This is a genomic window from Mycolicibacterium vaccae NBRC 14118 = CIP 105934, assembly GCF_001552715.1.
Taxonomy (GTDB): Bacteria; Actinomycetota; Actinomycetes; order Mycobacteriales; family Mycobacteriaceae; genus Mycobacterium; species Mycobacterium vaccae.
Window position 1 is genome coordinate 1 of record NZ_BCRS01000030.1, and the last position, 42,024, is coordinate 42,024.

Here is a 42,024-nt window from a genome sequence, read left to right on the forward strand (position 1 = left end):
GTGCCGCGGTGCCGCCCGCGCCGGGCAGGGACGCCGCCCGGACCAGTCCGGCGCCGGTCGCCGCGCCGTTCCCGCCGATGGCCGGGTGATTGGAAAACGGTGTCGCACCGACCATGCCGATCTGGCCGCCCTTGTCGCCCCCCAGCCCGCCCATCTGACCGAACAGCGACGACATCTGCTGCAGCGGCTGCGTGAGCTGCTGGAAGGGCTGGGTGACGCCCTGCATCATCTGCTGGGGCAGCTGACCGAGGGTGGAGCCGAGTTGGGACACCATCTGCATGCCCTGCTGCGGGGCCTGCTGGAGAAGCTGATTCTGTTCGGCCTGGGAGCGGCCCTGACTGGCTGCCTGATGCAGCGTCCCCTCGATCTTGCCCGCCTTCTGATTGAACTCGTCCAGCTTGCCCACGCTGCTCACCTTCGTGAACGTCGCATTGCGGACGACCGCGCCCGCCACCCCGGGGGCCGCCCCGGACAGCCCGGTGGCCATCGCGGCCTGCGCCCCACCCGGCAGCACAATGGGTTTCGGCGGTGCCACCGGTTCGAAGGTCGAGTTGAGCATGGTCTCGGTTTCGTAGGCGGTCATCACCGCGGCGGCCTGGTTCCACATCCGCACGTAGTCGGCCTCGTTGACCGCGATCGGAACGGTGTTCACCCCAAGGAAATTCGTCGCGTTGAGCACCGCATTGGTGACGTGGTTGAGCTCGATCTCGGGCAGCTGCGGGGTGCCGGTCGCCGCGGTGGTCCAGGCAGTGGCCTGGGCTGACGCCTGGATGGCGCGCTTGTGCGCCTGCAGCGACAGCATGCGCAGCCACAACACCATCGGCATCGCCGCGGTGACGGCGCGTTCGCTGCCCATTCCCTGCCATGTCTGAGCCAGCGACGCCAGGCTGGAGGACAGCTCGTCGGCCTGCGTCTCCAGCGAGATCGCGAACGCCTCCCAGCCCGCCGCCGCCTGCAGCATCGGCACCGCGCCGGCGCCCGCCTGCAGGCGCGACGTGTTGATCTCGGGAGGAAACGCTCCCCAGATCGGTGGGATGGGAATGCCGATGGCAGCCATGACTCAGAGGACCCGGCTCAGATCAGCGTCGCGCCGTTCGCGGCGTCGACGGCCTGGTAGACCCCGGCGATCTCGATGACCGCCGCGCCGACGCGCGCGATCTCCTCCTGCGCCAACGCGTTGACGCCCAGGGTTTGCACGCCTTCGGCAGCGAAGTTGAATGCCGCGGCGACCGACACCTCGTCGGCGCCGGCCGGAGCCAGCGCACTGACCTGAGTCGTCGCGGCGGTTCCCGTCGCCAGACCCCGGGCACCGTTGGCGGTGACCTGACCACCGACGCCGATAGCGGCGGGGTTATGACTTAAAGGTTGCATTTGCTGTTACCTCGCTGGTCTAAACACATGGATGTATTTAGTTCACGGGTATCGACGGTGATACCCAGCGGGGATGCTTTTTGACCCCCCCGACAAAAAAGGCCTTTCAGCCGCTTTCCCATTTGCTGGAAAAGTACTACCCAATATTAACCGCCGTCGGAGGGTGCTCCGATCACTTATTCTTCGGGCGGATCCACATACGCCGCCTGAATCACTTCCTTCACATCCGGCGTCACGTAAAACGCCTGGCCAGGCGGCCTTTTCTTGACGACGATCTCGCGGGACGGAAAATCCTGCTTCTCCCCGGAGAGGAACATCGTCGGGGTGCCCGCTCCGTACGCGGTCCCGACGAACTTGTCCATCGTGGCGCGGCTCGCCTGGCTCATCTGGCACGTCACCACGAGGTGCAGCCCGATGTCGGCGGCCGCGGGCAGCAACGGCGCCAGCGGGGCCATCGGGGACAGCACCCCGCCCGCCGCGGTGATCATGTGCCAGTCGTCGACCAGCAGGACGACGTCCGGTCCGGACCACCACGAGCGCTGCCGCAACTGCGACGGGGTCAGATCTGCCGGCGGCAGTCGCTTCACCAGGTTGGTGACCAGCGCCTTGATCGACTCCTCGAGCACGCTGTGGTTGCGGTTGATCCCGCCCGCAGGCAGCAGATGCGTCTCCGGAACCGCCTCCAGCAGACCGGACCGGTAGTCGGCCACCATGAACCGCACCTGCTGCGGACTGTTGCGGGCACAGATCGCCCGTGCGATCGCGTGCGCGATGGTCGTCTTGCCGGACTTGGCCGCACCGAAGATCAGGTGGTGCGGCGTGGTGTGCATGTGGTTGTGCGCCACCGTCAGGTCCGATTCGCGCACCCCGACCGGAATGGTCCAGCGGGTACGGTAATCCGCGTCCGGCCCGGGCGGATCGGGGTCCACCTCCTGCAGATGTATCCGGCTGGGCAGCACCCGCACCCGGGGTGCTTCCTCGGTGTGCCGCGCGGCGATCTCCTGGACTGCGGAGGACATCGCCGGAACCAGCGCTTCGGCGCTGTGCACCCCGTCGAGGCGGGGCACCCCGATCATCAGGTGATGCTTCTCCGTCGACACCGCCCGGCCCGGGCGGTTGATCGGGATCTCTCGGGTGATGCGGTCGATCTGGGTCTCGTTGACGTCGCCCAACCGGAACTCGATCTTGGTGCCGAGGTAGTCGCGCACCCGGGCGCGCAGCTCTGTCCATCGCGGCGTGGAGATCATCGTGTGCACCCCGTAGGCCAGCCCCTGTCCGGCGATGTCCTGGACGGTGGCCTCCAGGTCGGGGAACTCGGCGGCGAACGCGGGCCACCCGTCGATGACCAGGAACACGTCGCCGAACGCGTCCGCGGACACCGGGTGTTCGGGATCCTCGCGCAACTGCCGGTAGTCGGCCATCGACCCGACGCGGTACTGCTTGAACGTCTGCTCACGCTGCCGCAGAACGGCTTTGACCTCGGCGACCACCCGGTTGACCCGGTCGGGTTCGGCGCGGGTGGCCACCCCGCCGACATGCGGAAGATCCTCGATGTACATCAGACCGCCGCCGCCCATGTCCACGCAGTAGAACTGGATCTGACGCGGCGTGTGCGACGCGGCCGCCGACAGGATGAACGTCTGCAGCAGCATCGACTTACCGGTCTGCGGTGCACCGCCGATCGCGATGTTGCCTGCGGCCGTGGTGATGTCGATCCCCCACACCTCCTGGCGGTGCCTTCGCGGCTCATCCATGACGCCCAGCCCGATGCGCAGTGGGCGGCGTTCGTAGTCCCGGGCGATGAGCTCGTTGACCGGGGTGGGGTCGGCCAACGGCGGCAACCACATTCGGTAGGCATGGTTGTCCCCGGTGGTCAGCTGCTCCAGGACGACCTCACGGAGGACCTTCTGCCCTGAGTCGATGGTCATCGGCCCACGCTCGCATCCAGAATCGGCGCCGTGGTGAAGCGGTGGATACGGATGTTCCTGTCGGCGTGATTCTTCGGTGCCTCATCGGCGCCGGCGTCGACGACGGTGGGGACATAGGGATTGCCGGTGTAGACACTCTGGAACTTCACCGGGTCCTCCATGCCGATCCGCAGGAAGCCGACGCCGCTCTCCTTGTTGGTGATGTACTGCGCCTCGGGCGTGCCGATGACCGCCTTGGACTCCGCAGAGCTGGTGGTGCGCAGCGCGATCCGGTAGGTCAGGTTGGGTTCGAGCTTGTCGATTCGGGTGCCGCCGGTGTTCAGGGACTGCGTCGCCAGCAACAGGTGCACGCGCAGCGAGCGGCCCACGCGACAGATCCGGTCGAACAGCTGGATGAAGTCGGGGTGATTCTGCAACAGTTCGGCGAACTCGTCGACCACCACGAAAAGCGTGGGCAGCGGCGGGAGATCGGCGCCGCGTTCACGGTGCTTCTCGTACTCGGCGACGCCGGACAGCGCACCCGCCGCCCCGACCTGCATGCCGGCCTGCCGCAGGATGGACTGCCTGCGGTCCAGCTCACCGGTGAGCACCTCACCCATGCGGCTGACCAGCTCGGCCTCCTCCTCCATGTTGGTGACCACCGCGGCGGTGTGCGGCAGCTTCTCCATGCCGAGGAACGTCGACCCGCCCTTGAAGTCCGTGAGCAGCAGGTTCACCTGATCGGGGTGGTGGGTGGCGGCCAGCGACAGAATGAGTGTGCGCAGGAACTCCGACTTACCCGAACCGGTGGTGCCGATGAGCATTCCGTGCGGGCCGGCGCCGAACTCGGCACCCTCCTTGATGTCCAGGAACATCACGTCGCCGGTCTTGAGTTCGTGGCCGAACGGGATCCGCAGCCGGTCCCGGTCGGTGTCGGTGAACATCCGCCAGCGGGCCGGGGTGACCTCCTCGACCGACTGCGCGCCGACGATCTCGTGCCATTCGGTGGCGACCTTCTTCTGGACCCGGGTGCCCTTGTCGATGATGGTGCCGGTGATCGACCAGCCGGCGAGCTTGCGCGCCAGCCGCTCGGCCTGCCGCGGGGTCACCCCGTCCACCTGGCTGGCCACCTGGCGGAACGATGCGCCGGGCAGCTTGTCGTCGGCGGTGCCGTCCTCGTTGACCCGGATCCGGTAGGCCGAGCGGTGGTTGCCCAGGGTGAGGACGGTGACACCGGAGCGGCCGTCCATCGGGAATCCGGCTCTGCCCCCGGTCAGGTCGACGACGACGACGTAGGGCCCGCTCGGTGCGGCATCCGCGGTGTGGGGACCGCGCGCGGCCAGGTCGCTCAGGGCGTCGGGGCGGGTGAAGACCATCCGGGTGGTGCCCGCGGCGTCGGTGTCGGACTGGTGTTGCAGATGCGGCAGCCACTTCAGCCATGCCCACCCCGGATCTTCGGGGTTGTCGGTCAGCACCCGCATCTGCAACATGTCCGGCGGATGGAACACCGCCAGGTGACAGATCATCGCGGCGAGCAGCGCCGCGGATCCCTGCGCGTCACCGCCGACCGCGATCGTCGGGAATGTCTTCAGTTGCACCAGCTTCGGGCAGTCGTGAATCAGGCCGTGCGTGCGCAGGAACTTGGTGACCCACATGTGGCTGACGGGTTCCAGGTGCGGCTGCGGCGCGCCCGCCGGCCCGGCCAGCTCGGCGCCGACGGCCGGTTTGAGCAGCCGGTCCACGGCAGGTTCGGAACCGAGCCCGACCCGGGTCGCGGCGTAGAAGTCGTGGTTGGCGGGACGTGACCACTGCCGGTGGGTCCCGACGATCGACAGCAGATCATCGGGATGCGGTGCGTGGTAGTTGAAGAACGTCACCTGCGCCGACGCCGACGACGTGACCCTGTTGCGCAGGCCGGCCAGGTAGCGCAGGTACTCCTTACGGTCGGCGTTGATCTCGGGCACCTTCTTGCCGCCGCTGCCGCCGCCGGCCATCAGTCCGACCGCGCCCATGACCACCATCAGCGGCATCATCAGCATGTACGGCGAGAAGTGCCGCAGCCCACCGAAGATCAGGATCGCGATCATCCCGAGCATGCAGCCGCCCATCACCCAGGGCAGCGCCTTCTGCATGCCCGACGGCGGGATGTCGACGCCGAGATCCTCGGGTGGGGTCACATTGATCTCACCGGGGGTGAGACGCGGGCCCCGTTTGATGATCGGGGTGAACTTGCGTGTGGTCATCCTCCGCCTCCGTTGCCTGCTCCCGCGACGGCGCCGCCCCCGGCCCGGCGAGGATTCGGGTTCGGCGGCAGTGTGTCGTGTTCGACCAGCGCCGCCTGCTGGGAGAGCACCGGACCGTCGACGAGCAGGCTGACCACCTGCCACGGCGCGGTGCGCGGCGCCGACAGCCCCAGTCTGGCCGCGGTCTCCTCGTCGGGCAGCCCGTAACGCACACCCTGCGGGTCGATGTAGTACAGGTTCTCGCCGTACCGCGGATCCGGCGCCTGCAACCGGATGTACTGGCCGCCGGAGATGTACACGGTTGCGTCACCGGTGATCTGGTCGATACCGGTGGACAGGGCTGTCGCCGGCAACGGGAGGCGGCGTCCGGCGATCACCGTCGTCGTCGGGGCCTGGTCCCCGGCCACCCGCTGCCAGGCCCAGCACAGCGTCGGAACCTCCTGGCGCGCCAGCATTTCCATCGGGACATCCGGCAGTGGTGAGTCGTACACCTGCTCCGGGATCCTCGCCACCGCGCTGGCCTCCATCGACGGCGGCTCGATCAGTCCGTACGAGTTCGTGGCGCGCAGCGCCGCGGCGGTCGTGTTGTTGACCTTGGCCACCCCGTGGGGCAGCACCACGTGATGCTGCGCGTCGGAGTCGGTGACGGTCACGAACACCGAGCCGACCACCAGCTCCGGGGGTAGGCCCACCGCGTTCGGGGTGCCGGCCGCGGGGATGGCGGGCAGCCGCCAGGGCCCCGCATCGGGCAGCGCGTTGAACAGACCTTCCGAGATCGGCGTCGACCGCGCGGTCACCGGAATGCCCACCGCGGACGTCACCGCCCGGTCGGCCATGTCGACCAGGTGGCGCCCCGTCTCGGTGACCAGCCAGTCCTGGTTGTCGAACGAGACGAGCATGCCCTGCTCGGGAGTCATCGCGCCGACGGAGGCGTCGAGTGCCAGCGGGGTGATCAACACCGAGGACGTCACGGCCGGCGCCACGCTGTCGGGCTTGATCACGGTGTCGCAGAGGGACCACTGCGAATCGGGGGACGCGGTGACCGGGGTGGCGTAGGGCGCGCCGGGGATGCCGACCGGCGGCCCCTTCGGCATCTTGTCCAGTTCCTCTGATTTCACCGCCACCGGCGTCTTCCCCTCACCGAGGATCAGGCGCGCCGAGGTCAGGTTGTAGGCGGGCCGCAGCTGGGTGCTGTCGGGCAGCATCAGATAGAGCTGGTTGGTGGTGCGATCCACCAGAAGCGTGTCGCCGCCGCGCTTTCCGAGGGGTTTGAAGTACGCGAGCAGGACCGCGCCGAGGCAGATCAGCACGGCGATGATGATTCCCGCCGACACCGCCCGGCTGTAGAACTGCAGCGGGTCGTCGAACATCCGCGTGTCGCGCCGGACGATCGCGTGCTCGACCCGGCGCAGCAGGAACCGCCAGCCGCTGACCTGAACCTTGGTGGTGAGCCGGAATCCCGCCATCGCCTACTCGCTGATGTTCATTCGTGCGTGCACCGAGGCGATCGCCGCGGCCATGTCGTCACCGTCGATCTCGCTGAGCTGCTCGACATCGAGGGCGTCGAAGTCCAGGGACCGGGCCAGCCGCATGTCCCGGGTCTGTTCCCCGGCCTCCACCAGCTGCCGGGCGTAGCGGCCGTTTCCGGCCACGTCGAGCGCGGGCTTACCGTTCGACGTACTACGGCTCAGCAACGTCGCGGCCTCCAGCACGTGTTTGGCGGCCTCGTCGGTGAGACTCGAATCATTGGCCGACGCAATCACTCTGGCGATCTCGACGATCTCCTCCGGTGAGTAGGAGTCGAACTCGATGCGGGTGGAGAACCGGGACCGCAGCCCGTCGTTGACCTCCAGCAGACGGTCGATGTCGTTGCTGTAACCGGCGATGATCACGACCAGCCGGTCGCGGTCGTTCTCCATGCGGGCCAGCAGCGTGTCGAGCGCCTCCGTGCCGAACGGGTCGGCACGGCCGTCGCGCTCCTGCACCAGCGTGTAGGCCTCGTCGATGAACAGCACGCCGCCCATCGCCCGGTCGATGGTGCGGGCGGTCTTCACCGCGGACTGTCCCTCGTACTCGGCGACGAAATCCTTGCGTGAGGTCTCGACGAGCTTCGGCTCGGTGATCACCCCGAGCCCGGCCAGGATGTTGGCGACCACCCGGGCGATCGTCGTCTTGCCGGTGCCGGGCGGGCCGGTGAAGATCATGTGCTTGGACGCCTGGGCCACCCGCATCCCGCGGGCGGCGCGGACTTTCGCCATCTGGGTGGCCGCACGGTAACGCTCGATCTGCTCCTTGACGCTGGTCAGGCCGATCTGGCGGTCGAGTTCGGCCTGCGCGTCGGCCAGCAGCTTGTCCCGCCCGGAGTTGTCGGCCTCCACGCTGCCCGGATCCCACGGGTCCCGGCGGGACGCGATCTGCTCGGCGGTGGTGGTCTGCAGGCGGTACGACGGATCTTTCAGCGCCGCAGCGACTTCCGGGGAAGGATGGGTGGCCTGCAGCCACTCCAGCAGCCGGACGGCGGCCTCCTCGTTGCCCAGCGCGCGGTAGGCCATCGCCGAGTACCACGCGATGGTGCGGTTGCACGCCTGCCCGGCCGGCGCCGAGTTGGCCTCCACCAGACGGCGTTCGGCTTCGGTGGACAGCCCCAGGTTGGCGGCGGCCACGCCGTGGGCGACCAGTGCCGCGCCAGCCAGGAACTTGTCGGGCCAGGTGGAGCCCGCGTTGCGCACCTCGTCGATCACGTCGGTCCATCGCCCGGCGGCGCCGTAGACGACCGCTTTGACCCAGGACACCAGATGTTCGCCGCCCGCGGCAGGCGCGTCGTCGAGCGCTTCCATCGCGTCGGCGTAGTTGCCGACTGCCGCCTCGCTCACCGCGAAACCCAGCGTGATCGCCAGCGGCGAGTTGACCGGATAGGTGATGTCGCCGTACATGCCGCCGATCGGCACGCGCGCGCCGACGCTGTTCATCGAGAGCTCCGCGGTGCCGGCGAGCTTGCCGAAGTTGTTGCGCGAGTACCAGGCCCGGAACATCGTCACCCGGTCGGTGTCACCGCACCTGATCCGGCCCACCCAGGCATCGCAGGCGGTCTCGTCGGCAGTGGTGATCTCGGTGAACAGTTCCAGTGAACGCGCCTGCGAAGTGGGCAGCAGGCCCACCGCGCTGCCGAAGATGCCGGCCAGTTGTTCAGTCACTCGTCACCTACGTAGCGGGTCGTGAACAGTTCGGCGCGGGCGGCCCGAGCCTGTTCCGGGGTGGGCAGATCCAGGTCGCGGGCGAGGAAGTCGCGCGTGGCCGCGTGGTCATGGCCCTGTTGCCTCATCCCGTCCAACATCGAGGTGTACTGCGCCGATCTGGCGTCCTGGGTGGCGAGCCCGGCGATCACGACGATCTCGTCGGCGAGGACGGCCTCGGGGAGCTCCGCCGCCTTCGGCGACAGATCGACCTGCTGGACGCGCCCGTCCAGATAGGTCGTCACGGTCACGGTTCCGGGCGGATTGGTCACGGTGAACGTCGGCATCGGATCGGCGCCGGCGACCAGGTGCACCGGTCGGCGGTCACCGAGAATCATCCCGAGGTCGGTGTCGTCCTCGTCGCCGACGACGCTGAAGTCCAGCGCCGCGAGGTCGTCGTGGTCCCCGCCGTCGCGAGATCCGTCGGCGCCGAACGCAGACGCGTCCGGGGTTCCGGGCGGAGGGTTGGCCACCGTGCTTTCGCCTTTCAGTCCGCGTAGGTGTGGTCGAGGGCGTCTCGGTGCTCGAACCACGTCTTCGACGGCAGGAACTCCATCAGGCCGTCGAGGGCCCGCTGGAGGTTCTCCTGGGTGCCGGGCAGGAAGCTTCCGTACAGCTCGCTGCCGACCCGCCGCGGGATGGACACGATGCGGCCATGCGCCGAATCCAGTACGCCCGCGCCGACACCCGCCTGTGAGCAGGTCCCCCCGGGGTGCCGCTCGTTGGCGGTGATCTCCACCCAGCTGTCTGGGTTCGCCGTCGCTTCGGCGTAGATCTTGGCCGACAGCGCTGGTTGGCCGTACCCGGCGATCTGCTCGGCGGTCCGCGCCTGCGCCAGCGTGGCCGCGATGCCGGTCAGCGGCTGGACGTCGGCCGGCTCGGCCTCACCGAGCACCACGGTCACCATCGCGGCGAGGCCGATCTGCGGGGCCACCCGCTGCAGCACCAGCATGTCCTCGTCCCGCGCGGCGACGACGTGCCGGTCGCCTTTGCGGCACACCACGAAGCGGACCATCTTGCCGCCGAGGTCCCGCCGCCACCAGCGGCAGTCGAGCGTGCGGTCGGGGCGGCTGAGCGTGTCGACCATCGCCGCGACCTCGGGATGCGGATCGCCGTAAGCGGTCAGGATTCCCTGGGCGGTCAGATCGCGGGTCACCTGGTCCCACACGATGTTGCGCTGATCCTCGTACGGGATGTTGGGCCGGATCCCCAGCGACAGCGGAAAGTCGACGAGGTGCAGCAGGTCGGCAATGACCAGGATGCCGTCGATCGTCACCTCGGCACCCACCACGTCGTCGTAGTGGGTGGGTTCGCGATCCCCGATGAACGGGCGCGCCATCACCGACACAGACCGGGCCGACGAGCGGGCGCGCACCTGATCGTGGCCGCGCCGTCTTTGCCACCCCCCAGGTAGCCGTCCAACTTAGCCATGGTGTGGCCCCCTTCCCATCGGCAGCGTACCAGCGATAACTGCTCCCCTAAGACACTTTTTTCCCCGCAACCACTCGATCCCACACTGGCACCCACGCCGCCCTCAGCAATATTGGTCGCTGTTCTGAGTAGGTTATTTCTACGTATGGCTAACTTGATTGGGTAGGCACAAGGGATCTCGCCGGGGCGGCCGCTTCTGCGTACGGCACCCCGGTCCGCGCTGCTGACGTCGGGGCCGGAGCCCCCATCGTGGGCACCAGGATTAGTTTGCTGGCCTGCAGGCGCGGCTAGTGTGGTGCGGCAGCGTTGTAGACGTCAGCGCTGTCGACATCGATGAGGAGACGTGTGGTGACCGACCGCGACGACGGACTGCGGGAAGACCCGACCGATTCCGACCCTGTCACCGAGCAGACCCCTGTGATCGTGCCGCCACCGGTGCGGCCCGGTGAGTTCTCTCAGCAGCCCACACCCCCGCAGCCGGCGCCGCCCCGATGGCCGGACGGCCGTCCGCCACAGCGCTCCCAGGGCTGGGTCCCCCATTCCCCGCCGCCCGCGCCGCCCGCGCTGTCCTTCGCGCCCCAACCAGACCCCGACGCGCCGTGGACCGCGCCCCAGCCCGCGACGTTCGCCGAGCGCATCCGCCCCGACGAGCTGGTTCCGCATCGCAAGACCCTGCCGGGGAGCGGCTGGCGCAGGGCGCTCTACAAAGCCAGCTTCGGGCTGATCAACCTCGGCCCGTCGCCGGAGGACAAACGGATGGCGGCCCTGGAAGCCGTCATCCGCGGCCCGCTGCGCGGCAATTTCAAGATCGGCGTGATGGGCAAGGGCGGCGTCGGCAAGACCACCGTCTCGGCGGCCGTCGGATCCGTGCTGGCCGAACTGCGTCAGGACGTCCGGGTGGTCGCCATCGACGCGGACACCGCGTTCGGCAAGCTCGGCAGCCGGGTGGACCCGAAGGCACAGGGGTCGTTCTGGGAGCTGGCAGGCGATCAGCACCTGGACACGTTCGCCGACGTCCGTAACCGCCTGGGCTGCAACGCCGCCGGGCTCTTCGTCCTGGCCGGCGAACCCACTCCGGCCCGCCGCCGGGTCCTGGACCCGGCGATCTACCGCGAGGCCGTCTCCAGGCTCGACCGGCATTTCACGATCTCGGTGATCGACTGCAGTTCCACGATGGACTCGCCGGTGACCCAGGAGGTGCTGCGGGATCTGGACGCGCTGGTGGTGGTGTCCTCACCCTGGGTGGACGGCGCCGCCGCGGCCGGTCAGACCCTCGACTGGCTCGCCGCGCGCGGCATGGCGAACCTGCTCCAACGCACGGTGGTCATCCTCAACGACTCCGACGGGCACGCCGACAAGCGCACCAGAAGGATTCTCGCGCAGCAGTTCTCGGCACACGGCCAGCATGTCATCGAGGTGCCCTTCGACGGCGGGCTGCGCCCGGGCGGGGTGATCGACGGAACCGGCGAGATGTCGCCGCAGACGCGGCGCAAGTTCGTCGAGCTGGTTGCCGCGCTGGCGGGATTCTTCCCCGCCGGCGTCACGCGATCTGGCTGATCAGCTGCTCTATCGCTTCGAACTCCTCGGTCGGCAGCTGTTCGTCCGCCTCGGCGCGCGCGATGCTGCCCTCCGAAACTCCTGCGGCCTGGGCGGTTTCGGCGATGGTGAGGTTGGCGGCGCGCCGTGCGGCGTAGAGCCGCTGGCCCAGCGTGGCCTGGGGCGCCCCGGCGGCCTGCAGCATGAGGTCGTCGTAGAGGCCGCGCACCGTGCTGAGTGCCTTGATCAGCGCCGGGGTCACCCGGCCGATGCGTGCCGCGCGGGAGGCCACCGCCTCCAGCTGGCGCAGGTCCGTGAGGATCGCACTGACCCGGGGGACGAAGGTGCAGTCGTCGACCGGCGGCAGCGCGGCCACCGTGGCGCTGAACGCGTGCACCGCGGTGATCACCGCCTGCGCGATCAGCGACACCTCGTCACTACCGGCTGCCGGCGGCGGGGCCGGCGGGTCGGGGCGGGCCGAATCCCCGTTGCGGATCCGGGCGATGGTGCCGGGAGGCCACTGCAGAATTTCTTCCAGCCGCGCCCTGGTCCGCTCCCGCGGCCAGCTGCGGCCCTTCTCGAACGCGATCAGGGCGCCCGCGTTGATGATCCCGTCGGCGGCCAGGCTGCGCTGGCTGATGTTGAGTTCACGCCGGCGGGCGGCCGCCGCGGCGCCTGCCCTGACCATGCCGGGATCCGGCGCACAGGCCGACTCGTCGACCGGCTCGGCGTTCGTCATCAACCGGGGTTCCTCAGCTGTCTGGTCACGGCGCGCATTCGTACCGAGCAATGTAGCAACTGTTCCGGCGTGCGCCGGGCACCGTCCAAACTACCCCACTTCGACGGTCTATACCGCATCAATGCAACGGAATGTCGCGGCACTGCCATCGCGACATAGTGCGTCAAAATTCCAGGTGAGCCGCTTGTCAGCGGTCATCAAGGCCGGTCGGCTTCACCAAACCGCTGCGCTAACCGTTGCACTGCTACGGTTCGTCGGTTACGTTGTGCTCCATCGCGGCAGACACCGCCGCCGGGCGCAGAGGAGTACACGATGAACGCGAAGTCCTGGGACGACACCCCGATCGGCGAGTGCACGCGCGACCCCGAGCGGTGGACCACCACCGCCGACGACGAGGCCAAGGCCATCTGCCGGTCCTGCCCGCGACGCTGGCTGTGCGCCCGCGAGGCCTGCGAGTCGCCTCGGGCGGAGGGTCTGTGGGCCGGGATCTACGTTCCCGAGGGCGGGCGCGGTCGCACCTTCGCCTTGCGACAGCTCAAGTCGCTGGCCGAGCAGAACGGCTACACCGTCGGCGAGCGCCGGGTCTATTACGCCGAAAGTGCCTGAGTGCTCGGTCCCGGAATACTCCGGGACCGGTGCCCGTTGCATGATTCGACGGTGCCGGACATGCCCCGGGCCCCAAAACAGAACAGTCGCTTCGAGCGACCACTCGCCGAGAGGCGCAGGCGGCACCGTCCCTCCTACCTGGTTTCTCTTCACCAGGTATCGATGAACCGGCTCCCGGTGGGAGCCGGTTTTTTCGTACCGGTAACCGTTGATCACAGTGAGAGCGGACACGCGATGACCGAGAGTGGCACCAGAACCCCCGAGCCCTTCACGGCGCACACCACCGACGAGCAGATCGCGGACCTTCGCAGCCGTCTGCTGGCCACGCGCTGGCCGGACGCCCCCGACCGCGCTGACTGGTCCTTGGGCGCGGACACGTCCTATCTACGCGAGCTTGTCGGGTACTGGGCGCACGACTTCTCCTGGCCCGAGCAGGAACACGCGCTCGCGGCGTTGCCTCGCTTCACCATGCCGGTCGACGGCCACAACGTGCACTTCGTCCACGCCCGAGCCGCCGAAGGGTCGCCGGATCCGCTGCCCCTGATACTGACCCACGGCTGGCCCGACTCATTCTGGCGCTACTCGAAAGTCATTCCGCTGCTGACCGACCCCGGCCGCCACGGCGGCGATCCCGCCGATGCGTTCGACGTCGTCGTGCCCGACCTCCCCGGCTTCGGCTTCTCTGAACGGCCACACCATGCGCTGAACGCGGTGCAGGTGTCCACGTTGTGGGCAGCCCTCATGGAAATCCTCGGTTATCCCCGATTCGGGGCGGTCGGCGGCGACATCGGCAGCAACGTCAGCCGATTTCTCGCCCTCGACTTCCCGCAGCGCGTGGTGGCGGTGCACCGCATGGACGCCGGCTTCCCCACCGTGGACCCATCTGCGATCGACCTGACCCCGGAAGAGCGTCACTGGATAGCCGGCGCGGCCGCCTGGAGCGCGGAAGAAGGCGCATACGCCGCGATGCACCGCACCAAACCGCAGACCGCCGCCACCGCCCTCAACGATTCCCCCGCCGGACTGGCCGCGTGGATCGTGGAGAAGCTGCGCGCGTGGAGCGATTGCGGCGGCGACGTCGAAAGCGCCTTCACCCGAGACGAAATCCTCACCACCGTCACGATCTATTGGATGACGTCGACAATCGGCTCCTCGATGCGCATGTACCGGGCCAACGCCCAGATCGACGCCGCACAGCTCAGAAGACGCATCGAAGTCCCCTCCGGCTACTCGCTGTTCGCCGGCGACATCGTCCGACCGCCGCATGCGTGGCTTCACCGGATGAGCAACACCGTCTATATCAGTGAACCGGATCGGGGTGGCCACTTCGCCCCGTTCGAGCAACCAGAGCTGTACGCAGCGGAACTGCGCCGCTTCTTCCGGCCCTATCGCCGCGGCCCGAACTGACGGAGCCGGATCCGATCAGGCTTCGAGTTCTGCGATGGCCGTGGCGATCTCGGCGAGCAGCGTGTCCACCTGGTCCTTGTCGAAGCCGCGTTGGCCGAACGGCGGCTTGTTGAAGCGGATGTGGCGCACGTCCTCGGCGGTCAGGTGACCGCGGCCGTCGAGCCGACGCGCGCACAGCGCCAGGAAATCGGTGACCGCCTTCTCGTGGTAGCCGCGCTTGCCCCACGGCGGCTTCTCGAAGGTGACGTTGCGGAGATGGTCGGCCGTGACGGCGCCGTCGGTCATGGCGTCACAGTAATAGCCGAGTTATCCACAGGGGGCCGAGTTGGCCCTGTGGATTGTCGGGAGCCGCGAATAGCGTGCGGTCATGACGAACTGGATCAACACGGTCAGCCGCGATCACGTCGAACGCGGTGTTCGCGGCCGCTTCACCCAGGCCAATCACGGCAAGCCGCACATGCTGCGCAGGATGGAGCGGGGCGACTGGCTCGTCTTCTACTCGCCGAAGACCGCCTATCCCGACGGGGCGCCGCTGCAGGCGTTCACCGCCATCGGCCGGGTCGCCGACGACGAGGCCTACCAGGTGGAGATGTCGCCGGACTTCCAGCCGTGGCGGCGCAACGTGGATTTTCTGGACTGCACCGAGACGCCGATCCGACCGCTGCTCGACGAGTTGGATTTCGTCGAGGACAAGGCCCGCTGGGGCTACAAGTTCCGCTTCGGCGTGTTCCGGATCGACGACCACGACCTCGAGGTGATCCGGGCCGCGATGGTCGGTTCGTTCTAGTGTGGAGCGATGAGCAACACCGAGGCCGCCCCCGCTGAAGTCGATTGTGTGACTTCAGGGTTCACCGGGGTGCTACATCCGCGTGAGGTGCCTCTCGGCGGCCCTCGGGCGATCCGGGTCCGGCGCACCCTGCCCCAGCGTGAACGGTCGCTGATCGGCGCGTGGTGCTTCGCCGACCATTACGGCCCGCACGACGTGCGCGGGGGCACCGGCATGGACGTGCCACCGCACCCGCACACCGGTCTGCAGACGGTCAGCTGGCTGTTCAGCGGCGAGGTCGAGCACCGCGACAGCGCCGGTGTGCACGCGATGGTGCGCCCCGGTGAGCTGAACCTGATGACCGCCGGCGCGGGTATCTGCCATTCGGAGGTCACGACACCGTCGACCACCGTGTTGCACGGCGCGCAGCTGTGGGTCGCCTTGCCGGAGTCCGACCGCGACACCGACCGCGACTTCGCCCATTACGCCCCGACGCCCCGCACCGCCGGCGGGCTGACCACCCGGGTGTTCCTGGGCGAGCTCGACGGCGAACGCTCCCCGGTGCACACCTTCACGCCGCTGCTCGGCGCGCAGGTCGACCTACAGCCCGACGTCGAGGTGATTTTCGACATCGACGGCGACTTCGAGCACGGCGTGCTCGTCGATCAGGGCGACGTCGAAGCCTGCGGGTCGACGCTGGCCGTCGCCGACCTCGCGTTCCAGGGCACCGGGCACCACCGGTTGCACCTGGCCAACCGCGGCGACAGCCCGGCCCGGGTGCTGCTGCTCGGCGGCACACCCTTCACCGAGGAGTTGGTGATGTGGTGGAACTTCGTGGGCCGCAGCCACGACGACATCGTCAGATACCGCGAGCAGTGGCAGGACCACGACGCACGCTTCGGCGCGGTGGAGGGCTACCGGGGCGCGGTGTCGCGACTGCCCGCCCCGCCGCTGCCCAACGCGACCTTGCGTCCCCGGCCGCACCCTGGGGTATAGAGGAAGCCATGACCACCGACAAGACCGGCGCGCCCACCGAGGTCACCGAGGAGTCCGACCGCTTCAGCATCTCCGTCGACGGCACCACGGCAGGCTTCACCGAATTCGTCGACCACGGGGATCAGCGCATCTTCCCGCACACCGAGATCGACACCGAGTTCGGCGGACGCGGGCTGGCGTCGATTCTGGTGGGCGAGGCGCTGACGGCCACCCGCGCGGCCGGCAAGCGGGTCGTACCGGTGTGCTCGATGGTCGCCGGCTACATCGAGAAGCATCCCGAATTCCAGGACATCGCCGACCCGGTCACCGCCGACATCGAGCGCGTCCTGTCCGCGCACTGACCCACCGCGACCGCTATCGTCGCCCGGTGAGTAGCCGGGCTTTCTTTCTCCCCGAGGGTGACGCGTTCCGTCCCACGAACTGGGCGCGCGGCCCGTGGGGGCAGACCATCAGCGGCAACTACGTCGGTGGTCTGCTGGGCCACGTCATCGAGCGCGACGCCGGTGATCCCGAGCTGCAGCCGGCCCGGCTGACCGTCGACCTGTTCCGCCCGGCGGCCCTCACCGACCCCGTGCACGTCGAGACCACCGTGGTGCGGGAAGGCCGGCGCCTCAAGCTCGTCGACGCCGTGATGACGCAGTCGGGCACCGTCGTCGCCCGGGCGAACGCGCTGTTCCTGCGCCGCGGTGAGCAGCCGCCGGGCGACCGGTTCACCACGAGGGTCACGATGCCCCCGTTGCCGCCGGAATCGGATCCGGCGCCCGACGACCGGCTCACGCTGGTGTGGAGCTACGGCAAGGACGGCGACGTGCCGAGCACGGGCCTCGGCGCATGGGCGTACGACGGGCCGAAGTTCATCTGGACCCGCGAACTCGGTTCGCTGGTCGAGGGCGTCGCGCTGACGCCGTTCACCCGGGCGGCGCTGGCCGGGGACATGGCCAGCTCGCTGACCCACTTCGGCGCCGACGGGCTGCCGTTCATCAACGCCGACTACACGCTGGCGCTGAGCCGGCTGCCCGATGGGCCCTTCCTGGGGCTGGCCGCGCTGACCCACGACAGCGACGCCGGCGTCGCCACCGGCACCGCGGTGGTGGTCGACCGGATCGGGCCGCTCGGCACCGCGACGGCCACCGCGCTGGCCAACCCGGGGTTCAATCCGCCGCGTGCGTTCAGCTGAGGTCGCGCTCGGTCAGCTGAGGTACTGCGCGGTGCTGCCGGAAACCGGCATGCCCTGCATGCCCAGTTTGCGATGGTCCCAGCTGCGCATCCGGGACGGCACCACACGCACGCAGATCCGGTTGTTCATCATCTGCTCGACGAACGGGCGCATCTCTTCGGTGTAGGGGCCGGTGTAGCGCTCCCAGACGCTGATACCCACGCGCAGAGACGTTTCCGGGTCGCCGAAGATCTCGGCCTGCCCGTCGATGGACACGCCGCGCAGGGTGTCGTAGGACAGCCCGTCCTCGATCATCACGGTGATCGTCGGATCGCGACGCAGGTTGACGGCCTTCTGCGACTTGGCCTTCGTCTCGAACCAGATCTCCCCGTCGAGCACGGCGTACCACATCGCGACCAGGTGCGGCCGGCCGTTCGGCAGCACCGTCGCCATCGTCGCCGTGCGGCTGCGTTCGATGAACTCGGCGATCTCGTCGTCGGTCATCACGATCTTTGCGCGTTCGTTCTTGCCCACGCGTTGATACTGGCAGGCCGCTTTTCGCGCCATCAGCCGGGTCGCTATCCGCGCTCCCGGTACTCCAGCACCGTGAACTCGAACCAGCCGGCGTCGCGGGCAAGCTCCAGCGCGTCGGCGTAGGACAGGCTCCCGGTGAAGACCGCGGGCAGCATCGCAAGGCGATCCCTCACTTCGGCCTCCGTTAGGGCCCGGCCTACCCGCCACACCTTCTCGTACCGGTAGTAGACGTCGACGGTGATGCTGTGCATCGCGACCAGGGTGCGCACCGTCTCCTCGATGTCGCCGATCGACAGCACCACCACGTCGTAGGACAGCCACCGGTATCCGCGGTCGTACAACGTCGGGTCGCGGCTCAGCGGAACGTGCTTCATCAACTTCAGCACCCGCCCCGACTCCTTGTCGACGACCGCGCCGACCCAGACGTCGCTGGTCTTGGCGATACACGGGAAGTACCAACCCAGTTCGAGTTCGCGGGCCTGCCCGAGCACCACGGCGCCTGGCCCGAACTCCGCGCGGGCCAGCTCACGAGCCCGCGGCTCGTCGACCATGCTGCGAAATTCTAGCTCTCCACCCTCGATCGCGTGTTTCGAACACACTTGCGACGGGCACCCCGGAGGGCATGAGTGACAACACGACCCAGGCACCGCGGGAGAACGCCGAGAAGGACACCTCGCAGTGGGTCACCGGTGACGAACCGATGACCGGACCACAACGCAGTTACCTCCAGACGCTCGCCCAGGAAGCAGGCACCGACGTCCCCGACGACCTGACGAAAGCGCAGGCCTCCGATCTCATCGAGGAACTGCAGCAGCGCACCGGCCGCGGCGACTGATCCGCGATCCCGCGGAAACCCCACTACCGCAGCACAATCAACCGATAGGGACCCCGGGCACCGGCCGGCCCGACACCGCGAGCAGCAGATCGACGGTGCCCGCCCGCACGGTGTCCCCGCGCCCCGCCTCGAACGGCGAGTCGGTCGCGACCAGGCGCAGACCCGCGGCGCGTTCCCGGCCGCCACCCATCGCGACCGCGGTTCTCAGCTGATAGGCCAGTGCCGCCGACGCTGCCGTGACGTCGTAGCCGGCCGTGATCCCGAGCGGGCGCCGGATGTCCTCCCCGTGCACGATCGCCTCCACCAGCCGGGTGGCTCGTGGTGCCGGCGGCGTCCGGGTCAGCCGGGCGACGGACCGGAACGCCGCCAGGGTCTCCTGCGGATCCGTCCGGCGCTCCCGACCGATCCCGGCGGCGTTGTCGGCATCGAAGTCGAACCGCGCCGACAGCATCCGGCGCGCGAACGACAGCCGCGACGTCGTCGCCGCGTCGACGAGATGGGCCACCACGTCGTGGACGTCCCACCCCGGGCACAGCGACGGCGTCGACCAGTCATGCCACGCGAGCGTGGCCAGATCGTCGGCGAGCCGGGCGCGCTCGGCGTGCACGAAGGACCACACCTCGGTCTTGGATTGCCTCACGGGTGTGCTGACCCGGCGCCGGCGCGATTCTCATCGCGGCGGCGTCAGCGCACCAGGGTGGCCCCGCCGTCGAGACGGATCTGCTGGCCCGTCATGAAACGCGACTCGTCGGCAAGCAGGTAGACCGCGGCGTACGCCGTCTCCCACACACTGCCCCGGCCCATCTTCAGCTTCACCACCTCGCGGTAGACGTCGTCGACCTCGTCGGGCTGCAGGTCGAACAGCGACTGCGAATCATGGTTGCCGAGAACGGAATTGATCGGACCCAGCATCAGGGTGTTGGCCCGGACCCCGGCTGCGGCGAACTGCGTGGCGGTCAGCTCGGTGATGTAGTTGAGGCCACATTTGCCCAGCGCGTAGGGCATGATGCCGATGTTGAGGCCGATCTCGTTCTTGATGCTGGCGATCGACGAGATGTTCACGATGCTGCCGTTGGTGTTCTCACCGTTCTTCTCCATGCACTGTGCGGCGAACAGGTTGCAGTGGTAGCAGCCGAGCATGTTGACGTTGATGCCGTAGTTGAAGTTCTCGGGCGTCATCGAGTTGGACTCGTGGTCGAACGGCGGGTTGATCGCGACGCTGTAGACCATGCCGTCCACCCGGCCGCTGGTGTCCATGGCCACCTCGAAAATCCGCTCGCAGTCCCGCTTCTCCGCGACGTTCGCCTCGACGGTGTAGGCACGGCCGTCTTCGGCGGTGATCATGTCGACAGTCTCCTGCGCGGCAGGCAGGTTGCGGTCGACCACCACCACCTCGGCGCCGTGCCGGGCCGCCAGAATGGCGGTGGCCCGGCCGTTGCCAAGACCGGGGCCGGGCATCTGCCCGCCGCCGACGATGACGACGACCTTGCCTGACAGATCGAGCGCTGTGCGCCCTTTCATACCGAAATTGGGTTCCATTGTTCAACTTTCACGTGGGGTTGGGATTGTTCACCGGGTGAGGATGGCGTGTTCCGGACAGCTCGCGACGGCCTCTGCCACGGCCGGCTCCAGGTCCGCGGGCACGTCGGCGAGCGTCGCCTCCGCGTAGCCGCCGTCGGTCAGCGTGAAGACCTGCGGACACACCGCCGCGCACACGCCGTGGCCGCGGCACAGGTCGTCGTCGACGGTCACCTTCACGAGGCGGCCGCTTCGGTGGTGACGTGCAGGTCGGTCAGTCCGCGCAGGATGTAGGTCGGCACGTAGGTGTACCGGCGGTCGTGGGCCGGCCCGTGCCTGTCCTCGTCGATGTCGACCGACGCGGTGCGCTCGAGCAGCCGCTGCAGCAGCACCCGGCCCTCCGCGCGCGCCAGCGGTGCGCCGATGCAGCTGTGGATGCCGCGGCCGAACCCGATCTGGCGCCGCGCGTTGGGCCGGTCGGGGTCGAAGACGTCCGGGTTCTCGAATTGGCGCGGGTCGCGGTTGGCGGCGCCGAAGTGCACCATCACCGTGGTGCCGGCCGGGATCTCCACCCCGCCGACGGTCACCGGGGCGCGGCTCAACCGGAAGTCGCCCTTGATGGGGCTCTCGAACCGCAGCGCTTCCTCGATGAAGTTGGGGATCAGGTCCGGGTTCGCCCGCAGCCGTGCCTGCAGCTCGTGGTCCTCGGCCAGGACTTTGAGCGCCGAGGACAGCAACCTGACCGTGGTCTCCTGCCCGGCCGAGAACAGGTTGGCCGCCACCCGCACGACGTCGATGACCTCGGGAAGCGAACCGTCAGGGAACCGGGCCTGAGCCATCTCGGTCATCACGTCCGCACGCGGCTCCCGGCGGCGGTCCTCGATGTAGTCGGTGAACCGGCGGTACAGGTACTCCAGCGGCGAATGCGCCATCACGGCGTCGGCGGTGCTGCCCACCGTCACGTCGCCGGTGAGTACCTGGGCGAGTTCGGCGTGGTCCTCCTCGGGCACGCCGAGCAGATCGGCGACCACCAGCAGCGCGAAGCGGTTCGCCACCGTGCCGATGAACTCGCCGCCGCCTGCGGCCAGGAACGGGTCCAGCACGCGGTCGGCGAGGCGCCACATGAAGTCCTCGTTCTCCTTGAGCCGCTTGGGGGTGATCAGCCGGCTCAACAGCGACCGGTGCGCCGTGTGGGTGGGCGGGTCGAACGACGGCAGCTGATCGCTGAACGGCAGTTCGTCACGATGGGCGTCGATCAGCGCGCTGACCTCGGCCGCGTCCAGACCGTCGAGGCTCACCGGAAACCCCGGGATGGGGCCGGTGGTGGAATTGCACGACGAGAACGAGTCGGCGTCGTTGACCACGGCCAGCACCTCGTCGTAGCCCGTCACCACCAGGACGCCGTGGACCGGTTCGCGCCACACCGGGCCGGCCTGGCGCATCCGGTCCAGCACCGGGTAGGGGTCGGCGACCAGCGCCTCGTCACGGAAGAAATCCAGCGTCGCCAGATCGGGCTGCACGTATCACTCCTCAGGCCAATCTACTGACCAATCGTAAAGGGATTCCTGACCAATCGTACAGGAGCTGACTGACCAGCCGTACGGGCGCGAGCCGACATTGGTCGGCTACCATCACGCTGTGAACGGCGCAACAGCGGGGAGGGCGACGTGACCGAAGGGACCCCACCGACCAGCAAGGCGACCCGGCTGCGGCTGATGGAAGTCGCGATCGAGCTCTTCAAGCGGCACAGCGTCGCAGGCACGTCGCTGCAGATGATCTCCGATGAGCTCGGGCTGACGAAATCCGCGATCTACCACCACTTCCGGACCCGGGACGAGCTTCTCGACGCGATCCTGGAGCCGGTGCTGGCCGAGGTGTCGGCCATCGTCGAAGCGGCCGAGGCGCACCGCACGGTTCGTGCCCGCGCCGACCACATGCTGACCGGCTACGCCGCCCTGGCCGCGAGGAACCGCGACCTCATCTCCGTGCTCAGCGGGGACCCGCTGGTCCTCGAGCTGTTGAACGCCAAGGCCGAATGGCGGGCGATCGTGGTGCGGCAGATGCGGCTGTTCGCCGACGTCGAACCGGGCGTCGGCGGCCAGATCAAGGCGATGATCCTGCTGTCGGGGTTCGCCGGCGCCGCCCGCGCCGAGTACAGCCAGTTCGACGGTCCCCTCGACGAGGCCGCCTTCCGCGACCAGCTGATCGCCGCGGGGCGCCGCACGCTGGGGCTGCGCGCGCCGCGACCGGCCGACTGACTCGGGGGCGTCTCAGACCGCGCTGCTGAAGCCGGCGATACCGGCGCGCGCCGCCTCCTGCACGCCGGGCAGCGCCCGCACATCGGACATCACCGCCCGCAGCGACGTTCTCGCCGCGGCGTCGGCTACCGCGTGCAGCGCGTCGCGGCGCTGACCGTTGGCGTGGAACCGGTACTGGCTGCCCTCGTTCAGACTCAGCGCCGTCCTGGCGAACTCGGCCGGCGCCACGTCGATGAACTCGCCCGAGGCCACCCCTTCGCCGATGATGCTGGTCAGCCTGGCCGAGAGCTCGTCGTAGTCGTCCTGGAAGTCGCTGAAGACCTCCGGTTGCTTCTTGGCCGCCTGCTCCAGGTCGTAGAAGTTCAGCGGCGCCGTGCACATCTGCACCACGTCCTGGTACAGCACGATGTAGAGCCGGACCGCGGCCGGCTCGTCCCGCTCGGACAGCACCCGCGCCGCCTCCAGCGACACCCGGTTCTGGTTCATGATCCCGCGCAGGATCTCGTCCTTGGAGCGGAACCAGTAATACAGCGACGACTGGCCCAGCCCGGCGCGCTCGGCGATCGCGTCCATCCGGGTCGAGGCGAAACCCTTGGCGGCGAACAGCTCTGCGGCCGCCTTCAGGATGTCCCCGCGCGGATCGTCGGCGACGACCCCGCTCCGGCGAGGTCGTCCACCTTGCGATGCCGCCTTGGTCACTCGGTCATGGTAGGCCATGGGTTCTCCCGGGATCGATTACCGCTGTGCGACATTCGACACGCGGCAGTCGACAGGCGGCGGGCCCACCGGCTCGATGGACCCGCCGCCTGTCCTCGTGTCAATCCTTGACGGCGAACAGCGCGTCGTAGTCGGCGGGCTCCTCGTCGATGATCCCGTACTGGACCACCGCCGCGCCGTAGTCACGCAACGCCTGACCGTCGTCCTCGACCGGGAACTTCGGGAAGTTCACCTGGTCGATGATCGCGGCGTCGATACCCATCTCCGCGACGGCCACCTCGCCGACCCTCGCCGGGTTCTCCTCGGCGAACGTGTTGACCTCGATCATGGCGTCCCGGAACGACTTCACCACGTCGGGGTTGGCCTCGGCATAGCTCTGTGACGTCGAGTAGTAACCGCCCACCTGGTCCGGGAACGACTGGACCCCGGGGGCCACGATCTGCTTCCAACCCTTGTTCAGCCCCGGGGTGCGGTGCGGTTCCGACACCCAGATCGCGTCGACGTCGCCCCGTGCGAGGGCCTCACCCATGTCCGAGAACGGCAGCTGCGTCCATGTCAGGTTCTCGTGGCTGACGCCCAGGTTGTCGAAGGCGCGGCGGATGTGCACCTCGCCGATGTTCTGCAGCGTGTTGACCGCGATGTTCGCACCCTCCAGATCCTTGGGCTCGTCGAACCCGCTGTCCGGGAGCACCAGCAGCCCGTGATCGTCCTCCTCGGGGGTGCAGCACGGCGCCCAGGCCGGCTGCACCAGCTTCAGGGGCAGCCCCTGGTCGATCGCCGCGAGCTGGCTCACCGTGTTCGAGTAGCCGAACTGGTTCTCACCGCTGAGCACCGACGGGATGACCGCGGCGCCGCCGTCGGCGAAGTTCACCGTCACGTCCAGGCCGTGCTTCTCGAAGATCCCCTCCTCGATTCCGACGAACAGCGGCGCGCTCAGGATCGCCGGGATCGTCCCGACGTTGACCTTGACCAGCCCGCCGTCGGTGGTCGCGGGCTCGGCACTCCCGCTCCCGCCCCCGCTGCCGCAGGCCGTCAGCAGCGCGGCGGCCGAGGCGACCACACCCCACCGCGCAATTCTTGAAAGTTGTTCGAACACAGACGTTCTCCGATCTGATTGGCGTCAGGTAGTGGCGAGAGCCGCGTCATTGCGGACCATCTCGCGGATACGGCTGAACACATGGGCGCGCAGATGCGCGAATTCGGGCAGGGATTTGGTCTCGATCTGATCCCGTTGTTCGGGCAGGTCGATGTCGACGACCTCGGCGACACAGCTCGGCGAGCGCGTCACGATCGCCACCCGGTTGCTCAGGTACACCGATTCGTCGACGTCGTGGGTGACGAAAAGCACGGTGGTTCCGGTCTCGTCGCGCACGCGCAGCAGCAGGTCCTCCAGATCCGCGCGGGTCTGCGCGTCGACCGACGCGAACGGCTCGTCCATGATGAGCACCGCCGGGCGGTAGGCGATGGCCCGCGCGATCGCGACGCGCTGCTGCATCCCGCCGGAGAGCTGGAACGGCTTCTTGTGCGCGGCGTCGGCCAGCCCGACCTCGGCCAGGGCCCGCTCGACCCGGGTGCGGCGCTCAATGGTGCTGATGCCCTTCTTGATCAGCGGGAGCTCCACGTTCTTCGCGACGGTGATCCACGGGAACAGCGAGCGGGCGTAGTCCTGGAACACCACCGCGAAGTTGGCGGGCGGTCCGTCCACCCGCTGACCGTTGAACGTCACCGAACCGCTGGTCGGCTTGTCGAGTCCGGCCACACACCGCAGCAGCGTGGTCTTTCCCGCGCCGGACGGTCCGACGATGCTGAACAGCTCGCCTTCCCGCACGGTGAAGGACATGTCGGCGACAGCGGTGAATCCGCCGCCCTTGCCGGGGTAGGTCTTCTCGAGGCTTGAAACGACGAGCATCGGTCACTGCCTTTCACATTGTCGGGCGGGCGGGAGCGGGGGTTCAGCGGGTGTCGGAGCGCCGCGGGTCGCTCCACCGCAGCAACCGGCGTTCGACCAACGAGTAGAGGAATGTCATGAGGAATCCGAGAATGCCCAGCACCAGAATCCCCGACCACATCGTCAACAGCTGGAACGTCGCCTGCGCCTGGGTGATGACGAAGCCCAATCCCTTTTGGGCGCCGACCATCTCGCTGGTCACCATCAGGATCAAGCTCAGCGGGATGGCGATCCGCACACCGACGAGCACCCTCGGCAGCACCGCGGGCAGCACCACGTAGAACTGGCGCCGCGGGCCGGTGATGTTGAACGCCCGCGCCGAGGCGACCATGGTCGCGTCCAGGCGGCGCGCGCCGTCGGCGGTGCTGAGCAGCACGGGCCAGACGCAGCCCAGCGCGATCAGGAAGATCTTCATCTCCGGGCTCACCCCGAACAGCATCATCGCGAACGGGATCAGTGCGGTGCTCGGAATCGCGCGGGCGAACTCCAGCGTCGGCGACACCATGCGCTCGACGATCGGAAGTTGGCCGATCACCAGGCCGACCGTGACCCCGAGGATGATCGCGATCGCCAGGCCCGCGCTCAGCGTGGTCAGACTGGCCTGGATGTTGGCCAGCCCCTGCGGCGTCGTCCAGTACTCGGCGGCCTCGGCGATGATCGCCGACAGCGGCGGGAAGTACGCGGTGCCGCTGTTGGCCGACAGCAGGAACCACGCCGCCAGCGCGCCGAACGCGCCGATCACCCCCAGCATCGTGCGGCCGCGCCCGGTCGACAGCACCGTCGATGCCGCGGTCAACGTGGTCATCGCGTGTCCCCCAGTCCCTGTGCCGACAACACCTTGTTCTCCAATCGGCGCATCAGCGCGTTCAGGGCGATCCCGGCCAGGCCGCTCAACACGATGTAGGCGTACATGCGGGCGGGGTTTCCGGCCGACCGCGACATCGTGATCTCGTAGCCGATACCGGGCATCTGGATGATGATCTCGGCCGTCACCACCAGGATCAGCGTCGTCGAGGTGGCCAACCGGATCGCGGTCGTCAGATAGGGCAGCATGCTGGGCAGCTGGATCCAGCGGATCTTCTGCCAGGTGGTCAGGTGATAGGAGCGGGCGGTCTCCAGGCCCACCGGGTGGGCGGCCCGCACGCCGGCGATCGCCGGCACCAGCACCTGCCAGAACGCCGCGAACACCGCCAGGAACAACGCGCTCTGGGATCCGGTGCCGATGGTCAGGACCACCAGCGGGATCAGCGCCACCGAGGGCACCGGCCGGAGGAACTCGATCGCCGGCCGCAGCAGTGCTTCCAGCGGAGCGAGCAGACCGAGCGTGATCCCCGCCGCGGTGCCCAGCACCACCGCGATGCACAGCGCGAGCAGCCAGGTGCTCATGGTCTGCCACAGCGCCGATGCCAGCGCCGTCCCGCTCAATTCGGTGACGAACGCCCCCGCGATCTGACTGGCCGGCGGAAAGTAGCCGGCCGGCAGCACATCTGTCCGGGTGAGGAGCTCCTGCAGGCCGATCAGGCCGACGATGAACGCCACCGTCAGTACCCGGCCGTCGAGGGCGAAGGAGGGGAGGCGGCGTGGTCGCGGAAGCGTTATCGCGGTGACTGCGGTCATGATTCGAACTCCAGGTACCGGTTGATCTGCAGATTGCCCTGACCGGATCGGTATTCCTTGCGGGTGCGCTCGTAGTCGAAATGCAGTCGCGAGTAGTCCACCATCTTGTTGGCGACCGGAATCCGCTCCTGCTCGAACACCTTCAGCGCCGTGCGGACGTCGTCGTGCTCGCCGAGGCGCTGCGCCAGGGTCTGTCCGTCGATCAGCGCCTGATTCGCGCCCTGGGCCATCCCGGGGTACATCGGGTGGGCCGCGTCGCCGATCAGCGTGACCCGGCCGTCCACCCACCGCGGCAGATGGTCACGGTAGTGCCCGATCTCGCGGCCGATGATGGACTCCGGCTCGGTGCACGCGATGATCCGCGGGACGGGCGTCTCGGTCCACGTGTCGTAGACGGCACGGAACTCGTCGAAGGTGGAGAGCCCGCCGATGGAGCCGTACCAGTAGGCGTGCGTGGCGTCGATCGGGATCCAGCCGAAATGGCCTTCCGCGCCGTACACGTCGGCCTGCACGTTGTCCGGGACCCCGGCCTGTGCGGTCGGGAACACCCCGCGCCAGCGGACGATCCCCTCCTCGGTGAACCGGGGGGCCTCCCCCAGCATGGTGTTGCGGATCCGCGACCCGATGCCGTCGGCCCCCAGCAGCACGTCACCGTCCGCGCTGCGGCCGTCCTCGAAGTGCACCGTGACCGAATCGTCGGTCTGGGTGTAACCCACCGCGGTGGTGTTGAACGCGATCTCGCCCGGGTCGAGCGCTTCGGCGAGCATCGCGTTCAGCCGGCGCCTGCGTGCCCCGGTGACCGGGGCGCCCAGTTCCTGCGGCCACTGGCTCACGTCGATGTCGGAGGTCAGGGTGCCGTCGCTGTCAAGGGCCCACCACCGGTCCATCGCCGCCGCGAACGACCTGAACTGACCGCCCAGCCCCAGGCCGTCGATGACCCGCACACCGTTCGGCCAGATGTTGAGTCCCACACCGGCCGTCCGGAGTTCGCTGTCGCTCTCGAAGATCTGGACCTGCCAGCCCTTCTGCTTCAGGTGCAGGGCGGACGAGAGCCCCGCTACTCCGCCGCCACAGATCAATGCTGTTGGCACGACTACTGTTCCTTCCGATATGTCTTGTGGGCTGGGCGATCCCGCGTCGTCGCGGACTACCGGCCGTCCGGGGACGATCCGCTCAGTCGCTCGAGCGCCTTGATCAGTGCGCTGTGATCGAGCCCGCCGTCGCCGGCCGAGCGCAGTGCCTGCACCAGCTGGGTGATGACGCCGGTCAGCGGCACCGCGATCTGCGCCCGTTCGGCCGCGGCCAGCGCGATCTTGAGGTCCTTGTGGTGCAGGTCCAGCCGGAACCCCGGGGTGAAATCGCGGGCCAGCATCTTCGGCGCCTTCACCTCGAGCACCTTGCTGGCCGCCAGCCCGCCGCCGAGGACCGCCAGCGCCGCGTCGATGTCCACGCCGGTGCGCTGCAGCAGCGTCACCGCCTCACCCACCAGCGCGAGGTTGCCCGCCACCAGCATCTGGTTGGCCGCCTTGACGAGCTGCCCCGACCCGGCGGGACCGACATGCATCAGCGTGGCAGCCACCGCGGTCAGCACCTCGCTCGCGCGGCGCACCGCGTCCGCGTCGCCGCCCATCATCACCGCGAGCGTTCCGGCCTTGGCGCCGACGTCCCCGCCGCTGACCGGAGCGTCCACGAATGCGATGTCGTGTTCGGCCAGCCGGCCGGCGATCGCCACCGCGGCGTCGGGTGAGATTGTGCTGCAGTCGATCACCAGCGATCCTGGCCGCAGCGTGGACACCACACCGGCGTCACCGAACAGCACCTCCTCGACCTCGGGCGAGTCGGGCAGCATCGTGATGACGACGTCCGCCTTCTCCCCGACGTGCGCGGGACTGGTACCGCCCACCGCACCGCGGGCCTCGAGCGCGTCGACCTTGGCGCGGGAGCGGTTGAAGACCACCACGTCATGGCCGGCGTCGACGAGATGGCCGGCCATCGGCTCGCCCATCACGCCGAGCCCGATGAATCCGATGTTCATGGTCACTCTCCTCAGTACCCGAGGGTCAGGTCGACGACATTGCGGAATTCGCGGCCCGCGACGAGCCGCTGCAGGTTGTCCACGAACACGTCCACCTGGCGGTCGCCCAACAGCTGCGAGGCGTGCGAGTCGTGCGGGAACACCATGGCGCCCGGCGCTTTCCACAGCGGATCGTCGGCGGGCAGCGGTTCGGTCGCGTGGCAGTCGATCAGCGCACCGGACAGATGCCCGCGCTCCAGCGCGTCGGTGAGCGCTTCGGCGTCGTGGATCGCGCCGCGGGCGACGTTGGCGACCCAGCCGCCGGGCTTGAGCGCCGCGAATGCCTTCGCATCGATGAGGCCGCGGGTGGCCGGCGTCAGCGGAGCGGCGATCACCAGGTAGTCGGATTCGGCCAGTACGTCGTGCAACTGGGCGGTGGCGACCGTGTGGTCAAAGCCGTCGACCGGCTTGCCGCTGCGGTTGACGCCGATCGTCCGAATGCCCAGCACCCGCGCGATCGTCGCCGTCCGCGCGCCGATGCTGCCGGTGCCCAGCACCGTCATCGTGGAGCCGGCCAGTTCGCGTGCCGGCAGTTCCTTCCACTCCCGGGCCGCCTGGTTCTCCCAGCGTTCCCGCAGCATCTTCGCCTGCGCCAGAATGCCGGTGATCACGGTCTCGGCGATGGCGTTGGCCGCCACACCGGAGGCATTGGCCAGCACCACGCCCTCGGGCATGATCCCCACCAGGTGTTCGGCACCCGAGCTCATCGACTGCAGCAGTTTGAGATCCGGGTTGAACAGCTGCTCGAGCCCGGGCATCTTCAGGATGCCCTGCTCGATCTCGATCTCCTTCTTGGAGCCGCTGGTCTCGACCATGATCGCGTGCGGCGGCCGCTGCGGGCCCTTACCGGCATTGAGCTCCGAGACCGGGATGTGTTCCAGCCACACGTCTTCGGCGACACCGGTGATCCGGTCCTTCTGTTCCTGGGTCAGCCAGATTCCCTCGTCGGGATTCTCGGGGTTCTGGACCGCCTTGGGCAGACCCGCGACTACGACGTTGAGTGACACTCGCCTGGTTCTCCTGCTCTGATTCGCTGTGTGCTTCGGTGTGAGATGTGTGGTGTCACGAGGTCTTGAGCAGCTCACGCAGGCATGCGTCGACCTCGTCCTGTTCTTCGGCGCGGATCCCCGGCCGTCCTGCGATGTGCCCGAGCGGCGACACCATCGGCCGCACCTCCCCGTTGGGGAGCCAGGACGCCTCGAGGGTGTTCTCGGCGACGGTGAAGTAGGTGTCGGTCACCGACGGCATCAGCACCGTGCGGGCGGTGATGCGGCCGAGCCGCTCCCCCACCGCGTCCAGATCACCGTCGGCGGCGCGCCACATCGTCAACGCGGCCAGCAGATCTCCCGCGTGCATGCTCTGGTGGTCCTCGCCCCATCGCGCGACCACGTCGGCGGGGCTGGAGTAGCCCAGCTCCCGGTACACCTCGTCGGCGAAGAACTGCTCGCAGTACGCCCAGCCGGCATAGACCCGGCCGAACACGTCGAGCCGTTCGCGTGCTGCCGTGCCGTCTGCGCCCCCAGCGCCGACGGTCAACGCGGCGCTGACCGAGTCGAGGAACACCTGGTTGATCGGCGAGCACCGCGCCGCCGAACAGAGGGCGTACACCGCCGACACGCGGTCGGGGTAGCGGGCCGCGAACTCCAGCGACTGCATTCCGCCCAACGACCACCCGGCGACCAGGCGTAGATGCTGCACGCCGAGTCTGTCGAGGACGAGCTGCGCCGCACGCACGCTGTCCCCGACGCGGACCTCGGGGAACGGGGTGCCGGCTGTCGACGGTGACGTCGACACCCCGTTTCCGAAGTGGTCGACCACGACGACGAAGTGCTCGTTCGGGTCCAGCGGGCGCCCCGGCCCGATCCACGGCTGGTAGCTGAGGTCGTCACCGGTGTAGTAGGTGAACAACAGCACCACGTTGTCCCCGGCGGCCGACAGCGACCCGTAGGTGCGGTAGCTGACCTGCGCGTCGGCCAGCGCCGCGCCCGACTCGAGCGAGAACTCCGGCAGGGCAAGCTGATTCCTGGTGCCGTGGTCCGGGGTGGTCGTCATCTCACCTGCCTTCGTCGGTCGGGTTTCGGGGCGGGACGGATCAGAAGAACTTCAGGTAGCGGTCGCGCTCCCAGTCGGTCACGGCGGTGGCGTAGGACGTCCACTCGGCGCGCTTGTAGTCGATGAACGACTTCCAGAGCTTCTCGCCGCACACCTGCTTGGTGAACGGGTCCGCCTCGAACGCGTCCACTGCCTCCTCGAGGGTCCGCGGAAGCAGTGCCACACCGCGCTTCTGGTACTCGACGGGGTCGACCTCGTAGAGGTTCTCGGTGTGGAAGTGCTCCAGCTCGAGCTTCTCGCGCACGCCCTCCAGGCCCGCGGCGAGCAGCATGGCCGCCGCCAGATGCGGGTTGGCCGCGGAATCGACTGCGCGGCATTCGATCCGGCCGCCGCCGAGCGGGATGCGCAGCATGTTGGTGCGGTTGTTGTTGCCGCAGCTGGCGAAGATCGGCGCCCACGTCGAGCCGGACATGCTGCCCTGGCGGACCAGGCGCTTGTAGCTGTTCACCGTCGGCGCGATGACCGCGCAGATCGCCGCGGCGTGCCGGACGATCCCGGCGGCGAAGTGATAGCCGATCTCGCTGAGCCCGGCGTTGCGCGGGTCGTCGGCGGATTCGAAGATGTTCGCGCCGCTGTCCAGCCCGGCCATCGACATGTTGAAGTGCGCGCCCGACCCGGTGCGGTCGGCGAACGGCTTGGGCATGAACGAGACGTAGGCGCCGTGCTTGCGGGCGACCTCGTTGGCCATCATGCGGAAGAACACCACGCGGTCGGCCATCGACAGACCGTCGGCGTAGGCGAAGTCGATCTCGAACTGGCCCTGGGCGTCCTCGTGGTCGAACGAGTAGACGTCCCAACCGAGTTCGTTCATGTACTCGACCAGCTCGTCGAGCCAGCCCAGGTTGTCCAACAGGGTGGGGACCGCGTAGCACGGCTTCTCCAGCGTGTCGCGCTCGCTCAGGCTGCTCGGGCCGGTCGGTCCGTCTTCGAGGACGAAGAACTCGGTCTCGACGCCGAGATTGAACTGGTAGCCCATCTCCTCGGCGGCTTTCATCTGCCGGCCCAGCGTGTTACGCGTCGACGCTTCGAACGGCTCGCCGCCGACGTACAGGTCCGACAGGAACAGTGCGACGTCCTTGCGCCACGGCAGCACGAAGCCCCGGTCCAGGTCGGGGTGCGCGGAGAGTTCCTCGTCGCTGACGTCCTGCGGCAGGCCGTCCAGTGCCGCGCCGGTGAACAGCTCCGAGCCCTGTGACATCTGCAGGAAATGGTCGATCGGGACCATCTTGCCCTTGATGTTGCCGTGCAGATCCGTGTAGCCGGCGATGCTGAACCGCACGCCGTCGTCCTTCAACTGCTTGGCCAGCACCTCGGCCTCAGCTGCATCATGCGTCATCGTCGGAACCCCTCATCGCTAGTTTCGATCACGTATCGAAACCGTAGGAAGGGGTTATTTCCCATCCGTGGCGCTTGTGTTAAATGCAAATGTCGAAGGGCACCCCGGTCGGGCCCTCTCCGGCCCGCTGTGAGAACCCCGTTGTGCCCAAAGGCAATCCAATCGGGCCGCGCGGCGGGACGGTCAGGAACCCGCGAAGGCCTTCCGGTAACTCGACGGGGACATCCCCAGACCGCGGCGCAAATGGTGACGCAGGTTCGCACCCGAGCCGAGCCCGGACAGGCGGGCCACCTCGTCGATGCCGAGCTCCGATCCGTGGGCCTCGAGCAACTCGCGCGCCCGGTCGACCCGGCGGTTGCGGATCCACTCCCCCGGCGGCTGCCCGGTCTCTTCGCGGAACCGGCGGATGAACGTGCGCGGACTCATCCCCGCGTGCTCCGCGAGCCGGCGGATGGTCAGTGGTTCCTGCAGATGCTCACACGCCCAGCTGCGCGTCGCCGCGGTCGACGCGGAATCCTCTGCGGGCAAAGGTGTTTGGATGAACTGCGCCTGACCGCCCTCGCGCGACGGCGAGACCACGCAGTACCGTGCCACCGCGTTGGCCACCTGGGCGCCGTGGTCGCGGCGAATCACGTGCAGGCACAGGTCGATCCCGGCGGCCAGCCCCGCCGAGGTCAGCACGTCCCCGTCGTCGACGAACAACACGTTCGCATCGAGGTGCACCCGGGGATAGAGCGCGCTGAACGTGTCGGCATGCTGCCAGTGGGTGGTGGCCGGCCGGCCGTCGAGCAGGCCGGCGGCGGCCAGCACGAACGCGCCAGTGCAGATGGACATCCTGCGCGCCGAGGCCGGCACTGTTGCCAACGCGGCGGCCACGTCGTCGTCCAGCCGGCCGTGCACCCGCGCCGGCGGATACCGGGTGCCGGGGATGAGCACCGTGTCGGCCGTCGCCAGCGCGTCGGCACCGGCCGGCGCAACGATCCCGAAACCCCCACTGGCCGACACGGTCCCGGCAGCCAGTGCGCACACGCTGACCTCGTAGAGGGGCGCACCGGTCGCATCGACGGCGGCGCCGAACAGTGTCGGGGCGATGGCGGCGTCGAACCCGATGACGGGTTCGAGCAGCAGTACCGCGACCCGGTGGGGAGACGCCATGGACCCATCGTGGCATGTTTTTGACGGATATCGGCAGACTTGCCACTGTCCGGTGCCCGGCCGACACGCCATAGTCGTACAGTGACCGTCACCGAACGTGCTCCGGAACGGGACGCCCGCCTGCACTGGGCCTGGGTCGTGGCCGCCGTCAGCTTCGTCGCGCTGCTCGGCGCGGCCGGGTTCCGCTCGGTGCCCGGCGTGATGATGAACCCGCTGCACGCCGAGTTCGGCTGGTCGCACGGCACCGTCGGACTCGCGATGTCGGTGAACATGACGCTGTTCGGGCTCACCGCGCCGTTCGCCGCGGCGCTGATGGACCGCTTCGGGATCCGGCCGGTCCTGACCGTCGCGCTGGGCATGATCGCCGCCGGAAGCTCACTGAGCGCGTTGATGACCGCCAGCTGGCAACTGGTGGTGCTGTGGGGGGTGCTCGTCGGCGCCGGCACCGGTGCCATCTCGATGGGGTTCGTCGCGACGATCGCCACCCGCTGGTTCGAGGCCAGGCGCGGCCTGGTGACCGGCGTGCTGACCGCGGCCAGCGCCACCGGCCAGCTGATCTTCCTGCCCGTCGTGGCGGCGGTGACGACGCAGCACGGCTGGCGCTGGGCCTCCCTGGTGGTGGCCGTCGCGGCGCTGGCGGTGATCCCGCCCGTGCTGCTGCTGATGCGGAACTGGCCCCAGGACAAGGGTCTCGGCCGGTACGGCCAGGAAGCCGGGCTCGACACCGGACCGGTTCCGCGGCCGCCGGGCAGCAGTTTCGCGGCCGCGTTCTCAGGCTTGCTGCTGGGCGCGCGGGTGCCGGCCTTCTGGCTGTTGGCGGGCAGCTTCGCGATCTGCGGGATGACCACCAACGGCCTGATCGGCACGCACTTCATCCCGGCGGCCAACGACCACGGGATGCCCACCACGGTGGCCGCCGGGCTGCTGGCCGTCGTCGGCATCCTGGACGTGGCGGGCACGGTGTTCTCTGGCTGGCTGACCGATCGGGTGGACCCACGCGTGCTGCTGGTCATCTACTACACGGGCCGGGGTGTGTCCCTGGTCGCGCTGCCCGCGCTGCTATCCCCGCAGGCCGAACCCGGCACCTGGGTGTTCATCATCTTCTACGGCCTGGACTGGGTGGCCACCGTGCCGCCGACGATTGCGCTGTGCCGCCACTACTTCGGCGCGCAGGCGCCGATCGTGTTCGGCTGGGTGTTCGCCTCCCACCAGTTCGGCGCGGCCGTCGCCGCCGCGGGCGCGGGCTGGTTGCGGGACATGCACGGCGACTACGACATGGCGTTCTATCTGGCCGCGGGCCTGTGCGGGGTCGCCGCACTGCTGTGTCTGTCGGTGCGCAAAGCGCCGACCACCTGACCCATTGGGCTCCGATATGCCTTTCGCATTCTGCGCGCGGTAAATCGTGCTGGCCGCGAGCCCAAATCGTTGGATGGGTGCTCGATTGCTTAGGAGTGCACCATGGGCGGCAGGCAACTCACCGCCATCCGATTGTCCCCCGTCGGCGACGCGACGACCTTCCCCGAACGTCAGTCGGCGCCAACCTTGAGTGCCAAGCCCGTTGATACGCGATCGACGGCTAACCAAGGATCTACAACAGACCCCTCCAAACGCTCGCATCGAATGCGTCGTCGTCCGCAGGTGACCAGCAGGCCTGAACCTGCCTATCACCGCACTCGATCGAACTAGGTCGGTCAAGATTTTTCGAGGTGCGCTTCTCAGCGTCTGTTTGCATCGCTGCCAGTTCATCAGTCGTTTTGGAAAGGAGTTCTGGTTCATAGTTCGGCGGCAGGCGGTCGACAGGGACACCAATAAGTACGTTAGCGAGCTTCTCTTTGCCTGGCTTCGGGGTTTCATGATCTGGTCGATATTCTCGTCGCAGAGTTAGGAATCCGCCCAAAGAACTAGCCGTAACGCCCGTGGGAGCGCTATACGAATTCCCCAATGCTCGCCGAATCTGACCGTTGCATTGGTTTGGTAACTCCTCCCCGCGGTGGCGCATGAACAGCACCTCTAAGGCGCGCCTAACGATCCGTATTTGTGAGTCCGCGCGGAGACAAGGTCGTCGAGAACTCGTTAGTCAGTTACGCAGTTAGCACATGCAACGCACTTTTCGTCTGGGGCAACTTCCCGCCGCGCAGCGTCGCTAGTAGCTTCACATCCTGCCCAAGGCACCGCTCATCACCATCCCCGGCGCCATGACCGAGTAACTCATTTCCCCGCCGAGCGCGCCAAACCTCGGTGTAAGCTCGCCACATTTCTTTGTATATCGGGGAGACGATGTGACAACTGTTATCACTCGCTGCGGAACTTGCGGTCAACGGAACCGCATCGTCGAGTTGGTTAGGACCAAGGCCCTACGGTGCGGAAATAAGCGGTGCAGAGATCCCCTAGCGACGCCCGCCATTGTTGATTACCTTATTGCGGTGAAGGATGCCCTAGCCGACGTGGATCGGAACTTCAGACGCTTCGCACCTCCCAGTCAGCATGCCGCTCTTGAGAAGGTCTTCCGGCGGCAGGAGAAGATCCTGAGATCTCTGCCTGATTACCCCGGTTACCGCTTTACAGTCATCGCTTCGCGGGAGCTTGTTTTGGACATCGAGGAATCCGTCGAGGGTATTCAGAAAAAGCTGGATTCCAACATTTTTTCTATGGCGAGGCGCGCATTGGACACGTTGATCGACATCTTCAAGAACGGCAACGGACCCCTCGCTCTGGTGCGCGGCCTTACCGGCTAAGGCTTCGAAGATCGAGTTGTAACCGCTGACAGTCGCCTATCCCGATATAGGAAGTGTCTGCGAATTGATCCCTCAGATGCCCGCTGAGGCAGGTGCACACTCATGCCTCAGGTGCATCCGGGTACCCCGCGATCACGCGACCGACGGGAGGGCCTGATGCCGAAGACAACCAAATCCGGCGATGCGAAGAAGAGCGAACTACCGAGCACGCTGGAGAAGTCCGACGAGAAGGCGCAGCGAACCTTCGCCAAAGCGCACGACGCCGCCGCCGACCAGTACGGCGAGGGTGAACGGGCCCACCGGGTCGCCTACAGCGCGGTCAAACACAGCTACGAGAAGATCGGCGACCACTGGGAAGAGAAGGACCACCGCGGGCCGTCCGACGAGCGCAGCGAAAGCGGCGGGCCCAACCCGGAAGGCGAGAGCGCCGAGGGCGTCGACGCCAACGCATCCAAGAAGCACCTCGTGGACGTGGCCCGCAGACTCGACATCCGCGGCCGTTCGAAGATGACCAAAGACGAACTGATCACCGAGATTATGAGGGCGAACCGGCGGGAGAGCCGCCGCGACGACTAAGCCTTGCCGGTGCGCTCGCGGTGCTTGCAGCCGGGCCAGCAGCACGGCCTGCGCATGCCGTCGGCCAGCTCCTCCTGGGTGCGGCGGATCCGCCGCTCACGGGTCTTCTGCTGTTTGGCATCCTCCACCCAGCAGATGAACTCGTTGCGCGCCAGCGGCGTGATGTCCTTCCACGCGCTCAGCACGCTCGCGTCGCCGAGCAGCGCGACGCGCAGATCGTCGGGAAGCTCGTGGACCACCCCGCCCGGCACGGCCTGACTGCTCACCGGCACAGACTAACTCCGCCGGGACCGGTCGTGAATGTGGAACTATCGGGGCAGCCGGAACGGGAGGGTCATGGCGGTTTCAGTGTCGACGGTGCGGGACTCGGAGCCCGACCGGCTGGTCGACGCCGCCGACGCCATGGACCGCAAGCACTCCGCACTGCAGACCGTCATCGCCGGCGAGCGGGAGCTGCTGTCCCATCTCAGCAGTCACTGGACCGGCTCGGCCTCCACGACCGCCGTCGCGCAGGGTCTCAAGGACATCGCCACGCAGGAGCGGGTCGCCCGCCGGCTGCTCAACCTGGAATCCGCACTGCGCAACGGCGGCATGCAGATGGCGGCGCTGCGCGACGCGCTGCTGGACCTGATCTCGACCCTGGACAGGTTCGGGTTCGCCGTCGCCGACGACGGCACCGTGACCCCCGAGCAATGGCTGGTCGGGCGCTTCCTCGACAGCCTGGCCGACAAGTTCACCGCGTTCGTCCAGAAGATGCTGCAACTGTTCACCGATCTCGACGAGAACACCGCCTCGGCGATCGATCAGGCCGCCGGCGTCGACATCCCCAATCCGGCGTTGCGCGTGGACGGTCAGGACATCCAGATCCCCTCCCCGGACACCGATCCCGCCGACGTCGAACAGTGGTGGAACGCGCTGACCGAGGAACAGCGCCGCGGGCTGATCGCGGCGCATCCTCCGATGCTGGGCAACCTCAACGGAATTCCGGCCGACGTGCGTGACCAGGTCAACGTCGCGGTGATGGACGACGACCTCGACCGGGTGGAGAACGTCGCGTCCGGCAACAACATCTCGATCGACGAAGTGACGGGCAACCCCGGCCGCTACGGGCTGTCCGAGAGCGATGTCACCCGCTACCAGAACGCGAAGCGGACCCAGGAAGGTCTGCTGCACCAACTCGGCGCACCGGACAGCGACACCCGCCGGTACAGCGAGATCGGCGCGCAGGAGCGGCACGACAAGGGCTGGCGCCCGACCATGCTGTGGGCCTACGACCCGCAGGCCTTCGACGGCAAGGGCCGGGCCGCGGTCGCAATCGGCAACCCGGACACGGCATCTCACACCGCGGTCATCGTGCCGGGTACCAGCGCCAGCGTGCGCGACGGCTGGCTGTCCGACGGCCACAACGACGCGATCAACCTGTACGGCCAAGCCCTCAAGGCCGATCCCGGCGACCCGACCGCGGTGCTCTCCTGGATGGGGTACGACACCCCCGAGAGCTTCACCGACCCGAACATCGCCAACACCGGCCTGGCCCGCGCCGGCGGCGACGCACTGGCCTGGGATGTCAACGGGCTCAGCGTCACCCACCACGACGGCGTCGCCAACCAGGTCACGGTCATCGGCCACTCCTACGGCTCCACCACCGTCGCCGACGCGTTCGCCAACAGCGGCATGCGCGCCGACCACGCGATCCTGCTCGGCAGCCCGGGCACCGACGTGGCCCGCAGCGCCTCCGATTTCGGCCTCGGCGACGGGCAGGTCTACATCGGTGACGCATCCACCGACCCGGTCGGGTGGCTCGGTCAGATGGGCGACGCGATGCCCGGTCAGCTCAACGAGTCACTCGGCAACATGATGGGCCCGACCGCCGGACTGGGCGCCGACCCGGCGTTCGAAGACTTCGGTGCCACGCGGTTCCGGGCCGAGGTGCCCGGCGCCGACATGATCGACCCGGCCGACCACTCGTACTACTACACCGTCGGTAGCGAGTCGCTGCGCAGCATGACCGAGATCGTCACCGGCAACGGTGACCGCCTCGACGACCTCGGACTGCTGGCCGAGCACCGCACCGAGCTGACGGTGTCCACGCCGCAGAACCTCGACGTGCCGATCCTCGGGGAGGTGCCGTTGCCTCGCGTCGAGGTCGAGACACCGGTGATCTACGACCCCGAATGGGATCGGCTGAGAGGATCGGTGACCAATGACCACGGGTACTAGTCATCGGATCGCGACGCTGGTCGTCATGCTGGCCGCCACGACGTCCGCAGTAGGAGGATGCTCACCCATGTCCCCATCCGAGCCGAGCACACCGCAGGCCAGTGGGCCCAGCGCCCCGCCGCCGACCGATCAGCAGTCCCGCGCACAGGTGGTCGACACCGCCAAAGAGGTTGTGCGCGCGGCGAATCTACGGGTGACGTATGCCAGCTTCCAGTGGGAGTGGTGCAACGACCAGGGCGACCCGCCCTACCACGGCCGCGTCGACCTCGCCTTCGAGACACCCGTCGACCGGAGCGTCAGCCGGCAGATCGCGGAGACCCTGGCCGGGCAACCGGGCTGGGCGCCCGGTCCCCCACCGGGCTTCCAACCCGCCGGCGACGCCGTCCACAAGGGTGGGGTGATGGTGCTCGTCGGCCCCGGCAACTACCCCGACCGCGGCGCGGTGGAGATCTACGGCGAGTGCCGCAACATGAACGACCACCGCGACGACAACGAGCTGACCGACATCACCACCGAGGTCCGCGGCTACTGAGCTTCCCGGGTCAGCGCGGCACGTCGGGCGGGGTGATGGACCGCGGCGGAAGAGCCAGGGAGCGAACGTGTTCGGCCACCGCGCCCAGGTTGGTCACCCACACGTCGTCGTGGTCGAGCACGTAGCGCATCAGCTCGCCGAGCTCGGCGGCCCGCGATGCCCGACCGGTCAGGAACGGATGGTTGGTCAGCACCCAGCAGCCGCCGACCCGGCGCAGCGCGTCGAACTCCAGCTGCCACAGCTCGCGTGCCTTGCGGGGGCTCTCGATCAGTCCGCTGCCGGAGATGTCGGGCAGGAAGCAGTACTGCTCCCAGTCGTCGAGCGCCCACTGGATCGGGATCTCCACCAGCGACTGTCGCCCGCCCGGCGTGATGGCCAGCTCGTAGGGGTGGTCGGCGTCCATCAGGCTGGAGTCGTACAGGAAGTCGCGTTCGGCCAGCAACGCCGGGGTGCGCCAGGACAGATCCCACATCGGCGCCCGGTAGCCCACCGGCCGCACGCCGGCGACCTCGGCCAGCGCGGCCAGGCCGCGGTCCAGCGCGTCGATCTCCTCCTCCAGCGTCAGCGCGGTGGGTTGCTCGTGCAGGTACCCGTGGTGGGCGATCTCGTGGCCGGCGGCGGCGATGCTGCGCACCGCCTCCGGGTAGCGGTCGGCGGTGTGGCCGGGGACGAAGAACGTCGACGGAATCTGGTGCTGCTCAAGCAGATCCAGGATCCGGGGGATGCCGACCAGCGGGCCGTAGGCCTGGTGACTCATCACGCTCATCCGCGCGCCGACGCTCTCGTTGCCCCACAGGATCGCCGACTCGGCGTCGACGTCGAAGGTGAACGCGGCCGCGGCGACCTTACCGGCCGGCCAGGGGAAGCGCTCCATCATCCGACCATAAGGCTGATCAGCTCGTAGGCGAGGTTGGCCCCGGCCACGGCGGTGACCTCGGCGTGGTCGTAGGACGGCGCCACCTCGACGACGTCGGCGCCGACGATGTTCAGCGCGCGCATCGCGCGCAGCACCGCGACCAGTTCGCGGCTGCTCATGCCGCCGATCTCGGGCGTGCCGGTGCCGGGCGCGAACGCCGGATCGAGCACGTCGATGTCGATCGACACGTACACCGGGTGGCTGCCGACGCGGTCCAGGACCCGCTCGATCACCCCGTCGACCCCGATGCGGTCGATGTCGCGGCAGTGCACGACGGTGAAGCCGAGTTCGGCGTCGTCGAGCAGATCCTTCGCGTCGTAGAGCGATCCCCGGATGCCGACGTGGGCGGAGTGGCCCTTGACGATGAGCCCCTGCTCGGACGCGCGACGGAACGGGGTGCCGTGGGTGCACGGCGCGCCGAAGTAGGTGTCCCAGGTGTCGAGGTGGGCGTCGAAGTGCACCAACGCCACCGGACCGTGCAGTTCGTTGACGGCCTGCAGCGCGGGCAGCGCGATGGTGTGGTCGCCGCCGAGCAGCACGAAGCGCTGTTCGGGACGGGTCACCAGACCCAGGATCCCGTCCTTGATCTGATCCACCGCGGTGGTGATGTCGAACGGGTTCGCCGCGATATCGCCGGCGTCGACCACCTGGGCGGCCGCGAACGGGGACACCTCCAGCGCCGGGTGGTAGGGCTTGAGCAGCCGCGACGCCTGCCGGATCGCCGCCGGGCCGAACCGCGCCCCGGGACGGTAGGTGACCCCGCTGTCGAACGGGACGCCGATCACGGCGATGTCGTGGTCGGCGACCTCGTGCCGCTGAGGCAGTCGCGCGAACGTGCCGAACCCGGCATAGCGCGGCACCTGCTGAGCGTCGATCTGGCCGAGCACGCCGGATTCCGAGACGATCCGCGGGTCGTTGTGCACTGAAGGCTCCTCGTTCATGCTCGTGTCCGTGTCGAACCGCCGTTGCACGAGATCACCTGTCCGACAACCGCTTCCATGGTGAAGCCGGACAGCAGCTCGACCGCGGCCGCGATCTCGTCGGCGGCGCCGATGCGCCCCATCGGGATGCCTTCGGCGTAGCTGCGTCGGATTTCGGCCAGCGGTACGCCTGCGGCGTCGGCGTCCACCTGTAGCTGAGGGGTGTCGATCACGCCGGGCGCCACCGCGTTCACGATGATGTGCTCGCGCGCCAACTCCCGTCCCAGCGTCTTGACCAGGGAGATCAACCCGGACTTGGCCGCGGCGTAGGCGGTCGCCTCGGGCCAGCCCGTCACCCCCCATTCGCTGGTGATGACCACGATGCGGCCCGCTCCGGCGTCACGCATGTACGGCAGCACGCTCTGCACCAGGAAGAAGGTGCCACCGAGGTTGGTGTCGACCACCTTCCACCAGTCGTGCTCGTCGTGCTCGAGCAACGGGGCCATCGTCATGTACGCGTGGTTGGCCACCAGCACGTCGAGGCGGCCTGCGGTGGTCGCGACGTGCGCGGCGATCGCCCGGCACTGCTGCGGATCGGACACGTCGCCGGCCGCGGTGAGCCCGCCGATC

General features: G+C 68.3%; 45 protein-coding genes. 14 read left to right on the forward strand and 31 right to left on the reverse strand.

Annotation, left to right across the window (positions count from 1 at the left end; all coding sequences use genetic code 11):
* The 8 genes from MVA01S_RS08345 to MVA01S_RS08380 form a co-directional block, all read right to left on the reverse strand.
* On the reverse strand, nucleotides 1-1,057 hold a 1,057-nt coding region (locus tag MVA01S_RS08345; protein ID WP_060941574.1), incomplete at its 3' end, for a PPE family protein.
* A 17-nt stretch (nucleotides 1,058-1,074) separates the two neighbouring features.
* Nucleotides 1,075-1,371, reverse strand: a complete 297-nt coding sequence (locus MVA01S_RS08350) for a PE family protein (protein WP_003930719.1) — start codon at nucleotides 1,369-1,371, stop codon at nucleotides 1,075-1,077.
* A gap of 176 nt (nucleotides 1,372-1,547) precedes the next feature.
* On the reverse strand, nucleotides 1,548-3,299 hold the full coding sequence (eccCb, locus tag MVA01S_RS08355; RefSeq protein WP_003930718.1) for a type VII secretion protein EccCb: 1,752 nt from the start codon (nucleotides 3,297-3,299) through the stop codon (nucleotides 1,548-1,550).
* On the reverse strand, nucleotides 3,296-5,521 hold the full coding sequence (gene eccCa, locus MVA01S_RS08360; RefSeq protein WP_003930717.1) for a type VII secretion protein EccCa: 2,226 nt from the start codon (nucleotides 5,519-5,521) through the stop codon (nucleotides 3,296-3,298). The genes eccCb and eccCa overlap by 4 nt, the downstream gene beginning before the upstream one ends.
* Nucleotides 5,518-6,987, reverse strand: coding sequence for a type VII secretion protein EccB (eccB, locus tag MVA01S_RS08365; RefSeq protein WP_003930716.1), 1,470 nt, complete (start codon nucleotides 6,985-6,987; stop codon nucleotides 5,518-5,520). Before eccB ends, eccCa begins: the two co-directional genes overlap by 4 nt.
* A gap of 3 nt (nucleotides 6,988-6,990) precedes the next feature.
* Nucleotides 6,991-8,715, reverse strand: coding sequence for a type VII secretion AAA-ATPase EccA (gene eccA, locus MVA01S_RS08370; protein WP_003930715.1), 1,725 nt, complete (start codon nucleotides 8,713-8,715; stop codon nucleotides 6,991-6,993).
* A complete protein-coding gene (locus tag MVA01S_RS08375; RefSeq protein WP_003930714.1) occupies nucleotides 8,712-9,227 on the reverse strand; it encodes a hypothetical protein in 516 nt (171 codons plus the stop codon). Before MVA01S_RS08375 ends, eccA begins: the two co-directional genes overlap by 4 nt.
* Before the next feature lie 14 nt (nucleotides 9,228-9,241).
* The gene (locus tag MVA01S_RS08380; protein ID WP_040541396.1) at nucleotides 9,242-10,093 is read right to left on the reverse strand and encodes an ESX secretion-associated protein EspG; all 852 of its coding nucleotides are present in this window, start codon (nucleotides 10,091-10,093) and stop codon (nucleotides 9,242-9,244) included.
* 437 nt (nucleotides 10,094-10,530) lie between these two features.
* Between MVA01S_RS08380 and MVA01S_RS08385 the strand changes: the two genes are divergently transcribed.
* Nucleotides 10,531-11,742 (forward strand): MinD/ParA family ATP-binding protein, encoded by a 1,212-nt coding sequence (locus tag MVA01S_RS08385; protein WP_003930712.1) that lies wholly within the window; start codon nucleotides 10,531-10,533, stop codon nucleotides 11,740-11,742.
* Here MVA01S_RS08385 and MVA01S_RS08390 read toward each other — a convergent pair.
* Nucleotides 11,726-12,460, reverse strand: coding sequence for a helix-turn-helix domain-containing protein (locus tag MVA01S_RS08390; protein ID WP_003930711.1), 735 nt, complete (start codon nucleotides 12,458-12,460; stop codon nucleotides 11,726-11,728). The two genes, MVA01S_RS08385 and MVA01S_RS08390, sit on opposite strands and share 17 nt — an antisense overlap.
* 312 nt (nucleotides 12,461-12,772) lie before the next feature.
* On the opposite strand from MVA01S_RS08390, the gene MVA01S_RS08395 reads away from it, so the two are divergent.
* Nucleotides 12,773-13,066, forward strand: coding sequence for a WhiB family transcriptional regulator (locus MVA01S_RS08395; RefSeq protein ID WP_003930710.1), 294 nt, complete (start codon nucleotides 12,773-12,775; stop codon nucleotides 13,064-13,066).
* Nucleotides 13,067-13,228: 162 nt separating this feature from the next.
* The gene (locus MVA01S_RS08400) at nucleotides 13,229-14,473 is read left to right on the forward strand and encodes an epoxide hydrolase family protein (RefSeq protein WP_255251686.1); all 1,245 of its coding nucleotides are present in this window, start codon (nucleotides 13,229-13,231) and stop codon (nucleotides 14,471-14,473) included.
* 15 nt (nucleotides 14,474-14,488) lie between these two features.
* On the opposite strand, the gene MVA01S_RS08405 is transcribed toward MVA01S_RS08400, so the two are convergent.
* Nucleotides 14,489-14,758: a DivIVA domain-containing protein gene (locus tag MVA01S_RS08405; protein WP_003930708.1), complete on the reverse strand. Its 270-nt coding sequence runs from the start codon at nucleotides 14,756-14,758 to the stop codon at nucleotides 14,489-14,491.
* 82 nt (nucleotides 14,759-14,840) lie between these two features.
* On the opposite strand from MVA01S_RS08405, the gene MVA01S_RS08410 reads away from it, so the two are divergent.
* From MVA01S_RS08410 to MVA01S_RS08425, 4 genes are read left to right on the forward strand one after another with little or no spacing between them, the layout of a single operon-like run.
* On the forward strand, nucleotides 14,841-15,260 hold the full coding sequence (locus MVA01S_RS08410; protein ID WP_003930707.1) for an EVE domain-containing protein: 420 nt from the start codon (nucleotides 14,841-14,843) through the stop codon (nucleotides 15,258-15,260).
* A 9-nt stretch (nucleotides 15,261-15,269) separates the two neighbouring features.
* Nucleotides 15,270-16,235 carry a pirin family protein gene (locus MVA01S_RS08415; RefSeq protein ID WP_003930706.1) on the forward strand — a complete coding sequence of 322 codons (966 nt, stop codon included), beginning with the start codon at nucleotides 15,270-15,272 and terminating at the stop codon, nucleotides 16,233-16,235.
* Nucleotides 16,236-16,243: 8 nt separating this feature from the next.
* A complete protein-coding gene (locus tag MVA01S_RS08420) occupies nucleotides 16,244-16,576 on the forward strand; it encodes a GNAT family N-acetyltransferase (protein WP_003930705.1) in 333 nt (110 codons plus the stop codon).
* Between the two features lie 26 nt (nucleotides 16,577-16,602).
* Nucleotides 16,603-17,412, forward strand: a complete 810-nt coding sequence (locus MVA01S_RS08425; RefSeq protein WP_003930704.1) for an acyl-CoA thioesterase domain-containing protein — start codon at nucleotides 16,603-16,605, stop codon at nucleotides 17,410-17,412.
* A gap of 12 nt (nucleotides 17,413-17,424) precedes the next feature.
* Here the strand turns inward: MVA01S_RS08425 and MVA01S_RS08430 are convergent, their stop codons facing one another.
* Nucleotides 17,425-17,925, reverse strand: coding sequence for a pyridoxamine 5'-phosphate oxidase family protein (locus MVA01S_RS08430; protein WP_003930703.1), 501 nt, complete (start codon nucleotides 17,923-17,925; stop codon nucleotides 17,425-17,427).
* A 44-nt stretch (nucleotides 17,926-17,969) separates the two neighbouring features.
* Nucleotides 17,970-18,476, reverse strand: a complete 507-nt coding sequence (locus MVA01S_RS08435) for a hypothetical protein (protein WP_003930702.1) — start codon at nucleotides 18,474-18,476, stop codon at nucleotides 17,970-17,972.
* A gap of 71 nt (nucleotides 18,477-18,547) precedes the next feature.
* Here MVA01S_RS08435 and MVA01S_RS08440 point away from each other — a divergent pair, with 71 nt between their 5' ends.
* Complete coding sequence (locus MVA01S_RS08440) at nucleotides 18,548-18,760, forward strand: DUF3072 domain-containing protein (RefSeq protein ID WP_003930701.1); 213 nt, start codon at nucleotides 18,548-18,550, stop codon at nucleotides 18,758-18,760.
* A 37-nt stretch (nucleotides 18,761-18,797) separates the two neighbouring features.
* Here the strand turns inward: MVA01S_RS08440 and MVA01S_RS08445 are convergent, their stop codons facing one another.
* Genes MVA01S_RS08445 through MVA01S_RS08460 form a run of 4 tightly spaced genes read right to left on the reverse strand, consistent with a single transcriptional unit; the run spans nucleotide 18,798 to nucleotide 21,798 of the window.
* Nucleotides 18,798-19,400, reverse strand: a complete 603-nt coding sequence (locus tag MVA01S_RS08445) for a maleylpyruvate isomerase family mycothiol-dependent enzyme (RefSeq protein WP_003930700.1) — start codon at nucleotides 19,398-19,400, stop codon at nucleotides 18,798-18,800.
* A gap of 44 nt (nucleotides 19,401-19,444) precedes the next feature.
* Complete coding sequence (locus tag MVA01S_RS08450) at nucleotides 19,445-20,281, reverse strand: SDR family NAD(P)-dependent oxidoreductase (RefSeq protein ID WP_237024309.1); 837 nt, start codon at nucleotides 20,279-20,281, stop codon at nucleotides 19,445-19,447.
* A gap of 48 nt (nucleotides 20,282-20,329) precedes the next feature.
* On the reverse strand, nucleotides 20,330-20,518 hold the full coding sequence (locus tag MVA01S_RS08455) for a ferredoxin (protein WP_003930698.1): 189 nt from the start codon (nucleotides 20,516-20,518) through the stop codon (nucleotides 20,330-20,332).
* A complete protein-coding gene (locus MVA01S_RS08460; protein WP_003930697.1) occupies nucleotides 20,515-21,798 on the reverse strand; it encodes a cytochrome P450 in 1,284 nt (427 codons plus the stop codon). The genes MVA01S_RS08455 and MVA01S_RS08460 overlap by 4 nt, the downstream gene beginning before the upstream one ends.
* A 195-nt stretch (nucleotides 21,799-21,993) precedes the next feature.
* On the opposite strand from MVA01S_RS08460, the gene MVA01S_RS08465 reads away from it, so the two are divergent.
* Entirely contained in the window at nucleotides 21,994-22,536 is a 543-nt protein-coding gene (locus tag MVA01S_RS08465; protein ID WP_051015290.1) for a TetR/AcrR family transcriptional regulator, read from the forward strand.
* Nucleotides 22,537-22,548: 12 nt separating this feature from the next.
* Here MVA01S_RS08465 and MVA01S_RS08470 read toward each other — a convergent pair whose 3' ends face one another.
* From MVA01S_RS08470 to MVA01S_RS08520, 11 genes are all read right to left on the reverse strand, one after another.
* Nucleotides 22,549-23,235: a TetR/AcrR family transcriptional regulator gene (locus tag MVA01S_RS08470; protein ID WP_040541476.1), complete on the reverse strand. Its 687-nt coding sequence runs from the start codon at nucleotides 23,233-23,235 to the stop codon at nucleotides 22,549-22,551.
* A gap of 118 nt (nucleotides 23,236-23,353) precedes the next feature.
* Nucleotides 23,354-24,313, reverse strand: coding sequence for an ABC transporter substrate-binding protein (locus MVA01S_RS08475; RefSeq protein WP_003930694.1), 960 nt, complete (start codon nucleotides 24,311-24,313; stop codon nucleotides 23,354-23,356).
* Nucleotides 24,314-24,373: 60 nt separating this feature from the next.
* Nucleotides 24,374-25,162: an ABC transporter ATP-binding protein gene (locus tag MVA01S_RS08480; protein ID WP_003930693.1), complete on the reverse strand. Its 789-nt coding sequence runs from the start codon at nucleotides 25,160-25,162 to the stop codon at nucleotides 24,374-24,376.
* Nucleotides 25,163-25,205: 43 nt separating this feature from the next.
* The gene (locus tag MVA01S_RS08485) at nucleotides 25,206-26,006 is read right to left on the reverse strand and encodes an ABC transporter permease (protein ID WP_003930692.1); all 801 of its coding nucleotides are present in this window, start codon (nucleotides 26,004-26,006) and stop codon (nucleotides 25,206-25,208) included.
* On the reverse strand, nucleotides 26,003-26,818 hold the full coding sequence (locus tag MVA01S_RS08490; RefSeq protein WP_040541394.1) for an ABC transporter permease: 816 nt from the start codon (nucleotides 26,816-26,818) through the stop codon (nucleotides 26,003-26,005). The genes MVA01S_RS08485 and MVA01S_RS08490 overlap by 4 nt, the downstream gene beginning before the upstream one ends.
* Nucleotides 26,815-27,909 carry an FAD-dependent oxidoreductase gene (locus MVA01S_RS08495; protein WP_237024308.1) on the reverse strand — a complete coding sequence of 365 codons (1,095 nt, stop codon included), beginning with the start codon at nucleotides 27,907-27,909 and terminating at the stop codon, nucleotides 26,815-26,817. Before MVA01S_RS08495 ends, MVA01S_RS08490 begins: the two co-directional genes overlap by 4 nt.
* A 56-nt stretch (nucleotides 27,910-27,965) precedes the next feature.
* Nucleotides 27,966-28,853 carry an NAD(P)-dependent oxidoreductase gene (locus MVA01S_RS08500; RefSeq protein WP_003930689.1) on the reverse strand — a complete coding sequence of 296 codons (888 nt, stop codon included), beginning with the start codon at nucleotides 28,851-28,853 and terminating at the stop codon, nucleotides 27,966-27,968.
* An 11-nt stretch (nucleotides 28,854-28,864) separates the two neighbouring features.
* Nucleotides 28,865-29,899 carry a D-2-hydroxyacid dehydrogenase gene (locus MVA01S_RS08505; protein WP_003930688.1) on the reverse strand — a complete coding sequence of 345 codons (1,035 nt, stop codon included), beginning with the start codon at nucleotides 29,897-29,899 and terminating at the stop codon, nucleotides 28,865-28,867.
* Nucleotides 29,900-29,954: 55 nt separating this feature from the next.
* Nucleotides 29,955-30,944: an alpha/beta fold hydrolase gene (locus tag MVA01S_RS08510; RefSeq protein ID WP_003930687.1), complete on the reverse strand. Its 990-nt coding sequence runs from the start codon at nucleotides 30,942-30,944 to the stop codon at nucleotides 29,955-29,957.
* Nucleotides 30,945-30,984: 40 nt separating this feature from the next.
* The gene (gene glnT / locus MVA01S_RS08515) at nucleotides 30,985-32,340 is read right to left on the reverse strand and encodes a type III glutamate--ammonia ligase (protein WP_003930686.1); all 1,356 of its coding nucleotides are present in this window, start codon (nucleotides 32,338-32,340) and stop codon (nucleotides 30,985-30,987) included.
* A gap of 183 nt (nucleotides 32,341-32,523) precedes the next feature.
* A complete protein-coding gene (locus tag MVA01S_RS08520; RefSeq protein WP_060941575.1) occupies nucleotides 32,524-33,495 on the reverse strand; it encodes a GlxA family transcriptional regulator in 972 nt (323 codons plus the stop codon).
* 81 nt (nucleotides 33,496-33,576) lie between these two features.
* On the opposite strand from MVA01S_RS08520, the gene MVA01S_RS08525 reads away from it, so the two are divergent.
* The 3 genes from MVA01S_RS08525 (at nucleotide 33,577) to MVA01S_RS08535 (ending at nucleotide 36,806) form a co-directional block, all read left to right on the forward strand.
* On the forward strand, nucleotides 33,577-34,851 hold the full coding sequence (locus tag MVA01S_RS08525; protein WP_003930914.1) for an MFS transporter: 1,275 nt from the start codon (nucleotides 33,577-33,579) through the stop codon (nucleotides 34,849-34,851).
* A 1,067-nt stretch (nucleotides 34,852-35,918) separates the two neighbouring features.
* Nucleotides 35,919-36,230: a hypothetical protein gene (locus tag MVA01S_RS08530; protein WP_003930913.1), complete on the forward strand. Its 312-nt coding sequence runs from the start codon at nucleotides 35,919-35,921 to the stop codon at nucleotides 36,228-36,230.
* Between the two features lie 156 nt (nucleotides 36,231-36,386).
* Nucleotides 36,387-36,806, forward strand: coding sequence for a ChaB family protein (locus MVA01S_RS08535; RefSeq protein ID WP_003930912.1), 420 nt, complete (start codon nucleotides 36,387-36,389; stop codon nucleotides 36,804-36,806).
* Here MVA01S_RS08535 and MVA01S_RS08540 read toward each other — a convergent pair.
* The gene (locus tag MVA01S_RS08540; protein WP_003930911.1) at nucleotides 36,803-37,072 is read right to left on the reverse strand and encodes a YdeI/OmpD-associated family protein; all 270 of its coding nucleotides are present in this window, start codon (nucleotides 37,070-37,072) and stop codon (nucleotides 36,803-36,805) included. The two genes, MVA01S_RS08535 and MVA01S_RS08540, sit on opposite strands and share 4 nt — an antisense overlap.
* 70 nt (nucleotides 37,073-37,142) lie before the next feature.
* Here MVA01S_RS08540 and MVA01S_RS08545 point away from each other — a divergent pair, with 70 nt between their 5' ends.
* Both MVA01S_RS08545 and MVA01S_RS08550 read left to right on the forward strand, forming a co-directional pair.
* On the forward strand, nucleotides 37,143-39,026 hold the full coding sequence (locus tag MVA01S_RS08545; RefSeq protein WP_040541393.1) for an alpha/beta hydrolase: 1,884 nt from the start codon (nucleotides 37,143-37,145) through the stop codon (nucleotides 39,024-39,026).
* Nucleotides 39,010-39,558, forward strand: coding sequence for a lipoprotein LppJ family protein (locus MVA01S_RS08550; RefSeq protein ID WP_040541391.1), 549 nt, complete (start codon nucleotides 39,010-39,012; stop codon nucleotides 39,556-39,558). The genes MVA01S_RS08545 and MVA01S_RS08550 overlap by 17 nt, the downstream gene beginning before the upstream one ends.
* Nucleotides 39,559-39,568: 10 nt before the next feature.
* Here the strand turns inward: MVA01S_RS08550 and MVA01S_RS08555 are convergent, their stop codons facing one another.
* The 3 genes from MVA01S_RS08555 to MVA01S_RS08565 form a co-directional block, all read right to left on the reverse strand.
* Nucleotides 39,569-40,432 (reverse strand): polysaccharide deacetylase family protein, encoded by an 864-nt coding sequence (locus MVA01S_RS08555; protein ID WP_003930908.1) that lies wholly within the window; start codon nucleotides 40,430-40,432, stop codon nucleotides 39,569-39,571.
* Nucleotides 40,432-41,415: an agmatinase gene (gene speB, locus MVA01S_RS08560; protein WP_174538877.1), complete on the reverse strand. Its 984-nt coding sequence runs from the start codon at nucleotides 41,413-41,415 to the stop codon at nucleotides 40,432-40,434. Before speB ends, MVA01S_RS08555 begins: the two co-directional genes overlap by 1 nt.
* A partial coding sequence (locus MVA01S_RS08565) for an SDR family NAD(P)-dependent oxidoreductase (protein ID WP_060941576.1) occupies nucleotides 41,412-42,024 on the reverse strand: 613 nt, incomplete at its 5' end. The genes speB and MVA01S_RS08565, both read right to left, overlap by 4 nt.

What these genes read in the sequence shown, in the direction of transcription:
- MVA01S_RS08350 (WP_003930719.1), bottom strand. Translation starts at nt 1,371, where the DNA reads ATGCAACCTTTAAGTCATAACCCCGCCGCTATCGGCGTCGGTGGTCAG.
- eccCb (WP_003930718.1), bottom strand. Translation starts at nt 3,299, where the DNA reads ATGACCATCGACTCAGGGCAGAAGGTCCTCCGTGAGGTCGTCCTGGAG.
- eccCa (WP_003930717.1), bottom strand. Translation starts at nt 5,521, where the DNA reads ATGACCACACGCAAGTTCACCCCGATCATCAAACGGGGCCCGCGTCTC.
- eccB (WP_003930716.1), bottom strand. Translation starts at nt 6,987, where the DNA reads ATGGCGGGATTCCGGCTCACCACCAAGGTTCAGGTCAGCGGCTGGCGG.
- MVA01S_RS08380 (WP_040541396.1), bottom strand. Translation starts at nt 10,093, where the DNA reads ATGGCGCGCCCGTTCATCGGGGATCGCGAACCCACCCACTACGACGAC.
- MVA01S_RS08390 (WP_003930711.1), bottom strand. Translation starts at nt 12,460, where the DNA reads ATGACGAACGCCGAGCCGGTCGACGAGTCGGCCTGTGCGCCGGATCCC.
- MVA01S_RS08395 (WP_003930710.1), top strand. Translation starts at nt 12,773, where the DNA reads ATGAACGCGAAGTCCTGGGACGACACCCCGATCGGCGAGTGCACGCGC.
- MVA01S_RS08400 (WP_255251686.1), top strand. Translation starts at nt 13,229, where the DNA reads ATGAACCGGCTCCCGGTGGGAGCCGGTTTTTTCGTACCGGTAACCGTT.
- MVA01S_RS08405 (WP_003930708.1), bottom strand. Translation starts at nt 14,758, where the DNA reads ATGACCGACGGCGCCGTCACGGCCGACCATCTCCGCAACGTCACCTTC.
- MVA01S_RS08410 (WP_003930707.1), top strand. Translation starts at nt 14,841, where the DNA reads ATGACGAACTGGATCAACACGGTCAGCCGCGATCACGTCGAACGCGGT.
- MVA01S_RS08415 (WP_003930706.1), top strand. Translation starts at nt 15,270, where the DNA reads ATGAGCAACACCGAGGCCGCCCCCGCTGAAGTCGATTGTGTGACTTCA.
- MVA01S_RS08420 (WP_003930705.1), top strand. Translation starts at nt 16,244, where the DNA reads ATGACCACCGACAAGACCGGCGCGCCCACCGAGGTCACCGAGGAGTCC.
- MVA01S_RS08435 (WP_003930702.1), bottom strand. Translation starts at nt 18,476, where the DNA reads ATGGTCGACGAGCCGCGGGCTCGTGAGCTGGCCCGCGCGGAGTTCGGG.
- MVA01S_RS08440 (WP_003930701.1), top strand. Translation starts at nt 18,548, where the DNA reads ATGAGTGACAACACGACCCAGGCACCGCGGGAGAACGCCGAGAAGGAC.
- MVA01S_RS08450 (WP_237024309.1), bottom strand. Translation starts at nt 20,281, where the DNA reads ATGAAAGGGCGCACAGCGCTCGATCTGTCAGGCAAGGTCGTCGTCATC.
- MVA01S_RS08465 (WP_051015290.1), top strand. Translation starts at nt 21,994, where the DNA reads ATGGAAGTCGCGATCGAGCTCTTCAAGCGGCACAGCGTCGCAGGCACG.
- MVA01S_RS08480 (WP_003930693.1), bottom strand. Translation starts at nt 25,162, where the DNA reads ATGCTCGTCGTTTCAAGCCTCGAGAAGACCTACCCCGGCAAGGGCGGC.
- MVA01S_RS08485 (WP_003930692.1), bottom strand. Translation starts at nt 26,006, where the DNA reads ATGACCACGTTGACCGCGGCATCGACGGTGCTGTCGACCGGGCGCGGC.
- MVA01S_RS08490 (WP_040541394.1), bottom strand. Translation starts at nt 26,818, where the DNA reads ATGACCGCAGTCACCGCGATAACGCTTCCGCGACCACGCCGCCTCCCC.
- MVA01S_RS08500 (WP_003930689.1), bottom strand. Translation starts at nt 28,853, where the DNA reads ATGAACATCGGATTCATCGGGCTCGGCGTGATGGGCGAGCCGATGGCC.
- MVA01S_RS08510 (WP_003930687.1), bottom strand. Translation starts at nt 30,944, where the DNA reads ATGACGACCACCCCGGACCACGGCACCAGGAATCAGCTTGCCCTGCCG.
- glnT (WP_003930686.1), bottom strand. Translation starts at nt 32,340, where the DNA reads ATGACGCATGATGCAGCTGAGGCCGAGGTGCTGGCCAAGCAGTTGAAG.
- MVA01S_RS08520 (WP_060941575.1), bottom strand. Translation starts at nt 33,495, where the DNA reads ATGGCGTCTCCCCACCGGGTCGCGGTACTGCTGCTCGAACCCGTCATC.
- MVA01S_RS08535 (WP_003930912.1), top strand. Translation starts at nt 36,387, where the DNA reads ATGCCGAAGACAACCAAATCCGGCGATGCGAAGAAGAGCGAACTACCG.
- MVA01S_RS08545 (WP_040541393.1), top strand. Translation starts at nt 37,143, where the DNA reads ATGGCGGTTTCAGTGTCGACGGTGCGGGACTCGGAGCCCGACCGGCTG.
- MVA01S_RS08550 (WP_040541391.1), top strand. Translation starts at nt 39,010, where the DNA reads ATGACCACGGGTACTAGTCATCGGATCGCGACGCTGGTCGTCATGCTG.
- MVA01S_RS08555 (WP_003930908.1), bottom strand. Translation starts at nt 40,432, where the DNA reads ATGGAGCGCTTCCCCTGGCCGGCCGGTAAGGTCGCCGCGGCCGCGTTC.
- speB (WP_174538877.1), bottom strand. Translation starts at nt 41,415, where the DNA reads ATGAACGAGGAGCCTTCAGTGCACAACGACCCGCGGATCGTCTCGGAA.